This is a genomic window from Peribacillus sp. FSL K6-5616 (genome assembly GCF_038008245.1).
Lineage (GTDB): Bacteria > Bacillota > Bacilli > Bacillales > DSM-1321 > Peribacillus > Peribacillus frigoritolerans.
In genome coordinates this window covers 3332846-3390516 of the sequence record NZ_JBBOYT010000001.1, presented here as the reverse complement: position 1 = coordinate 3390516, position 57671 = coordinate 3332846, and the positions used below count along the sequence as shown (strand labels likewise).

The window sequence follows — 57671 nt, the reverse complement described above, 5'->3', positions numbered from 1 at the left end:
AAATCAGCCACCGTGCCAACGCATTGAGGGCCCTAGATGAAAAACTTGATCTATTTCTAAAAAGGGAAGAAGGAATGTGACGATGAAAGTGCTAATAATGAGTGACAGTCATGGCTTAACTCATGAAATCAGCATGATTGCCGACCGTCATAAACAAGAGGTCGCCGCCATGATCCATTGCGGTGATTCAGAGTTGGAGAGAAATGACCCTCACATGTCGGAGTTTTTGGCCGTTGGCGGGAATTGCGACTATGATTCGGCATATCCGGATGATATTGTGGAGAGTATCTCAGGCAAGCGTTTCTTCGTAACGCATGGACACCTCTATAACATAAATATGACCTTGATGAACCTATCTTATAAAAGTGAAGAGACAGGGGCGGATATTATTTGCTTTGGTCACTCCCATGCTGCAGGCTCAGAGTGGATTGACGGCAAGCTCTTCATCAACCCGGGAAGCATACGGCAGCCGCGGGGACGAAAAGAGAAAACCTATGCCATTTTGGAGATTGGAAATGACCAACTTGAAATCATCTATTATGACATTGAAGGAAAAATCGTTGAGGATCTAAGAAATGCTTATCAAATGGAATGACTTCATGTATAATGAACAGGAAGCGTTTTTCCCCGCTTCCTGGTTGTTTAAAAAAAGAAAAAACTTTTTTTAAAAAACCGTTGACTTCCTTTTGATATCCTACTATAATAAGAAGTGTCCTAAGGGAACAGTTAAGGTAATACATAAGTTTTACCGCAACTTATATCATAAATGTCTCAGTAGCTCAGCTGGATAGAGCAACGCCCTTCTAAGGCGTCGGTCGGGAGTTCGAATCTCTCCTGGGACACTAACTTAACGGCTGCAAAGCCCGCTACCACAACCTTCTATATCGTTTAGTGAAACGGTCAGTATAACGGTCATGTAAGAAATTACACCGTATATCGACTTACATTACTAACGATATAGGAGGTTTTTTCGTATGACCAAAAGAAAAGGATTATTAGATGTTAAAGTAGACGTAAGAGGGTTATTAGAGGAATTACCCGTTTCTAATTCTGCCGCTTCAAAAGCTAGGACTGAACAACCTGCTATTCTAAGTGACTCCATCTTGATTTCAAACGCTCTAGACGTTATTACAAGGCAAATGAAGGTGAGTGGTAATAGAAGCCGGACTATAAGTGATTATGTACTTCATGTAGAGCATTTTCAAAGAGTAACAAATGTTGCCGATATTACAGCCAATACCATTTATAAATGTTTAGATAGCATGAATGTAAGCAATCAAACAAAATTAACACGTTTAAAATGTCTAAAGGCTTTTTTGTCTAGATGCTTTGATAATCGTTGGATTGAAATGAAGTTTTGGAAAACCATTAACATTAAGGTGGACCAAAAGGTGAAGGAAGGTGCTACGGAGCATGATGTTAATGTTCTGCTCTCTTTACTGGACTTGGGGAATTTCATCCACTTAAGGGACGCTGTAGCCGTCCTAGTCATGTTTAAAACAGGTATCCGAATAAATACATTGGTTCAACTTGAGGAACGGCATATAGACCTTAATAACAATGTGCTAAATTTAGAAGGAAGCATTATGAAAAATCATCAACAAATTAAATTGCCTTTTGATGACTTCCTAAAAAAACTGTTAGAGGTACTGTTAAAACAAAATGCAATAATTAGAACAGAATATGGCAAGAAAAATAGTTTGATTTTTATTACTAAGTACGGAGATGTCATATCAACCTCACCAACGCATAATAACATTCAGAAGCGGTTAAATAAGTATTCTCGAATGTACGGTTTGAAGAATATCAATCCTCATGCGTTAAGAAGGGGGTTTGCTAAGACCTTGTTAAATAAAGGAGCAAATGTTGCTGTAATCTCTAAGGCGTTGGGTCATAGTGATATATCAGTTACGACCAAATATCTGCATTTAGATATTGATGAAGTCGTAAATAACTTACGATCCTACTTATGAGGTAACAAGAAGCATATACTTCCAGATTTTTAGCATCCTTAGCTTGCTAATTTAAGAAGTGTGATTACTCAAGATTTCAGAAGTATTATGCTATGCTATCCCCTCTATTTTTTATCAACCCCACCCAATCTCCATTACGGAAGACAGGTTCTGAAGTGCCGTCCTGTTTGATGCCGTCGATGTTGGCTGGAAACGTTGATATATAAGGGTTTTGTGATTATTGAATGAAAGGATAAAAATGGATAAATTCTAGAAAAACTACTTTTTTGTGACCACATGTGACCATTTTTGTGACCACTGCGTGACCAAAGAATGTACAGTTCGTTATCAGCCTAAACAGTTAATAAAGTTCCCTTAGAATGAGCCTTCCTTAATTATTAGGGGAGGCTAATTTGTATGATATCTTCTCTGCAAATGTGACCATTGGCTTTTGCTCTTCGATCACTTTATTAGCAGATTCAAGTTGTTTACCTTGTCGGTCAATTGTCTTTTGGGCAACCACTAATGCCTTCGCCATGATTGTAGCATCATCATCATCTTCATTTGTTGCGATATACCCACCATCTCTGCGAATTGCCTTAAGGATTATCTTAACTTCTTTCATGAATGCTTTTGCAATTGGCTTTCGTGATTGCATCAATATTCATATAGACCGTCTTCTGTTAAGAAATACATATTGCGAACCTGACCGCTATAGTGTATCGGTGAGGTTACTTTCTCATCTTCATCAACTGTTTTCAGTATTTGTCCAACTTTGTCTTTAGAGTAATCAATCCACTCAGCAACATCTTTTGCTAGGAAGAGGGGATTGCCCAATTCAAAAGTGTAGAATCGGAAGGAAGGTTATAGTGTACAGCGGTCTCGTTGATCGATGCCCCATATTCGTTCATATATTTAAGTACCTATAGTTTAAAGGGCAGAGTGTAATTTGTATAGGGTGAAACAAGTCCTTCCATCCCATGTTTTAGATAGCGAGCGACCCAACTTTTCAGAGGGGATAAACCTACATTTCTTTCTTGAGTAATGGATTTATGGTTTTTTTTCCCTTTTAAGTACTCTAAAACTGCATTTGATTTTTCGTCTATCGTATATTTAGTCAAAAAAACTGCACCTCCAATTGAACCGAACCCAATTTATAAGTTACTAAACGTCCTTTAATGCCTTTTTTAGAACAAAAGTATCAATTTTAAAATCAATTATAGCTATTTTGAAACTGTACTTGGCAGAAAACATATTACTATTTGCATATTTTTTTAAAAGTTAATTATTTACAAATGGTTACATCTAATTTACAATATATAACATAATAGTATAAAACTATTAAAAATTTTACAAGAGGTGACATTTATGGAAAAAGACAAACAAAAACTAATGTGGGAATCTTCAACACAAAAAAGCACTCAAAAACAAGGTGGCGTTCCATTAGTCAAATCTGTTGGTTGTGCTGCATGCTGGGCAGCAAAGAGTATTTCACTAACACGTTCATGCCTACCGCCCACACCTATTAACCTAGCTCTCTAAACGAGCAACTAGAGATGGAGAGGAGAAATCCCTCTGTCTCTAGTATTAGTACATTCATCATATTTATTGAAAGGAAAGATGTATAAATGACTAATGATCTTGATTTAAAGTATGAACCAGAATTTTCCTTACATCTACAACCGAGTGGGTGTTTCCTTTTAGAGAGTCGAAGTATGTACTATTTTCGTTTAAGTGGCGTTGCATCAGAACTTGCGCTTATTTTATCTAAGACTAGATCTATAGATAAAACAGCGAAAATTTGGGGAAATATACATAATGAGGAGATTACTTCTCAGCATTTAATAGATCAATTCAATGAACATCCTTTCACATCAACTTGGAAGGAAGGTATATTAAAAAACTTACGTATATCTGGCTCTACAAAATCCTATTTACCAATAAGTTGCACTTTGCAACTGACAAACGGATGTAACTTAAGTTGTGCCTTCTGTTACGCAAGTTCTGGCAAGAGATATACTAATGAATTGGATACAGATCAATGGCTAAGTGTATTACAAAAACTTGCTATTAATGGCGTTTCAGATGTTACTTTGACAGGAGGAGAAGCAAGATTAGCTAAGGGATTTAAACGTATCTTAGCTACTGCAAGTTCTTTATTTACTAATGTACATCTATTTAGTAACGGTATAAATTGGAGGGAAGATGAAATTGATTTAGTCACACAATTGAACAATGTGGTAGTTCAAGTCAGTGTTGATGGGACACCTGATATTCATGACAGACTTCGAGGAAGACAAGGAGCTTATCATGAAACCATACATAATGTTAAAAAATTAACTAACTCAAAAATTCCTACTTTAATAGCTATGACTATAAATCCCTCAAATTATAAGAGTGTAGAACATGTAGTAGAAGACGCTGTATTAGCAGGTGTTAGTGCATTTAGGGCAGGTCTTACGCTCCCTGTAGGACGAGCGAAAGATAGTGACTTCGGGTTGTCAGACAATCAATACAATTGTGTAAATACTCAATTGAAAAAATGTATAGATAAGTGGGGAGACCGTATCATTTTAACAGACTGGAATAATGAAGGGAATAATGGATGTACCGATTTTTGTACTCCTGGATACTTATCTTGGTACATTCGAGCTGATGGTACTGTGACTCCTTGCCAAATTGAGGGAGCTGAACTTGGAAATATTCTAGAGGATTCTATACACAATATTGGTGCTCCAGATCGTTTACTTTATGTTAGAGAAAATTCTAAATCTTGTCACTGTATTAGCAAAGTATCTTTACCTTGTGATAAGGATCTCCCATTTCAGTAAATTACTATTGGAGGTTACTCTTTTGAATATAATTTTACTAAGTTTACTAGGTGTAATTGGATTCGTATTATTTCTGAAATATCGGCCTAAATCTTATGAATCAATATTAATTGACAAGGAAGAAGCAATTAATATATCAACAAGGCATATTAAAAAGTTGACTAATATTGACGTTTCCGATTGGCAGCCTTATTGCATGTATTGGTATGATCGGGAGACAGTTAATAGATTACATAATCTAAATATGCTTAACAGGTTAAGAACTACATTATACAAATGGGGAATTATTGAATCATGGAGAATTCGATTCGTTAGTCAAAATAAATCAATCTCAATAGGAATTAATGCGGATAAGGAAATTGTTTTTATGCACGTTGATGTTCGTTCTCAGGAAATGGGAACTAATGAAATTAATATACAATCCCCTTTAGATGTAATTAAAGCCTTAACTGTGAATAATTCTGGGATATGGAGTAAAGTTAAAAGTACTGGAGAAGGTGAACGCAAAGAGGATTTTTCTAATATTAGAACTTACTGGTATATTCTTGAAGAAGAAGAATTAAGAATGAAAATATCTATCCAAGTACAGGAAAATGTTATTATCGGTATATTAAGTGATACAGAAATCTTAACCTCTAACATGGGTGAAATTGTAAAAAAAGAATTTGGGGAATCAGCTTTAAATTTATCTGGATTCATAGGTTCATTTATAGCTACAATTATAGGAATTCTTCTATTGATATTTACAGATAACGCAGTTTATTTGAAAACACCTATAATTATTACACTGTTTACCATTGTAGGTGTTTTACTTACTTGTAAAGAAGATATATCTATGGGGATAATAAATTCTTTTGACTCTAGGCTTTCTGTCAAATCTGTTTACTTGATTGGAATAATTTCAGCTATTATGGGGAGTATTGCTTATGGATGTGTTACTTTTATTACATCTCTTACTGGAATTAATTTAGCCACTGTTCTAGAATTACCTTTATTCGAGAATGTAGGTATGCAAGTGCTTACAGGTGTTTTGATATCTTTTATTTCTTTAGGATTATTCTCCTCTATATTTCATTATATGGATAAAAACAATTTAATTAGGATATCTCCTGAACTATCAGATAGATCATCCTATCTTTCTGGTTTTAAACTTAAACAGAGTTTAAGCATTAGTTTACAGAGCTCTGTAACTGAAGAGGTTATTTTTAGATTATTAGGTATTTCAACTTTATTATGGCTTTTTAACAACAATCTTTTAGCCGTAACCATTACTTCTGTATTGTGGTCATTATTACATCAAGGAAGTGGTTATAATCCACGGTTTATACGTTGGATTCAATTAGTCTTATTTGGTTTTATTTTAGGATTTACTTACCTTTACTATGGTTTCCTTGCAGCCCTTATCACCCATTTTGTACACAATTTTATTGTGTTATCAATACCTTTAATTTATTACAAGATTCAAATGAAAGCAGGAAAAGTAGAAAATACCCATAATATACAATATTGATGAAAACTTTTTACAAGAGGTAAGGATGTGTCAGATGCTAACATTAAATAATATAGTTAAGCAGTATGAAAATGGAGATGGGATTAATAATATTAGCTTTTCAGTAAAATCAGGTGAAATTGTGGGACTTTTAGGAGCAAATGGCGCTGGAAAAACAACCACATTAAGATGTATTTGCGGATTATATAGTGTAGAAGAAGGAGAGGTCAACCTTTTTGGCTCTAGTCCCAACACTAATCAATCCCGAAAGTTAACAGTATTTATACCTGATAGCCCCTATCTATATCCTACTCTTACAGTTGCGGAACACTTACAATTTAAGGCTAAAGCATTCGGAGTACCTAAAAGCGAGTTAAGAGCTAAAGTTCAAGAAGCTTTAAAAGAAGTGAATTTAGAAAGTTATGCAGATAGACCTAGTGGGAATTTATCTAGAGGACAGAAACAACGTATTTTGCTGGCAGCTGCATATCTACAAGAAGCTAGTTTATATTTACTCGATGAACCAACTGTTGGTTTAGATATACCATCAAAACAATGGTTAGCCCAGTGGCTAAAGAAAAATGCTGAAAATCAAAAAAGTGTAATTATCTCCTCACATAGTCTCGATTTTGTTATGGAAACTGCTAATCGGGTTATATTAATACAACAAGGGAAGATCATAAATTTACACACTGTTCCCACACAAGAAACTCTTTTAGAACCTTGGCGTAAAGCTATTATTAGAGAGTTAGGAGGCCATATAGAAGATGAGTAATCTCTTTTCCCTCTATTTCCATACAAGCTTAAGAAAATGGATAGACATTAATAATAAGAGGAAAATACCCATTTTCTCGTTGGTATTGTTAATTATCTTTATAACTTTACAAAGTCAGGCAATACCTACATATAATCAAGAGAGAATAAATACAATTGGGTGGGTTATAGTCGCCTTGTATTTAATATATGCATTGTATGGTTTGATTTCTAATCGTTTACCCTCAAAAATGGAAGATGTCATATGGATTTATACCTTACCTATGTCTATGAAAAAAATAGTATGGTCATTGGTAATTTGGAATTTTTGTTTAAGAGGAGGAATTTGGTTTATATCTGCCCTACTAGCAGATATACTGCGACTAATATTAAATCTATCCTACGCTCATTTATTTATACATGCACTAATAGGAGTATGGGTTATTTGCTTATTAGAATTACTCTTGTTCGCTATGTCCTCCACACGGGGGAATCGCAAATTATGCTTAACAATAGGAGTATTGATTTTCATAGGAGTTATCTTGTATTCAACTTCTATTTACTATATCCATAATAATATTTCCATTAATTCTTCATTAGTTATGTTCTTTGATACAGTTGCGCATGGAATTGGAAATTTATTATTTGGAAACATTAATTTCCCTGGTGTACTTGTAGTTATTTGTCTATCCATTTTAGCCACTATTATTATTCACATATCAACTAAAGACCCAAGATTAAAAGAAAAACTTGTAAGGGAAGCAGAGTTTTGGTCTGAGTTTAAAGATTTTAACTCCATGGTTTCTTCAGTTCAAAATAAACAGCAAGAAAGTTGGTGGGGTGGAGAATATTTAACTGGAACATTTTCATTTATTTGGTATGAAATGTTGATTATGAGAAAGCACAAACTTTCTTTAATACTTCAATACTTTTTAGGATTAATTTTGATTATATGTATATGTAAATTTTTCCCAAATGCTATTTGGACTTTTCTTGCAGCAATTTTATTTTCTTCGATAATAGGATCTTATTTTTCAGGTCTTATTAGACATGCTCAAACACATGACTTATTCCTTTTACCAGGTAAACTTTTAACTAAAATTTTATTATTAGAAACATTATATATATTACCTGCCTTTCTTGTAGTAGCTTCATATATATTAATTGGAAATACCGTGGGTTTTAAAGTTATCACAGATAACCTATATTTTTTAACTTTATTACCTTCATTATATATAGTTATTCTAATTTTAAGAATATCTGTATTTTACTCTACTTTTATAATATCTATTAATACTTCTATTGGTGATTATTTCAAAAAACTTATTGTATACCTGACTATGTATTTGTTAGTTATTAGTATTTTTTTACGGGCAGGCATTTTATTAAAATTATCCACAATCAATGCTATAAATCTATCTTTAATCATAGTTAGTATTTTATCTTTCATAACACTTTACAGAAAAAAACATTTAGCTACTACAAAGGGGAGGGAACAAAATGTCAAACTCAAAACCTATTGATATAAATATTCTTAAATTAGGAAGTTCAGATACGCAAGAAGCCTTAGGAGCTGTAAATAAGTTGAAAGAGAGTAATGTTAACGCAATACCAGCACTCATACAAGCACTAGATAATGAAAATAGTTCTATCAACACTATGGCTATAATTGTGCTTGGAGAATTACAGGAAAAAGCTAAAGAAGCAGTGCCTAGGATATCACAAATGATATTTCAAGACGATGAGCAAACTAGGATGGCTGCTGCTTTGGCTCTATTAAGAATAGGAAAAACTAGTATTCCCTACCTAAAAAAAATTGTTAATTCAGATGACTTTAAAGCAAGCTTTTGGGCAGTTTGGTCTTTAGCCCTTCTAGATCCAAATCATGTAGAAGAAAAAGGTTTAAAATTGTTGAAGAGAGTATATGATGACCCAGAAAGCCCGGTTGAAAAATTAGCAGCAGAAGAAGCTATGGGAATAATTATATCTAAGCGAATTGATTAATAAAGGAGCTAGTGAATATGGAATGTATAGATTTTTTATATAAACTGAGTGAGGACTCTAACTGGTTATCGAAACGCTATACTAAGGAATATTTTTTTGAAAAAGAATATGTAATTGTTTATTTATGGTCTACTAGTTGTAGTTTTTGTAATGAAATTATTCCAATGATAAGGGAATTCTTGATAGAAAATAAATCAAAATTAAGAGCTTTATCAGTTCATGTTCCTTTATGTGAAGAAGATTTAGAGGTTGCGAGAGTGACCAAAATAGTTGTTGAGGAAAAAATACAAGATCCAGTCCTGTTGGATCATGAACACGTTATAATTTCTACTCTTAATGCTAAATTTTTACCTTCAATCTATCTTTTTAACAAGGACCATGAAATTGTCAGTAAAAAAATAGGTATAGAAAACATAGACTCTTGGTTTTCTAGCTTAAGAGACATAGTAAAGGATCAAATTGTTCAGGAGGTTTTAAAAGATCAGAGCATAAAAGGTTCTGGTGCAAAAACTTCAATTCACTTTTAAGTAATCTCTAAATCTTGGATATACTGCTGCCGCAGCACCCATGTTAATGAACTAACGCACCCGTAGTTGAAGAGGAAATTATTGTTTATATTTACTCATTGTTAGTCCTTATTCCACTTATATGGAATTTCCGACCATTTATATAACACAATAATCAAGAACATTATTAAACAGACCATTATGTTATCTATCCAATTAACCTCTGTGTTAGCAATAAATTGCCAAACGGTTAATACCACAAAATATATTAAGGGAAATCTGATGCTTTGCTTAAACATAATATCACCGCCTTCATTCAGATTTTTTCTACAAATTTTTGTTATAACTACGCCTTTAGTTCCGTAAGAAAAAGAGCTGCCAAATTGAAGTGAACCCAAAAAGTTAGACACTTTATTTACTTAGGCAGCTTTGAGGGCATGAACCCGGTAATCTACCGGGCTCATGCCTTTTAATTTTACCTTGATTCGTTGATGATTGTAGTAATGGATATATTCTTCTAGCTCTTGTTTGAAATGCTCCATGCTTTCAAATTCTTGAAGATAGAGTAATTCGGATTTTAATAAGCCAAAGAAGTTTTCAATGACCGCATTATCGAGACAATTTCCTTTGCGGGACATGCTTTGTGTAATGTTATGTTTTTTCAAATCATGCGAGTATTGTTTCATCTGATAATGCCAGCCCTGATCTGAATGGAGAATGGGTGAATCTTTCGATTCCAAGCGATCAAAGGCTTTATCCAGCATTTTGGAAACGAGCGGATAAACAGCACGAGATTCGATATTATAGGCGATGATTTCCCTATTAAACAGGTCTAGAATGGCCGATAAGTATAGTTTCTCCCCAGCTAGATGGAATTCTGTGACGTCTGTCACCCATTTTTCATTGGACTTTACCGCCTTAAAATCACGTGCTAGAATGTTGGGCGCAATCTTGCCGATGTTCCCTTTGTACGAACGGTATTTCTTCATGCGAACTAATGACTTCAATCCTAGTTCATTCATCAATCGGAGAACTGTTTTATGATTGATGCGAGCACCTCGGTTACGTAATTCTAGGGTGATACGCCGATACCCATAACGCCCTTTATGCGTATGGAATATCTCTTTGATAAGGGATTTAATTTCTGTGTATTTATCCTCACGCCCGAAGGCGTTTACCCAATAATAGTACGTACTCCGTGCCATTTTAGAAATGGATAGAAGCAGATTTAAATCAAATTGTTTCCTTAGTTCATGGACTACTTTCGCTTTTTCTTTCTTTGTAAGGCTTCCTTTTCTTGAACTAAGGCATTCAACTTTTTTAGATAGGCATTTTCTGCACGTAAGTATTCTAATTCGGCAAGAAGTGCTTCTTGAGAGCCATTAGCTGGCGATTTTTTCTTAGTTTCTTTTTTCATGGATAGACGCCCCTTTTTCTTTGGTTTAAGGGTGTCTATACCTCCAAGCACGTGCAGCAGTTGTCCTTCCTGACAATGTGTTATTTGAAAGCGGAGTTGGGGCGCAAATACGTCGAGATTTAATGAATAAGTGTAACTTACACACTATTTTGCGTTTGCCGACTGGTATTTTTTATGCGCAGGGTGTGAAAACCAATGTCTTGTTTTTTACAAGAGAAAAAACAGACCAGGGCAATACAAAAGATGTTTGGGTATATGACTTAAGGACAAATATGTCTTCATTTGGTAAGCGAAATCAACTAACAATGGCTCATTTCGAAGATTTCATGAAATCTTATGTTTCAGAAGACCGTTCAAAAGTGGAAGATGAGCGTTGGAACAAGTTCACGAGAGAAGAAATAGCTAAGAAGAATGACAGTCTAGATATTGGATTGATTGCCGACGAATCGCTTTCATCTTATGATAATCTTCCAGACCCAATCATCTCAGCCGAAGAAGCTATATTAAAACTTCAACAAGCGATGGACTTATTAACTGAAGTTGTCGAAGAACTCCGTGAAAAAACAGAAGAAGTTAAGGTGAGTAAGTGATGGTTAAAAACAAGAATGCGGAAGAGTTATTGGAAGAAGCCTTGATCCCAAAGGAAGAACAGCCTTATGAACTGCCTGAGAATTGGGTTTGGGTAAATTTAGAATCCTCAAAAAAAGAAGATGGTAGTTTTGGTGATGAAAATGGATTCTTAGTGAAAACATCGACCCAAATGGAGAAGTGAGATTAATTCAGCTATCAGACATTGGGGAAGGTAAGTTCTTAAATAAATCATCTAGATATATTTCAATGAAAACTTTTGAAGAGTTAAGTTGTAAGGAAATAATACCTGGAGATATTTTAATTTCGAGAATGGCGAAACCGATTGCTAGAAGTTGTATTATTCCTGATCTAAAACAAAAACTAATTACCGCTGTTGATATTGCTTATTTAAGACCTAATGAGAGATTATTTGATAAACATTATTTAAACTACATGTTTAATTCTGTATTTTTTAGAACTCAAGCAGAGAAATTGGCAAGAGGAACAACCCGTTTAAGAATCACTCGTAAGAACCTTGGGAAATTACCAATTCCCTTTCCGCCCATAAGTGAACAAAAACGTATTGTAAATAAGATAGAGCGGCTCTTAAGTAAAATTGATGAAGTGAAACAGTTGATTGAAGAAGCAAAGGACTCATTTGAACTTCGACGAGCAGCTATTTTGGATAAGGCATTTCGGGGGGGGATTTGGAAAAAATGGGCGAGATAAGGATGATGAAGATTTAGGAGGGGTGAATTATCCAATTCCTTCTGATTGGAGTTGGATGAGTATAGAGGAAGTTTGTGAATTAATTTCCGATTGTCCGCACTCTACACCAAAATATATTGAAGAAGGCCAGTACCCAGCAATTAGAAGCTCCGATATTGAGTTAGGTAAAGTTGATATTATTAATGCGAAAAGAGTTTCTGAGCAGGACTATTTAGACCGTACCAAGAGGATTGAACCGCAGAAAGGGGATATCATTTATTGTAGAGAAGGTAGTGGTGATGTTGGTAAGGCTGTTGGAAAAGCAGGATTACTCCTCGATGATAAAGTCTGTCTGGCACAAAGAGTAGTGCTTTTAAGACCCAATATCGAACAGGTATTGCCAACATATTTTGTATATGCACTTAATTCACCCATAATGTTGAAGCAGGTGTCTTTAAATATATCTCAAACAACGTCCCCGAGGATAAATATAAGTACATTGAGAAAATTAAGTTTACCTATTGCACCACCTGAAATTCAACAAAATATAGTTAACATTATTGAGAAATGCTTAGATATTGAGCAACAAGCTAATAATTTTTATAAACTAGATGGAAATTTAGATGCGTTGAGACAATCCATCCTTGCAAAAGCGTTCAGAGGTGAGCTTGGAACAAATGATCCAAGTGAAGAAAATGCCATTGAATTACTAAAAGAAGTGTTACAAGAAAAAGTGAAATAGTTTTTAGGAGGCATCCAATTTAGTTGGATGTTTCTTTAATTGTATTTACAGATAATTTGACCAAGAAGGAGTGTGAGAGTAATTGTATTGGATTAATACTTGAATGATGTAATTTACTAGCCAAGCTAACAATGATGTCATTGAGCCTATATAGGTGTTTCATAGGAATGCTTGCCAAATGGTTTGAGTATTTGTTAGTTGTAATTCTAACCCACCTCAAAATATAGTATTACTAGTATTGCAATGAGTATTATACTAAGTTATAATAAAAATCACGATTACGGTCTAAGTTCGAAAAGTGACCGTTATACTGAACTGAAGAAAAACAGCGATATGTCTCAGTAGCTCAGCTGGATAGAGCAACGCCCTTCTAAGGCGTCGGTCGGGAGTTCGAATCTCTCCTGGGACACTAACTTAAAAAGCCAAAACCTTCTAAAGGTTTTGGCTTTTTTACTTTTTAAGTTAATGAGGGTAATTTGAATGAATGTAAAAAGAATGTCTTTTGTTTTGCATCCTTTGAACCATTATTGTTCGTGCAACGAAAGAAGTTTTTTTCATATTTATCGCAGGTGGATGACCTTTTATGTCGAACTTGTTATAAATAAGGAGATGTTTAAATGAATAAAGATAGATTATTCAAGTTCATTCAAACTTCCACTCGGGGTAATTTCTTCTCAGTCGAAATAACCGAAGATGGAACTGAAGTGGTCCAATTAGCCAAGGAGTTAGAAAAAGAAGGAAGAATCAAGTTGAGGGAATGCACACGAAAAGAACAAGGTGTTTATCTGGAAGGAATACTTAAGTTTGTGCCTAGCTAAAAAACTTACTGAGCTCTAACGAAGGAATTATATTAGGAATTTCATATGCTCCTCGGAAAAAAGCTATCCATGATCGGATGCCTAAGTATTGGAAACCACCCTTCACCTCAAGTTTTAATCCTTCTGATTTATAACAAAAAAGACTGTAGGCGTGCGTGAACTGCCCCGTAAATGTTAGACACCAAACTAACATTTACGGGGTGTTTTTTATGGCTAATTTTTCTGCCCAACAGAAAATATTCATTGTACGACTTTACCTTGAAGGAAAGCACAGCTATATGGATCTTCAGAAAATATTTGAAGTTTCTTATCAAATGATTCAAGGATGGGTTCGTTTATACCAAATTCAAGGAGCCGATGGATTTAAGAAATCCTATACAAGTTATTCTACGGAGTTTAAAATGGATGTACTTAATTATATGAATGAAACGGGTATATCTTCTTACGACGCAGCCGCAAGGTTTAATATTTCATCTCCAGCGCTAATTCGGACGTGGAGAATAAATGTTAATGCCTATGGATTAGATGCCCTAATTTCTAAGAAAAAGGGGAGACCATCCATGAAAAAAGATATCAATCCATCCAAACAAATTGAAGGTTCGGTTAAAGAGCTTGAAGAACGAATTAAACAACTGGAAATGGAGAATGCGTATTTAAAAAAGTTAAATACTTTAGTTCAAATGCAGGAAAAATTACAACCAAAATCAAAGCGCAAGTAATTTATGAACTAAAGTCCATTTATGAGGTTGTGGCCTTAATTAAAGTCGCTGATATTCCACGTAGCACGTACTATTATTGGGAAAAACGCTTGAATCGAGAAGATAAGTATTCGAAGGTAAAAGCCACTATTCAGTCTATCTATCATGAACATAAAGGACGTTACGGTTATCGTCGTATCACAAAAGAGTTAAAAAAATATGGGTTTTCTCACAATCCAAAGACCATCAACCGCCTCATGAATGAAATGGGCGTAAAATGTTTAGTCCGTATGAAAAAGTATCGTTCGTATAAGGGGCGTGTTGGTCGAATTGCCCCCCATATTTTACAACGTGATTTTCAAGCCGAGAAAATGAATCAAAAATGGGTAACAGACGTAACGGAATTTCATTTATTTGGGGAGAAACGTTACTTATCCCCTATCCTTGATTTATGTAATGGTGAAATTATTGCCTACAAAGTGATGAAACGGCCTGTTTATAAACTTGTTGGAGATATGTTAGATGAGGCGATTAAACACCTAAAACCAGAAGATACGGTCATCCTCCATTCGGATCAAGGGTGGCATTATCAAATGAAGAAGTATCAAAAAACCTTAAAAGATTCCCGCATTATACAAAGCATGTCCCGTAAGGGAAATTGTTTAGATAACGCAGTCATGGAAAACTTTTTTGGCTTGTTAAAGTCTGAATTGCTTTATCTCCAAGAGTTTGAAAGTATGGAGCACTTTGAAAAGGAATTAGATGATTATATTCATTACTATAACCACAAACGAATGAAGGTAAAATTAAAAGACCTGAGTCCGATAGAATACCGAACTCAGGTCTTAGAAGCTGCTTAAATTATATGTCTAACTTTATTGGGTCAGATCAGCGAGACTCCAGTGGGGAAACGCGTCCAAGGGAGAAACCCGGCAGGCGCAAAGAGCGCCGAGGAGGCTCCCGGACCACCCGCGGAAAGCGGGTGCCGGGAGTTCCAATCAACGTTCATATTGTACTGGTACTAAAAAACTGTAGGTAAAATCGACTTACATCGAATTTTGTCTACCACTGAGGCATCCATACTTGGATGTCTTTTTTTCGATATCAGATTCTATTTAAGGTTTGAAGATTTTTTTTAATGATTTCACGGTTTTTGATTATTGCCGTATTCAATTCTTCGATGGGTGAACTTTTTTCATCCGCTTCACTCAGCTGCATCGATTGTTTTTGTATAAGTGATTCAATCGTATCGCGTAATTCTGGCAGTGAGACCTTGAATTGTTCGGATACATGTTGTAATGCCTTGTGTAAATCGGTGTTATGGATCGGTGGAATCGCCTCGTTTTCCTCTTTCAATAAGATATCCTCCTCTAAAGCTTATTCACGTTTATAAAGCATATTATTGGGGAAATTCGGCTTATTATTCAGGATACCATATCGGCTTAGTGCCATGGGAACCGTAAAATGGAAGGGGAAATCCCTTGTCAGCTTTATGTTATGAAGCCCTCTGACTAAGATGGCCATAATTTGCCGGAGTTATAAAAAAACAGAAAAAACATTGACATAACACAAACAAATCAATATTATGTTTATTATATTATAAACTTTATAGGGAAGTGTTTGTTTAATGAAGGACGCGGAAATGTTTTGGAGCGCATCTCAGGATGAGCTTAAACAAGGGTACATCGAAGGTGAGAATCAATATGTTTGTTTGCTGTGTGGAAATGCAGTTGAAAAGGGGATAGTATACCCGAAAGATGGAGTTCTTTATGAAGCGAAGAGGTATATGCGCATTCATATTGAACATGCACACAGCTCGGTTTTTGAATATTTGATTGATCTCGATAAAAAACTTACAGGTCTCACGGACCATCAAAACCGTCTTCTTCGCCTTTTTTACCAAGGGAAGAATGATGCTGAGGTTCAGGAGGAAATGGGAATTGGCAGTCCTTCCACCATTCGGAACCATCGTTTTGTGTTGAAAGAGAAAGAGCGTCAGGCTAAGTTGTTTTTAGCCCTGATGGAACTTTTGAAAGATAAAGATGAACACGCGCCGGCATTTATCCCGCTTCATCAAAAAGCAAGGATGGTCGATGATCGTTATAACGTTACTGAGGATGAAAAGGTGACTGTACTTAAAAAATACTTCCCTAAAGGCAGTCAGGATGCATTAAAGTCTTTTCCGCCAAAGGAAAAACAAAGGCTGATCATTCTCCAAGAAATTATGAACCGTTTTGAAAATGAGCGGAATTACGAAGAAAAAGAAATCAATCAAATATTGGGTGCCGTTTATCATGATCATGTTCTTTTGAGAAGATACTTAATAGAATATGGATTCTTGGATAGAAAGCCTGATGGGAGCCAATATTGGCTGAAGAAATGATGACTGGGGGCAAGAAAGATGGATCGTAAAAAAGAATTGAAGCAATTGTATAAAGAAACGAAGGTTGAAGCAGGGGTATACCAAATCAGAAATACGGTAAATAATAAGGTCTTTATCGGAAGCACCAGGAATTTAAAGACGTTGAAGGGCAAACAATTTGAATTGGAAGTCGGGACAAACACCAATAAAGAGCTGCAAAGTGAGTGGAACCAATATGGGAAAGATGCTTTTTCTTTTGAGGTACTGGAGGTATTGAAGCCAAAAGAAACAGGATTTTTTGATGCTAAAAGGGAATTGAAAAAACTTGAAGAAAAGTGGATGGAAAAAATACAGCCTTACGAAGAACGGGGATACAATAGAATGAAGCCCTCTGACTTGTAAGTGGCCTTTAGAGATTCTCCTTGATTCCCAGCTCCCGATTTACCTTTGATGCATTTCATTCTTATTTCTTTATGAAAAATAAGGTATTATGGAAACTGATGGTAATATATATATTAGTATTTATGATTAGGAGGTGCTGGGATGGAAAATGGAGATGGATATCTACGGGCGAAAAAAAGGGTTGAAAACCTTAAGGCATTCTACATTCATTTAATGGTGTATGTATTGGTGAATGTCATGTTGATTGCGATTAACCTATTGACGGATCCCGGTTATTGGTGGTTCCATTATCCCCTTGGAGGGTGGGGGATTGGTGTTCTGATACACGGTATTACCATTCTTGCACAAGGAAACTTCGGGTCTGAGTGGGAAGAAAGAAAAATAAAAGAATATATGGAAAAGGATAAAAAGAACGGCTGAATTTGGGCGTGTTCAAAACAGGGAGTCATTTGTGGCTCTTTTTTTGTGGGAAAATAATCGGTGGATCTCACTTGTTGTAAGGTTTTAAATGGTTTAAGCTAGTAATGAGGGACCTATATGAAAAAGGGTGAAACCCTTGGAGGACCTTCACTAAATAATAATTAATCTTAGGAGTTGCGAATGAAAAAATTAGGATGGACCATAACGGGGATAGGGGCAATCCTGGCGCTGGGGGCCTTGCTTTATCCTTTGAATGTTATTGATAAAACTCTATGTATATATTTATTGCTCGGCGGTGCAGGGCTAATGTTTGTCGGGTCAATGTTCAGGGCCTTTTCGCTCCTGAAAAGATGACTGATTTTTACGTTTGATAAAAACGCTCGATTAAGGTGATGACATGGAGAAAAACCAATTGAAATATGCCCAGCAGCATCTGGCTAATGAACGCACCTTCTTGGCGTGGATAAGAACGGTGATTGCAATAGTGGGAGTTGGTTTTCTTGCGACAAGCCTGCATTTTACGATTGGTGTGCATCGGGATGCCCGGATTGACTTGATTAGCATCGTGCTAGGGATGTTTGCGTGTGCATTGGGACTTGTGATTACCGTTCTGGCGACAATCGGTTATCTTCAGAAGAAACGGCAAATCAATGAAGGGACTTTCCAGCCTTCAAGTGCGTACGTTATTCTAATCGCTGTTTTTATGGTCATATTATTATCGATGATCATTTTATATTTTGTTTTCATTTAAAACTGTCCTAACCTGAGTAGGACAGTTTTTTCAGTTTCTGCTATTATATACTTATTCTTACATCGTTACGGAAAGATTTCTTCCATTAATTTAATGCCATCAAAAAACGAAAGCTTGAAAAACACTGTATTTCAGGTTATGAAAGAATCATTCAGACTTAGAAAAATTCGAAAAAAACGAGTTTGCCTGTAATTTTATGACAGTTACAATTTGGGCGTAGATTTCCGATCCAGGCACTGGCTTTCCGCGGGCGGCCTGGGTGCGCCTGCGGGGTCCCGCACCTTCCTCTACAATCAACTTCGTTATGAAAATCAGATATAAATCATACTAAAGGAGTTGAAGGTATTGCTACTTTAGGTCCGTTGGTTTCGTGAGCGTCATTTGATGCAAGATACGTTTTCCGAACCCCTTCTGTCGACAAACTGAAATAATTAAAACCTTTTTATCATTAAATACAATGTTGTGCGCGTTAGCCATGGTGAAATTCGAACCGGAAGGGTATATAAGCGGTAAGGAAAAGATCGATCAAGTTTTGTCTTTTGGCTTCCTTTAAAAAATATAAACCATCATCAGTTTGTAAATAAACTTCACATGGGCAATGCTAACTTTATAACCCTTGAACGTACTTGCTTTATTCAATTTCAATCACGTTTAATTATTTGTTTAATTTCCTTTTTGTGAGATATGATAAAGAGGAACTAAAAGGAGGTCATCGTGATGGTGGATATCAAAAAAGGTGAAAGTTCTTTTTTTGTCGAAGAAACTGGTGAGAAACTAGCGGAAATTACATTCTTTAAATCAGGTGATGATGAGATCACGGTCGATCATACCGTTGTTTCTGACAAGCTTCGCGGGCAAAAGGTAGGAAATGCCCTTGTTGAAAAGGTCATAGGATTCGCAAGGGAGGAAAACCTGAAAATTGTTCCGGTATGTTCGTTCGTTCAAAAACAATTTGAAAAAAATGCAGAATACGAGGATGTATTGGCTAAATGAACCGGAGGGCTGACTTAGGGGATGATAAATATCACCTATGTTCAGCCCTTTTTCATTTTTCAGATAATCTTTACACCCCCAATAAAATAATGGTAAAGCCTTTCCTCCTGCAGTTATGTTCGCATTTAATATAGGGGAGGTGCTAGGATGGCCATCAAATTACAAACCCTATTGAATCGCGCAAAGGAAAATATGGGAAGCGGTATGAACCCGGTCGTGAACGAGACGATACTCGAAGTGGTGAAATTAGCTTATGAAGCGGGGATATTTGTTCAAATAACGGCTGGTTATCGAAGTTTCCGAGAACAAAATGAACTGTATGAACGAGGCAGAACGAATAAATCCAAACCAATCGTGACTTATGCCAGAGGGGGGCAATCCTTGCATAACTATGGCCTTGCAGTCGATTTTGTCATCGTTAGTGATGACGGCAAGCGGGCATTGTGGACAGAGGGCGAAAAGTGGACAAGGGTGGCAGCCATAGCAAAATCCCTGGGATTTGTTTGGGGAGGGGATTTTGAATTGTTCCGTGATTTTCCGCACCTTGGAATGTCAGGCGGTTTATCAACGAGAGATCTTCAAAGGGGATGGCGGCCGAATCTTGTATCAAGAGTGGCGTCCGCAATCAGTGAAAATGAAGCTGGAAGGGTAAATGGATGATTCTTTTTTTAGGAATCCGATCCTTGTGACTGACATCATGTGGATGATGTGTGAGATTAATCATTTAATGGGGATATCCGATGTTTTTAAAAATTAAAAATTGAAAAAACTTTTTTTATAAAATGTGGCCATGATAGGTATGTAAGCGGATACAACAAATCTTTCAATTTAGAATTATCAAAAAATTTAAAAAAACCTGTTGACTACTACCTGAAATACACGTAAGATAATCACAAATACAAGACATCAAACATAAGCGTTTCGAAAAATATGAATAATGCGAAAAGCATTGAAGAGGATAAGTAGTCTTTTAAAAAGGCAGTCACAGAGAGCCGGGTAGCTGAGAGCCGGTATTGTCCCGAAAGATGAACTCACCTTGGAGTTTCAGCTTGAACGTCTGACTAGTAGAGCTGAACGGGTGCGTACCAGTACCCGTTACCAAAACAGAGAATAGTGTAGTCTATTCAAAGTGCGCATGGAGTTTCATGCGAAAAAGGGTGGTACCGTGGAGTGGCTCATCAAGCCTTTTCACCCCTTTAACTTGCCGAGTGCAAGTACATTTGGGGTGAAAAGGCTTTTTTGTATGCTTAAAAAGCTGAAAATTCTGAATTTTGAGAAAAAATTCAATTAGGAAAGCGAAGGAGGTTTTTTACGAAATGACACAAAAGTCAGTTGTTGCTGATCGGAAAAGTGGAAAGACACATTATAGTGGTGCCGAATTTCTGCTGGAAGCATTGAAAAAGGAAAATGTTGATGTCATCTTTGGTTATCCAGGAGGTTCTGTATTGCCGATTTATGACAAGCTTTACAGTTCAGAACTTTTTCATATTTTGACAAGGCACGAACAAGGTGCCATTCATGCAGCGGAAGGATACGCCAGGATTACCGGCAAGCCGGGGGTGGTCATCGTCACATCCGGTCCAGGGGCAACGAACATCGTCACTGGTTTGGCCGATGCAATGATTGACTCTTTACCGCTAGTTGTAATTTCGGGTCAGGTATCTACCAGTGTAATCGGCTCGGATGCTTTCCAGGAAGCGGATGTACTGGGGATTACTACACCGATCACAAAACATAACTATCAGGTAAGGAAGCCGGAAGACCTTCCGCGCATTATAAAAGAAGCGTTTTATATCGCTTCCAGCGGCCGGCCCGGTCCAGTATTGATCGATATACCTAAGGACATGGCCATTTTGGAAGGTGTATCGACGGATGAGGAGCCAGAAATGAATCTCCCTGGCTATCAGCCGACGACCAAGCCGAATTACTTACAGATCAGAAAGCTTGTTGAAGCCGTGAGCGGGGCGAAAAGACCGGTCATTCTTGCAGGGGCAGGTGTCCTGCATGCAAAGGCCTCCCATCTATTAAAGGAATATGTCGAGCAGCAAGGCATTCCCGTCGTCCACACTTTATTGGGTCTTGGGGGCTTTCCGGCGGAACATCCACTCTTTATCGGAATGGGTGGTATGCATGGCTGCTATGCAGCAAACATGGCGTTAGCGAAATGTGATCTATTAATCAATATCGGTGCAAGGTTCGATGATCGATTGACTGGGAATCTAGCGAAATTCGCACAGCACGCAACGGTTGCCCATATCGATATTGATCCAGCCGAAATCGGTAAAAATGTGCCGACAAAAATTCCAGTCGTCGGAAGTGCTAAAGAAGCACTCTCGGAATTGATTGCGCAAAATGGCAAGAAACCGGAAATTGATGAATGGACAACACAGCTTACTGCATGGAATGAAGAGTTCCCATTGCGTTATACCCATGAAGAAGGCGTATTGAAACCTCAGCGGGTCATCCAGATGCTTCATGAAAAAACGAATGGGGAGGCCATTGTTACGACCGATGTTGGACAGCATCAAATGTGGGCAGCGCAATACTATCCATTTAACAAACCGAATTCATGGGTCACTTCCGGTGGATTGGGGACGATGGGCTTTGGCTTACCTTCGGCTCTCGGAGCGCAGCTGGCGAATCCGAAAGCGACGGTGCTTTCCATATCGGGGGATGGTGGATTCCAGATGTGCCTGCAGGAACTCTCGGTCATTGCCGAAATGAATCTGCCAATCAAAATCATCATCGTCAATAACGGTGCACTAGGGATGGTAAGACAGTGGCAGGAACTCTTTCATGATAACCGTTTCTCACATAGTATTTTTCAATCGCATCCGGATTTCGTGAAATTGGCCGATGCTTATGGAATTCCGGGATACAAGGTAACGACGGAGGAAGAAGCAAGCAACTGCCTGGATGTAGCGTTAAAGACTGATGGTCCCGTGTTGATTGATTTCCGGGTAAAACAAAACGAAAATGTCTTTCCGATGGTAGCACAAGGAAAAGGGCTAGATGAAATGGAAGGAGTTTAATCAATGAAGGGAATTCTTAGCCTCACCGTGAACAACCGGCCAGGCGTCCTTAATCGGATTACGAACCTGTTCACGAAAAGAAATTATAACATTGAAGGCATGACTGTCGGACCTTCCGAACAGGATGGCATTTCAAGGATGACCTTTGTGGTCGATGTCGATGACGAAACTGTCATTGAACAGATCACCAAGCAGCTGAATAAGCAGATCGATGTTTTGAAAGTATATGATATTACGAATCAATCGATTGTGGCGAGGGAACTTGCACTCATTAAAATATTGGTGACTACACAAACCCGAGCCGAGATTTATTCAGTCATCGAACCCTTCCGAGCTTCAGTTATTGATGTCAGTAAAGATAGCGTGACAGTCCAAATTACAGGGGAATCGGATAAAATCGAAGCCTTCATTGAACTGATCAAGCCATATGGCATCAAGGAATTGGCAAGGACAGGGACTGCCGCCATCCCGCGTGGAATGCAAATTGCACACGCTAAGAGTGCGACAATCGTATAAAACAAAAAACAAAAAACAAAAAACAAACAAAAACAATGATGAAAAGGGAGATGTAATTATTATGGCAAAAGTATATTATAACGCAGAAGCAAACGAGAATTTCTTCAACAATAAAAAGGTAGCGGTCATCGGATATGGTTCACAAGGACACGCACACGCTCAAAACCTACGTGACAGCGGTGTAGATGTAATCATCGGAATCAGGAAAGGTAAATCCTTCGATAAAGCGGTGGAAGACGGCTTTAATGTTTACACAGTGAAGGAAGCAGCTGAACAGGCAGACGTGATCATGAACCTATTACCGGATGAAACTCAGCCGAAAGTATACCAAGAAGAAATCAAACCGGTATTGCGTGCAGGTCAAGCGTTAATGTTCGCACACGGATTCAACGTCCATTTCAACCAAATCGTTCCTCCGGCAGACGTAGATGTTTTATTAGTCGCTCCAAAAGGTCCGGGACATCTTGTTCGCCGTACATATGAACAAGGTGCAGGGGTGCCGGCATTGTTCGCCATCTATCAAAATGTTACGGGTGAAGCAAGAGAATTGGCACTTGCATACGCTCGGGGAATCGGTTCTTTAAGAGCTGGCGGTTTGGAAACTACTTTCCAGGAAGAAACGGAAACAGATCTATTTGGAGAGCAAGCTGTACTTTGCGGCGGATTGACTGCCCTTGTGAAAGCTGGATTCGAAACCTTGACAGAAGCTGGATATCAACCGGAAGTAGCATATTTCGAGTGTTTGCATGAACTTAAGTTAATCATCGACCTTATGTATGAAGGCGGTATGGAAAACATGCGCTATTCCATCTCTGACACAGCTCAATGGGGAGATTTCGTTTCTGGACCACGCGTTGTGACGGAAACTACGAAAGAGGCAATGAAAGCGATCTTGAAAGACATCCAAGACGGTGAGTTCGCTAAAGGATGGATCTTGGAAAACCAAGCGAATCGTCCAGTCTTCAATGCGATCAATAATCGTGAAAACCAACATCAAATCGAAGTGGTTGGCCGTGAATTAAGAAAAATGATGCCGTTCGTAAAACCTCAACAAAAAGAGAAAGAAGTGGTAGCCGTTGCGAAAAATTAATATATTTGAAACCACACTTCGTGATGGGGAGCAATCCGCCGGTGTAAATTTGAATTTTACCGAAAAACTTGAAATTGCTTATCAGCTTGAAAGATTGGGTGTTGATATAATCGAAGCCGGTTTTCCGGCAGCATCCAAAGGGGATTTCAACTCCGTACAGGAAATCGCGCGCAAAATCAAAAACAGCTCTGTCACAGGGCTGGCGCGTGCTGTAAAAGGAGATATCGATGCAGCTTGGGATTCATTAAGGGGCGGCGCAGAACCAAGATTGCATACGTTCATCGCCACTTCGCCCATTCATCGTGAATATAAGTTGAAAATGTCTAAGCAGCAAGTGATTGAAAGGTCGGTTGAAATGGTTAAGTACGGAGCAGCGCGTTTTCCGATCGTACAATGGTCTGCAGAAGATGCAAGCCGTACGGAACTTGACTATTTGGCTGAAATCGTTGAAGCGGTCATTCAGGCTGGTGCCAAGGTCATTAACATCCCTGATACAGTAGGATATGCAGCTCCAATCGAATATGGCAACATTTTCAGATACCTTCGTGAACATGTTCCTTCTATTGATAAAGTTAGTTTATCTGCACACTGTCATGACGATCTTGGAATGGCGACGGCCAATTCATTGGCGGCCATCGAAGGCGGGGCTACGCAAGTCGAAGGCACAATCAACGGAATTGGTGAACGTGCCGGAAACGTGGCACTTGAAGAAGTGGCCATGGCACTCTACATCCGTAAAGATTTCTATCAAGCGGAAACGGGTCTTGTATTGAATGAAATTAAAAGGACCAGTGATTTGGTCAGCCGACTTACAGGTATGCAGGTTCCTGCTAATAAAGCCATTATTGGTGCCAATGCATACGCACATGAATCCGGCATTCACCAGGATGGCGTATTAAAAGAAAAAACGACTTACGAAATCATATCACCTGAACTAGTCGGGGTTTCGTCCAATTCACTCGTTTTAGGAAAGCATTCAGGACGCCATGCTTTCAAAGAAAGATTACAAGAGTTGAATTTTACGGTAACGGATGAGGAAATGAACTCATTATTCGTCCAGTTCAAGGAATTGGCCGATAATAAAAAGACCATGACGGATGAAGATATCGTTGCGCTGGTGCTTGAAGAGAAAGCGACGGATATCAGTTTCTATGACATGATTTCCTTACAGATTTCACATGGCACCCATCAAACGGCGACTGCGACGGTCACACTGAAAAAAGGCGATAATGAAGAGATTCAGGAAGCGGCTACAGGTGCAGGAAGTGTAGAAGCCCTATATAACACGCTTGAAAGATGTTTGGGCAAAGAGATCAACTTGCTGGACTATCGAATTCAATCGGTGGGTGGCGGAATGGATGCCCTCGCACAGGTTTTTGTGAAAATTGATTATAACGGTGTGGAAACAAGCGGCAGGGGTCTTGATCAGGACGTCTTGGAAGCATCCGCCAAAGCGTATTTGAACGCTGTTAACCGTGTGATCATCATGAAGGAACTGGAAGAAAAAGCAGTATTACAATAGGAAGGGGAGATTTCGATGAAAAGGAATATTGCGGTGCTTCAAGGAGATGGCATCGGGAAAGAAGTAACAAGAGGCGCTGTAGAAATCCTCGAAGCCGTTGCCCAAAGATATGGACACGATTTTGAATTTCAATATGGTGAGATTGGCGGAGGGGCCATCGATAGCACAGGTTCACCCCTGCCGGATGAAACAGTGGAGATTTGTAAAAACAGCGATGCGGTATTATTAGGGGCCGTTGGAGGACCTAAGTGGGATGACCAGCCTGCGCACCTAAGACCGGAACGAGGTTTGTTGAAAATCCGAAAAGATTTGAATCTTTATGCTAACATCCGTCCAATCAGCTATTATTCCAGCTTGTCGGAATCTTCTCCTCTTAAAAAGGAATTCATTGAAGATGTGGATTTTGTGATTGTCAGGGAACTAACTGGCGGCCTTTATTTCGGAAAGCCAAGTGAGCGCGTTGAAAAAGAAGGGAAAGAGGCGGTCGTCGATACACTTTTCTATCAGAAAAGCGAAATGAAGCGCATCATTGAACTTGCTTTTTCATTAGCATCGGAGCGCAAGAAAAAAGTAACATCCGTGGATAAAGCGAATGTTCTTGAATCCAGCAGGATGTGGCGTGAGACGGCTGAAGAAATTTCCAAGGACTATCCGGATGTAACCCTTGAGCATATGCTTGTTGATAATGCAGCCATGCAATTGATCAAAAACCCGAAACAATTTGATATTATCGTGACGGAGAATATGTTCGGTGATATTTTAAGCGATGAAGCGTCGGTATTGACTGGCTCGCTTGGAATGCTTCCTTCCGCCTCCATATCAACAAATGGGCCTAATCTATATGAACCGATTCATGGCTCTGCCCCGGATATCGCAGGCAAAAACCTGGCTAATCCGATTGGGACGATTTTATCGGCGGCTTCCATGCTGCGTCTATCCTTTGGTTTGGAAGATGAGGCGAAAGCAGTTGAGCAGGCGGTGGAAACGGTCCTTGAATATGGCTTGAGAACAGGCGATATCGCAAATGGCCAACCGACTATTACGTCTACCTCAGAGATGATTGCAGAAATAAAAGCAAATCTTTTAGACCAGGAAGCCATTTCCAACATCATGGGAGCTTACGCATAAACTTCTTTCACGGCCTAACATTAGGCCGTGTTTTTTAAAAAAAATACAAGATTGATCGAGGTGGGATAGTGATGGGTAAGTCGATAATAGAGAAAATATGGGATCGCCATATTGTAAATGAAGAGGAGAATAAACCGGATTTAATTTATATTGACCTTCAATATATTCATGAAGTGACCTCTCCGCAAGCATTTGAAGGATTGAGATTAAAAGGACGCAAAGTCAGGAGACCCGATCGTACTTTCGCGACAATGGATCATAATGTGCCAACCGTTAATCGCTATTTCATCGAGGATGATATTGCAAGGAAACAACTAGAGGCGCTTGAGCAAAACTGTAAGGAGTTCGGTATCCGCCTTGCTGATTTAGACAGTCCGGATCAAGGTATCGTTCACGTTATCGGGCCGGAATTAGGGCTTACACAGCCAGGGATGACGATTGTCTGCGGAGACAGTCATACTTCCACACATGGGGCGTTTGGCTCAATTGCGTTTGGAATCGGTACGAGTGAGGTCGAGCATGTTTTGGCCACACAAACCCTATGGCAAACAAAACCCAAAACATTGAAGCTTGAGGTTAATGGCAAGCTTGGTCATGGCGTGATGGCGAAAGATGTCATTTTATATGTGATTTCTAAATTCGGCGTCGATTTCGGTACGGGGCATATCATTGAGTATTGCGGGGAAGTTTTCCGGGATATGTCAATGGAAGAAAGAATGACGGTTTGCAATATGTCGATTGAAGGCGGGGCAAGAGCAGGGCTGGTAGCTCCTGATGAAACAACGTTCTCTTATTTGAAAGGTCGTAAATATTTGCCGAAAGGCGAAGAGTTCGAGCAATGTGTTCAGGACTGGAAGTCACTTTCCAGTGATGAGGATGCTGTTTATGACCAAGAAATCATTCTTGATGGCAGCCTGATTTCACCAATGGTCAGCTGGGGGACAAATCCTGGAATGGCTAGTGGCGTGGACGGAAAAGTACCTACCTTCGCAGAAGATATCATGGATCCTAAGGAACTGAACCGAGCCATTGAGTATATGGGCCTTGAGGAAGGGATGCCGATCACGGAAATTCCCGTACAACATGTATTCATAGGATCGTGTACCAATTCACGCATTGAGGACTTAAGGCAAGCCGCAGAAATGATTGATGGCCAAACTGTTCATAAAGGGGTTCGGGCGATGGTCGTTCCTGGTTCACAAAGCGTCAAAAGGCAAGCGGAAGATGAAGGGTTGGATGAGATTTTCAAATCTGCAGGCTTTGAATGGCGCGAATCGGGCTGCAGCATGTGCCTGAGCATGAACCCTGACGTGGTTCCGGCCGGCGAGCATTGTGCCTCCACAAGCAATCGGAACTTCGAAGGCAGGCAAGGAGCTGGAGCAAGAACACACCTGGTTAGTCCGGCTATGGCTGCCGCGGCCGCCATTCATGGGAAATTTGTCGATATTAGGAATTTGAATAGAACTGAACAAGTCCAATAAGAATACGAATTAACCGGAGGTGCAGAAAATGGAACCCATTACTATATATAAAGGAAGAGCGGCGGCACTTGACCGTAAAAACGTGGATACGGACCAAATCATTCCCAAGCAATTTTTAAAAAGGATTGAGCGAAGCGGATTTGGCGAATTTTTATTCTATAACTGGCGTTTTGATGAAACTGGGAAGAAACGTCCAGATTTTGAGTTGAATCAGCCCCATAATCAAAACACGTCCATATTAATAGCAGGTGAAAATTTTGGCTGCGGTTCATCCCGTGAGCATGCCCCTTGGTCTTTGAAAGACTATGGGTTCGATATCATCATCGCTCCGTCTTATGCTGATATCTTTAAAAGTAATTGCATGAAAAATGGCATGGTCCCCATCGCTTTGACCCAGACTGAAGTAAACTATTTAATGGAGAGAGTATCGGCACCTGATTATGAGTTGACGATCGACCTTCCCAATCAGACATTGAAAGATGGGCAAGGGTTTGAAACGAGCTTTGAAATTCATCCATATTGGAAGGAAATGCTCGTCAAAGGCTGGGATGAAATTTCGATAACGCTTCAATATGATAAAGAGATTTCTGCCTATGAATCTCAAAAAAAGGCAGTATCGAGTATTTAAAAGAAAAAAGTCATTTCCCGTTCTCCTTTCTTATTTGAAAGGAAGCGGGATTTTTTTATCGCAGAAAGAAGGTAAGTCGTGCATCCGTCCATATAAATTTTTGTGTTTCCAGCTATTACATGCTAAACTGTTTCTCAAAAAGCGAACGGTGAGGCGGAAAATAGGATGGATGATGAGAACAACCAAAAGAAGGCCGGAGAAACAAAGATTATCGCCTTTCCAAATCTCGGTGAGAGGCTGATAGTAAAAGGACTGGATGAGCTTGGTAACAGGAACTTTAAAGCGGCTGCACAGCTTTTTAGCCAAGCCAGGGAGTATGAGCCCGAAAATGATGAAGTTTGCATGGGACTTGTGGTCTCACTAGTTGAACTTGAGTATTACCAGGAGTCTAAAGAGTTGTGTATAGAGATGCTGAATAAAGGCATCGGCGACTATTTTCAACTGATCAATATTTATTTGATGGTACTGCTGCAATTAGGCGAGCACCAGGAAATGGTCACGACGATCGAACTGCTATTTGAAGAAAACCAAATCCCCTTTGATAAAGAGGAACATTTCGAAAAGATGCTTCAGTTCAGTAAAAGGGCCCTTGAGGATAAAAAAGAAGAGAAAGAAAGGCAAAATCAACAGCTTTCAGAGGAAATGCAGGAGGATGAACTTTTTGAAGGGAAAACGGATAATGAAATGCTAATGGTCATTTCAAAACTAACGAATATCAACATTCGACCATTTATCCCTCAAATCGAAGAATTTCTACAAAATGATGAGGGACATCCTTTCTTCAAAACGATGCTCCTTAACATCCTTATCGACCAGGAATATAACGAGGAAATGACGGTGAGGAAATTCAATCAATCGAAGTCGGTCATCCCAAGGGAATCGAAAAGTTTGAAGGAGACGGACTTCTATAAGAAGGTAACCGGACTGGCCGAAGAGGAAATCAGTCAGGATAATCCGAGCTTATATGAAATGGTCCATAGTTTGATTGAACGTCATTCTTTTTTATTGTTTCCTTTTGAACCAGGACCTGAAAGCTTGCCTGCATGGGCAGCTGCCTACCATGCCTTGGCGGAAGAGTACATGACCGGGGAAGTTTCCGTGAGGGACTTAGCGGACCTTTACCAGGCAGATGAGGAAAGCGTTGCGGATATTCTTTCCTATATAAAAGAAATTGAAGAAATTTCTTATCCTATTATTTAAGCTATTGCTGTTGTAACAGATTGATCCTGTGGTATAATGTAGTGGTTGTAATGTATAATTCGTCTAATTTTGACGATTTCCCCATTATTTTGGGGGTATATTTGAAGGATGACTTGTTAACACTTGCAAAGCATAATCATCCAATGCTTATTATTGAAGTATATAGATTTTTGGAGGGAAACACATGTCTGTAAAATGGGAAAAACAAGAAGGTAATCAAGGCGTATTAACAATTGAAGTTGACGCTGCAAAAGTAAACGAAGGTTTAGACGCAGCTTTCAAAAAAGTAGTGAAACAAGTAAATGTACCTGGCTTCCGTAAAGGTAAAATGCCACGTCAAATGTTCGAAAAAAAATTCGGCGTAGAATCTCTTTACCAAGATGCGCTTGATATCATTCTTCCAGATGCTTATGCAAATGCTGTCGAAGAAGCTGGAATTCAGCCTGTAGATCGTCCAGAAATCGACATCGAGAAAATGGAAAAAGGCGAAAACCTGATCTTCACTGCAACTGTAACAGTTAAGCCTGAAGTTAAATTGGGAGATTACAAAGGTGTTGAAGTTGAAAAATTCAATACTGAAGTAACTGACGAAGATGTTGAAAACGAATTGAAAACTTTACAAGAGCGTCAAGCTGAACTTGTCGTTAAAGAAGAAGGACAAGTTGCTGAAGGCGATACGGTTGTACTTGACTTTGAAGGATTCGTTGATGGTGAAGCATTCGAAGGCGGAGCTTCAGAAAACCATTCATTGGAAATCGGTTCAAACTCTTTCATTCCAGGATTCGAAGAGCAACTTGTCGGTCTTGAAACTGGCGCTGAAAAAGATATCGAAGTTACATTCCCTGAAGAATACCATGCTGCTGAACTTGCAGGTAAACCAGCAGTATTCAAAGTGAAAATTCACGAAATCAAAACAAAACAACTTCCTGAGTTGGATGATGAGTTCGCGAAAGATGTCGACGACGAAGTGGAAACTTTGGCTGAACTTAAAGAAAAAACAAAGCATAAATTAGAGCATGACAAAAAACATGAAGAAGAAAACTTCATTCAAAACACTGTAATTGGTAAAGCTGTTGAAGGTGCAGAAATCGACGTTCCTGAAGCAATGATTTCAAATGAAGTTGACCGCATGATGAATGAGTTCTCTCAACGCATCCAATCTCAAGGTCTTAATTTGGAACTTTACTACCAATTCTCAGGTCAAGACGAAGAAGCTTTAAAAGCGCAAATGAAAGAAGAAGCTGAAGGACAAGTTCGTACGAGCCTGACTCTTGAAGCAATCGCAGAAGTTGAAAAACTTGAAGCGACTGACGAAGATGTAGAAGCTGAACTTGCACAAATGGCTACTATGTACAATATGGAAGTTGACGCGATCAAACAAGCTCTTGGAAACTTAGAAGGAATCAAAGGCGATCTTAAAATTAAGAAAGCAATTGACTTCTTGGTAGAAAACAGCAAAACAGTTGACGCAAAATAATTTTTATAAATAAGTAGATTTAAATATTTCCTTTAAAAAAACAAGGCGCGAGTAATCGTGCCTTGTTTTATACATATTGAGAATTAGTGTAAATTTTAAATATCGGTTATTTCCTGATTGATTTTTTTTGGATTTCGGTGTAGATTAGTTCTAATACCGCATATACATATTTATACAGCAAATCCTGCTTTTAAAAATCCGAAGTTTTGGGCATGCTGGTAAAGGGCAAATACATATTGATTGATTATTGTACTTATTTAACAACTCGGACCGTGAGCATTTTTGTTACTAAACTTCCAAGAACATGATAAAATGCAAAACATACTAGGGATTTTGGAATGTTTAAGCAGATGTGTACCTAGTTTTTTTATTTACGATTAGGTACCGCTATGTAATAGAGTTGGAAGAGTATTTAAAGGGGTGAACGTACATGTTTAAATTTAATGATGAAAAAGGACAGTTAAAATGTTCTTTTTGCGGTAAAACACAAGAACAAGTCCGTAAACTGGTTGCTGGTCCAGGTGTCTATATTTGTGACGAGTGTATAGAACTTTGTACGGAGATCGTCGAAGAAGAGCTGGGAACTGATGAAGAAGTAGAATTCAGAGATGTTCCTAAACCTATGGAAATCCGTGAAATTCTTGACGAATATGTGATTGGACAAGAACAGGCAAAGAAATCTTTGGCTGTAGCTGTTTATAACCATTATAAACGTATCAATTCCAATAGCAAAGTCGACGATGTTGAGCTTTCTAAAAGTAACATCGCCCTAATCGGACCGACGGGAAGCGGGAAAACCCTTCTTGCGCAAACATTGGCACGTTTACTGAATGTTCCTTTTGCCATTGCTGATGCCACTTCCTTGACGGAAGCTGGATATGTTGGGGAAGATGTTGAAAACATTCTTCTCAAATTAATCCAAGCAGCTGATTATGATGTGGAAAAAGCGGAAAAAGGCATCATTTATATTGATGAAATCGATAAAGTTGCCCGTAAATCGGAAAATCCTTCTATTACACGTGACGTGTCTGGTGAAGGTGTGCAACAAGCTTTATTGAAAATTCTTGAAGGAACGGTTGCAAGCGTTCCGCCTCAAGGTGGACGTAAACATCCACATCAGGAATTCATCCAAATCGATACGACCAATATTTTGTTCATCTGCGGCGGTGCCTTTGATGGCATCGAACCGATCATCAAACGCCGTCTTGGTCAAAAAGTCATTGGCTTTGGCTCTGACGTGAAAAAGGATGATATTGCAGAAAAAGAATTGCTTTCCAAAGTCCTTCCTGAAGACTTGCTTCGTTTCGGATTAATTCCGGAATTCATCGGACGTCTTCCGGTAATTGCGACTCTTGAGCAATTGGATGAAGCGGCTTTGATTGAAATCCTTACACAGCCGAAAAATGCCCTTGTTAAACAATATCAAAAATTACTTGAGCTTGACGATGTTGAATTGGAATTCGAACAGGAAGCGCTAAGTGAAATTGCTAAAAAGGCAATTGAACGCAAAACTGGTGCACGTGGTCTGCGCTCCATCATCGAAGGCATCATTCTTGAAGTGATGTTTGATCTGCCTTCACGTGATGATGTTGCAAAATGTGTAATCACAGGCAGCACGATTTCGAAAAATGAATCTCCAAAGCTCGTCCTTAAAGACGGCACAACCATCAAAGGACAAGAAAAGAAAACATCTGCTTGATTTATAAGGAAAAGAAAGGCTGCCAGTTAATCCTGGCAGTCTTTTTGTTTATAGACCAAAGTTGATTGTAACGGAAGGTACGAGACTCCTGCGGGAATACGCGTACAGGGGAGACCCCGCAGGCGCAGAGCGCCGAGGGCGGACCGCCCGCGGAAGCGAGTGCCTGTAGTGGAAATCAACGTTAAAGCCTCAAAAAAGTAGGGTGAAACCAGTTAATTTCGAGTTGTTTACAGTCTGAGACTGCCAGTTCATCCTGGCAGTCTCTTTCTTTTCCTTTTTTTCAAATTGTTGTTGTACAGGATAAAAACGCCAATTTTTCAACACGAATTTCTTGGATAATTTCGCCCTTCCAAAGGAGATACTAACAGAAATGACAAACTAGGAGAGTGCAGGAGGGAATACGATGAATTGGACAGGATTGGCGTTGTTTATCCAGCTGTTTTTTGGGATTATTATTGGATTGTATTTTTTGAACTTATTGAAAGGCCAGCGGACACAAAAAGTTTCCATTGACCGTGATTCACGTAAGGAGATGGACCAATTACGGAAGATGAGATCGATTTCGTTAACAGAACCATTGGCAGAAAAAGTTAGACCAAGCACATTTAATGAAATCATCGGTCAAGAAGATGGGATTAAATCATTAAAAGCTGCTTTATGTGGGCCGAATCCCCAGCATGTGATAATTTACGGTCCTCCTGGGGTAGGGAAAACGGCAGCTGCCAGACTTGTTTTGGAAGAGGCGAAGAAAAATGGCAAGTCCCCTTTTAAGAATTCGGCCGTTTTTGTTGAATTGGACGCCACCACAGCTAGGTTCGATGAACGAGGGATTGCCGATCCGCTCATCGGTTCTGTGCACGATCCAATCTACCAAGGAGCCGGGGCAATGGGACAGGCAGGCATTCCGCAGCCAAAGCAGGGTGCAGTCAGCAATGCACATGGAGGCGTACTGTTCATAGATGAAATAGGGGAGCTCCATCCGATACAGATGAATAAACTGTTAAAGGTATTGGAGGATCGTAAGGTCTTTCTGGAAAGTGCCTATTATCAAGAGGAAAATCAAAATATTCCCACTCACATCCATGATATTTTTAAAAATGGACTGCCCGCTGACTTTCGGTTGATTGGAGCTACTACAAGAACACCAAATGAAATCGCGCCTGCGATACGTTCAAGATGCATAGAAGTGTTTTTCCGTGAACTGGACCGGGAAGAAATAATCGCCGTGGCCAAGAATGCCTCAGATAAAGTGGGGATCACCATCAGTGAAAAAGGCTTGCAATCGATTTCGGATTATGCCCGAAATGGCAGGGAAGCTGTCAACATGATTCAGACTCTTGCAGGAATATCAATTAATGAAAACAGGACTTTCATCAGGGAAGAAGATATAGATTGGATGGCCCATAGCAGCCAGCTGACCCAAAGAATGGACAGGAAAATAGAAGCGAATTCCAAAATAGGCCTTGTCAATGGTCTTGCAGTCTATGGTCCAAACAGCGGGGCATTGCTGGAAATTGAGGTTACGGTCATGGCTGCCTCTGATGAAAAAGGTTCGATAAACATTACCGGTATCGTTGAGGAGGAAAGTATCGGCGGCGGGAGTGGTAAATCGGTTCGACGCAAGAGCATGGCGAAAGGTTCGATTGAAAATGTCATTACGGTTTTACGTTCGATGGGAGTGCCTGCCGATCAATTCGATATCCATGTGAACTTTCCGGGCGGAAGTCCAGTGGATGGCCCTTCTGCAGGAATTGCAATGGCCACAGGCATATACTCGGCCATATATAAAATCCCTGTTGACCATACTATGGCGATGACTGGGGAAATAAGCATTCATGGCGGCGTTAAACCGATTGGCGGTGTCATTCCGAAAATCAAGGCGGCTAAACTTGCCGGTGCAAAAAAGGTAATCATCCCAGCCGAAAACATGCAGCCGCTTCTATCTGAAATCAAGGATATAGAAATCATTCCTGTTTCGAATGTGAAAGAAGTGCTGGATCAGGCACTGAAGAAAGAATTGATGTCGGAACAAATCCTCACAACCTTGGACCTATCAAAAAAAGAAAGTGTATAAAGGATATGCCCCGGCTAAAAATAGAACCGGGGCATTTTAAGGACCATATTGGCGTTCACGGCCGCCCTGCCGTAAAAAATAAACACGCATTCAGGCGTGCTTTTTTATCTAATGTTGGAGATAATAATAGCAGTCGAAACGTGTTAAGGTAAACGAATAGACACTTCTATATAAATAGGATAGAATTGTTAAAAGGTTGAGAACATGGGTAAATAGTTTACAACGACGATACTAAATAGATGGAGGTGTCAGGAAATGACTGATAAAGAAATCATCGTCCCCCTCCTGCCGCTTAGAGGACTGCTTGTATATCCAACGATGGTACTTCATTTAGATGTAGGCCGAGATAAATCGGTACAAGCCCTTGAGAAAGCAATGGTGGAAGACCATCTTATATTTTTGACGACACAACAAGATGTTTCGTTGGACGAACCAGGTGAAGAAGATTTATTTACAATGGGAACTTTAACAAAGGTAAAACAGATGTTGAAGCTTCCGAATGGTACAATCCGGGTGTTGGTGGAAGGGTTGAACCGCGCAGAAGTCATGGAATTTTACGATTATGAGACACATTATGGTGCCAAGATTAAAATATATGAAGACAGTGATGAAAAGGATGCTGAACATCAAGCATTAATGCGCACACTACTGGATTATTTTGAACAATACATAAAAATGTCCAAGAAAATAACCGGTGAAACGTTTTCGTCCACTTCGGATATTGAAGAGCCTGGGCGATTGGCGGATATAATCGCTTCCCATTTGCCTTTGAAATTGAAGGAGAAGCAAGAAGTGCTTGAGACCATTGATATGAAAGAGCGTCTTAGCCGTGTAATCGAGATCATCAATAACGAGAAAGAAGTTCTTTTTCTCGAGAAAAAGATCGGCCAGCGTGTTAAACGTTCGATGGAACGGACTCAAAAGGAATATTATTTACGAGAGCAAATGAAAGCGATCCAAAAGGAATTGGGCGATAAAGAAGGAAAAACAGGGGAAATTGAAGTCCTGAACGAAAAGATAGAAGAAGCGGATATGCCTGAGCATATCAAAGAAACGGCATTAAAGGAATTGGACCGTTATGAAAAAGTTCCTTCGAGCTCAGCCGAAAGTTCTGTCATCCGCAACTATATCGAATGGCTGATCTCTCTTCCTTGGACCAAAGCGACCAAAGATGACTTGAATATTCATAAAGCCGAAAAAATCCTGAACCGGGATCACCATGGTTTGGAAAAGGTGAAGGAGCGTGTGCTTGAGTATTTGGCCGTACAGCAATTGACCAAATCATTGAAGGGACCGATCCTTTGCTTGGTGGGACCGCCAGGAGTCGGGAAAACAAGCTTGGCTAAATCGATCGCTTCATCCCTGAATAGGAATTTCGTCCGTATATCTTTAGGTGGGGTGCGCGATGAATCAGAAATCCGCGGACATCGCCGGACATATGTAGGGGCAATGCCGGGACGGATCATTCAAGGAATGAAAAAAGCTGGTACGATCAATCCGGTCTTTTTACTGGACGAAGTGGATAAGATGTCCAATGACTTTAGGGGAGATCCATCTGCAGCGATGCTTGAGGTGCTCGATCCAGAGCAAAATCATAATTTCAGTGATCATTATATTGAAGAAACCTACGATCTTTCCAAAGTCATGTTCGTCGCAACGGCAAATAATTTGGGATCGATTCCTGGTCCGCTTCGTGATCGTATGGAAATCATTTCGATTGCAGGTTATACTGAGATAGAGAAACTTCATATAGCCAAGGATCACTTGCTGCCTAGACAGCTTGAAAACCATGGTTTATTGAAGACACAATTGCAAGTCCGTGAGGAAGCTCTTACAAAAATCATCCGTTACTATACTCGGGAAGCCGGTGTTCGGAGTCTTGATCGACAGCTTGCAGGCATCTGTCGGAAGACGGCAAAAATCATCGTGTCCGGAGATAAAAAGCGGGTCGTCATTGCTGAAAAGAATGTCGAGGAGTTTTTAGGGAAAACCATGTTCCATTATGGACAGGCGGAAGTCGAGAACCAAGTCGGTGTAGCTAATGGTTTAGCATACACGTCGGTAGGTGGCGATACGCTGCAAATCGAGGTTTCCTTATCACCAGGTAAAGGGAAGCTGATCCTGACAGGAAAGCTTGGCGATGTAATGAAAGAGTCAGCCCAGGCTGCTTTCAGTTTTGTCCGTTCAAAAACCGAGAAACTTCAGATTGATGAGAACTTCCATGAAAAATATGATATTCATATTCATGTCCCCGAAGGTGCGGTTCCAAAAGATGGCCCTTCTGCAGGCATCACGATTGCAACAGCGTTAATATCGGCCCTTACAAATAGGCCGATCAGAAAAGAGGTAGGCATGACAGGCGAAATTACATTACGCGGACGGGTTCTTCCGATCGGCGGGCTTAAAGAAAAATCTTTAGCGGCCCATCGCGCAGGACTTACGAAAATCATCATCCCGCAAAATAACGAAAAGGATATTGATGATATCCCGGAAAGTGTCCGTAAAGCATTAACATTTGTTCCAGTTTCACACGTCGATGAAGTCCTTGAGCATGCATTGGTAGGTGTGAACGAATGAAAGTAACAAGTTCAGATATTGTCATCAGTGCTGTGAAGCCTGAACAATATCCCAATACTCCAATACCGGAATTTGCCTTGGCAGGCCGTTCCAACGTTGGGAAGTCCAGTTTCATCAACAAAATGATCAATCGAAAAAACTTGGCGCGCACATCCTCTAAACCGGGTAAGACGCAGACCTTGAATTTTTATATCATAAATGAAGCACTCCATTTTGTGGATGTACCGGGTTATGGTTATGCAAAAGTATCCAAGACGGAGCGTGATGCTTGGGGGAAGATGATCGAAACGTACTTCACTTCCCGTGACCAGCTCCGCGCTGCGCTTCTGATCGTCGATTTGCGCCATCCGCCGACAAAGGATGATATCGCAATGTATGAATTCCTGAAGCATTATGACCTGCCCCGGATCGTCATTGCCACCAAAGCGGATAAAATTCCAAAAGGCAAATGGCAGAAACACTTGAAAATCACACGCCAAACGTTAAATATGGAAAAAGAAGATGAATTGCTTCTATTCTCTGGTGAAACAGGCGAAGGTAAGGAACAAGCATGGGGAGTCCTTAAGAAATATATGTAAATGAAAAGGGTATTCCGCATCTGGAATACCCTTTTTCATTATGGAATCGAAAATCTTCACTTTTTTCGAACCAAAAAATAAATGCCGATCGCCATCAACGCAAAGGGCCAAAACCTTTCGATGTTCGCGGTGGTTGTTTCAACAATCCCGAAAGACGTTGTGATTTTATCATAGAATAAGAATGTGATCGAGACGATGAATATGACCATTCCGTGAAACATTCCAGAATTTGTTTTACGTGCCCGGAGAATAAATCCCAGTGAGATGATTAAAATAAAGATACCTATATCATCCGGCCAAATCTCCAGGTTCTCGGCGATGTGGAAGTGAGCCCCGAACCCAAGTAAGATGACGCCCGGCAGGATGGACTCATATTCATTACCGCTATATGCCTGAATCAGGAAGGCGGCACCGACAATACATAATAAAGTGGGCCAGCTGAAAAAGCCCGGAAAGATTTCGATTTGGGAATGTTCAAGAAAAAAATAGAGCCCGAAACCAATTAAAACGATTCCTGGGAAAATACGATGCGTTTTCATTTTATCCTCCTATGCAATTCGATTACTTGAAGTTTTTTGCCATTTTTGATATGGTACTTTTGTACACAATGTCGAAATATGTATGTAACTTTACAAATCCCGCTTAGACACCTTTTGTAGCATTGAGGCGTTTTGGCTGTCTTTTCATGGTAGCATACGTTTTCATAAACTGTTCATATTATTTGCGTGAATCCATTTTAGTACATGGTATAATTAATTTACATGAAAAATTTTGGGGGTGCAAAACAAAAGGATGCATATTCTAGCGGTTGGTATAAATTACAAAACTGCCCCTGTAGAAATTCGGGAAAAACTATCGTTTAACGAAGCCGAACTTGCCGAGGCAATGAAAGCTCTTAAAAATAAAAAAAGCATCTTGGAAAATATTATTATTTCAACATGTAACAGGACGGAAATCTATGCGGTCGGGGACCAGCTTCATACAAGCAGGTATTATATCAAGGAATTTCTTTCGGAATGGTTTAACATCGATAAAGAAGAATTTTCTAAATATCTGTTCATTTATGAAGGCGATGGGGCTGTCGAGCATTTATTTTCAGTTACCTGCGGCTTGAATTCCATGATACTGGGAGAAACTCAGATTTTGGGACAAGTACGTTCAAGCTATTTGTTAGGGCAGAAGGAAGATACGATCGGTACCGTTTTTAACCATCTCTTCAAGCAAGCCCTTACATTAGCTAAAAAAGCTCATTCGGAAACCGAAATCAATACCAATGCCGTTTCCGTCAGCTATGCGGCAGTCGAGCTTGCAAAAAAAATCTTCGGAGGCCTGAACGGCAAGAATGTCTTGATTCTTGGGGCCGGTAAGATGGGTGAGCTGGCCATTCAAAATCTGCATAGCAATGGCGCCGACAGCATTACGGTCATTAACCGCACCTTTCAGAAAGCGGTCGACCTGGCTGAGAGATTCAATGGTACGGCCAAACAGCTGCAAGAGCTTCAATGCGCTTTAGTGGATACCGATATCCTGATTACTTCCACTGGTGCAAAAGATCTTCTTGTAACAAAAGAAATGATGTCATTCGTCAATAAGCTTCGTAAGGGCCGTCCTATTTTCATGGTCGATATCGCAGTGCCGCGTGACCTCGATCCAACATTGGCCGAGCTGGAAAATGTCTTCTTGTATGACATTGACGATCTGGAAGGGATCGTGCAAGCCAATATCGAAGAACGTAAAAAAGCTGCCGAGAAAATAGAAATGATGATCGAATCAGAAATCGTGGACTTCAACCAGTGGATTAATCTGCTTGGTGTGGTTCCCGTCATTTCCTCTTTACGGGAAAAATCCCTATCGATACAAAAGGAAACGATGGAAAGCATCGAAAGAAAGCTTCCGCATTTGAGCGAACGTGACAAAAAAGTCCTGAACAAGCATACGAAAAGCATCATCAACCAAATGCTGAAGGATCCGATACTTTATGCAAAAGAGCTGGCAGATGAGCCGAATGCAAAAGAGCAATTAAATAATTTCGTGAAAATCTTCCATTTAGAGGAATTGATTGAAGACCAGCTGGTTGCGGATGAAAAAGAACGGAACAGCTCCAAGTCATCCCTATTGAATCCAGTTCCTGTCCAGTAATGAGGTAGATATGGAATTACTAATGACAAGATTGCATGAAGCCACTGTTTTGCTGTATGCCATCAGTATGCTTTTATATTTTATTGATTTCCTTAATAATAACCAGAAGGCGAACAGGGTCGCCTTCTGGTTGCTTTCTATTGTTTGGGTGCTGCAAACAATTTTTTTGTTTCTGTATGTGTTGAAAACGGGAAGGTTCCCGGTATTGACGATTTTTGAAGGCCTATATTTTTATGCATGGGTCCTCATATCGCTATCATTGATCATTAACCGATTGCTAAGAGTCGATTTTACGGTCTTTTTTACGAATGTATTAGGTTTCATGGTTATGGCCATCCATACCTTTGCACCTGTTCAGATAGAATCTCAAGTGCTTGCACAGCGCCTGGTTTCAGAGCTATTGCTCATACATATCACTTTTGCGATCCTATCATATGGGGCATTCACGCTTTCTTTCGTTTTTTCACTTCTATACTTAATTCAATATGATTTATTAAAACGGAAGAAGTGGGGGAAACGCCTGCTTCGACTTGGCGATTTAACAAAGCTCGAGCATATGTCCTATGTCCTCGCAGTTATAGGTGTTCCATTATTGGTGGTCTCCCTCATCCTGGGGATTCAATGGGCTTATATAAAAGTCCCTGGGGTATCCTGGCTGGACATGAAGATCATCGGCTCATTTATTTTGCTTATTGCTTACAGTGTGTTTTTATACTTGAAAATTCGGAAACAAATGTATGGAAGGACGCTAGCCTTTCTGAATATTGGATCTTTCATGATTGTGTTAATTAACTTTTTCCTTTTCGGAAGCCTTTCAACATTCCACTTTTGGAATACATAGGAGGAAACTATGAGAAAAATAATTGTCGGTTCAAGACGTAGTAAATTAGCGATCACCCAAACGAACTGGGTTATCGATCAACTTAAAGGACTTGGGGTCCCATACGAGTTCGAAGTGAAGGAAATTGTCACAAAGGGTGACCAAATCCTTGATGTAACACTTTCCAAGGTCGGCGGAAAGGGCTTATTCGTTAAAGAAATCGAACAAGCGATGCTGGATAAAGAAATTGATATGGCCGTACATAGTATGAAGGATATGCCGGCAGTGCTGCCTCCAGGTTTGACGATTGGCTGCATACCACCGAGGGAGGACCATCGGGATGCTTTGATATCAAAGAACCATGAAACCCTTTCCGAACTGAAGCCCGGTTCCATCATAGGTACTAGCAGCTTGCGGCGTGGCGCGCAAATTTTGGCTAGAAGGCCGGACCTTGAAATCAAATGGATTCGCGGAAATATCGATACCCGTCTGAATAAGCTGAAAACGGAAGATTATGATGCTATCATTTTAGCGGCAGCCGGACTATCAAGAATGGGTTGGGAGCAGGACATCGTAACGGAATTTTTAGATGAAGATATTTGCATTCCGGCAGTGGGACAAGGAGCTCTTTCCATTGAATGCCGTGAAGACGACAAAGAACTGCTGGCAGAACTTGCGAAATTGACATGTGAAAAAACGAAAAGAACGGTTGAAGCGGAACGTGCCTTTTTGGATAAAATGGAAGGCGGATGCCAGGTGCCGATTGCCGGTTTTGCGGTGGCAAAAGATAATGGGTCCGTTTCCTTGACGGCTTTGGTCGCTGCTCCGGATGGAAAGGTGATATATAAAGAAATGGTTGAAGGTGCTGATCCAGAGGCGGTTGGGCATGCTGCTGCCAAACAGATTAGCGAAATGGGCGGTAAAGAATTGATCGATCGCGTTAAAGAAGAGCTTGACCAGTAATGAACCCAGTTCAACCTCTTAAGGATTATCAGGTATTGATCACCAGAGGGAAAGGACAGGCAGATGGTTTAAAAGAGTCGATCGAAAAAAATGGCGGAACGCCGCTTCTTGTGCCATTGCTTGAGTTCACTCTTCCAGATCATATGGAGGATGTGCAACAGCGGTTTGAAGAGTTGCTTACATATGACTGGATCATTCTGACCAGTCAAAATGGGGTGGATTTCTTCTTTAAGCTTCTTGGAAACCAGCCTTTGAAGCTTCCGAAAATAGCCGTAATCGGCTCCAAAACACAAGCGGCCCTGAAACGGCATGGTTATAAGGCGGATTTCGTTCCAGCTCAGTTTGTTGCCGAAGGGTTCGTGGCGGAGTTCAATACCCTGCTTGATCCGGGTGCCCGCGTGTTGCTGGCAAAAGGAAATCTCGCAAGGGCGGTTATAGCGGAGGCGATCAATGAAGCTGGAGCAATCTGTGATGAAGTGATTATTTATCATACAGTGCTTCCTCGAAGCAGTGAAAAAAAGCTGGTGCAGCTTATAAAGAACCATGAAATCGACATCATGACCTTTACGAGTTCATCGACGGTCAATCATTTTTTACAGATCATGAAAAGCCATGAATTGGATACATACATAGACCGGATCATCATCGCCTGCATCGGGCCGATTGCCGCTAAAACGGCTGAAAAACATGGGCTATCCGTCGATGTCTGTCCAGATGTTTATACGACGGACGCCATGGTTGCGGAGTTAATACGCTTCATCTTGAAAAGAAATAAAAAGGGAGGAACTTTCAAATGAAAAACATTTCATTCAATCGCCACCGCCGCTTGCGCGCAAGTGCTGGCATGAGGGCTTTAGTCCGTGAAACACAATTGCATAAAGAGGATTTGATTTATCCGATCTTCGTCATCGACGGGGAAAATGTGAAAAATGAAATCAATTCCATGCCAGGTATCTATCAGCTTTCCATGGATAATCTGGGGGCCGAAATGGATGAAGTCGTGAGTCTGGGCATTAAATCAGTCATTTTATTCGGTGTCCCTTTTGATCATGATAAAGACGAACAGGGAACAGGGGCATTTCATCACAACGGACTTGTGCAAGAGGCCACCCGTTTTATTAAAAAACAATATCCTGAAGTTATTGTCATAGCGGATACCTGCCTTTGCGAGTATACAAGCCATGGCCATTGCGGGGTCGTTGAAGGGGAAAAAATCCTTAATGACGCTTCTCTTGACCTTCTTGCCAAAACGGCGATCAGCCAGGCTGAGGCCGGCGCAGACATCATTGCGCCTTCCAATATGATGGACGGTTTCGTTGCGGCCATCCGTGCAGGTCTGGATGAAGCGGGTTATGAAGATATTCCGATCATGTCCTATGCGGTGAAATATGCTTCGGCTTTTTACGGCCCATTCCGTGATGCTGCGAATGGTGCCCCACAATTTGGAGACAGGAAAACTTACCAAATGGATCCCGCCAATCGCCTTGAAGCGTTTCGTGAAGCTGAATCCGATGTTGCTGAAGGTGCGGACTTCCTAATCGTGAAACCAGCCCTTTCCTACATGGACATAATCAGGGACGTTAAGAATAACTTTAATCTTCCGATCGTTTCCTATAATGTCAGCGGTGAATATTCAATGGTCAAAGCTGCTGCCCAAAACGGCTGGATTGATGAAAAGGCGATAGTGATGGAAATGCTGACAGGCTTGAAACGCGCAGGTTCCGACTTGATCATTACGTATTTTTCAAAAGAGGTAGCACGCTGGATAAACGAAGATAATCAATGATAAAAAAATATAACCTGTAATGGAAAAAGGGGATTGAATCATGCGGTCATATGAAAAATCGAAAAAAGCGTTTGCCGAAGCAAAAAATTTGATGCCAGGCGGCGTGAACAGCCCGGTACGTGCCTTCAAATCTGTGGACATGGATCCCATTTTCATGGAGCGTGGAAAAGGCTCGAAAATGTATGATATCGATGGAAATGAATATATCGACTATGTTCTTTCATGGGGACCGCTCATCCTGGGTCACACGAATGACCGTGTCGTGGAATCATTGAAAAAAGTAGCGGAGTCAGGTACAAGCTTTGGAACCTCTACACTGATTGAGAATGAACTGGCCAAGTTGGTCATGGAACGGGTGCCTTCGATTGAAATGATCCGGATGGTATCATCAGGAACCGAAGCGACGATGAGTGCCCTTAGGCTGGCACGAGGCATAACAGGCCGTGATAAAATCCTGAAATTCGAAGGTTCCTATCATGGCCATGGCGATTCATTGCTGATCAAAGCGGGTTCCGGCGTTGCAACATTAGGTTTACCGGATAGCCCTGGTGTACCGGAAGGCATTGCAAAAAATACGATTACCGTAGCATATAATGATCTTGCTGCAACCAAATATGCGTTTGAACAATTTGGCGAAGACATCGCCTGTATCATCGTAGAACCTGTTGCAGGGAACATGGGCGTGGTTCCGCCACAACCTGGTTTCCTCGAAGGCTTACGTGAAGTGACGACCCAATACGGGGCTCTATTGATCTTTGACGAAGTCATGACAGGGTTCCGTGTCGACTATAATTGTGCACAAGGCTATTTTGGCATCGTACCTGACCTGACTTGCCTTGGGAAAGTAATTGGCGGCGGCTTGCCTGTCGGAGCATTCGGAGGCAAGCGCGAATTCATGGAACAAATTGCCCCGAGTGGGACAATCTATCAAGCGGGAACATTGTCTGGTAACCCTCTTGCCATGACGGCCGGCCTTGAAACGCTGAGCCAATTGACTCCAGAATCTTATGATGAGTTCACCCGAAAAGGGGATATGCTCGAAAAAGGAATTGGAGCGGCAGCGGATAAGTACGGTGTTCCCCATACATTCAACCGTGCCGGCTCCATGATTGGACTTTTCTTTACTAATGAAGATGTCGTAAACTATGATACAGCAAAAACATCCGATTTAGAGTTCTTTGCTTCCTACTATAGGGAAATGGCGAATCAAGGCATCTACTTGCCGCCGTCACAGTTTGAAGGGTTATTCCTTTCCACTGCACATAGTGATGAAGATATCGAAAAAACCATTGCAGCGGCAGAACAGGCTTTTGCCAAATTAAAAAAATGATTCAAGGCTTCATGAGCTTCCGCGATATTCGATAATGATAAATTTGAACTGGCTACCATTTTTCCAAAAACTTTTGGAGAAAGGCAGCCAGTTTTTTTTGAATTCAATCCATATGTGTAAGAACCGAATCTAACGTTCACGGCCGAATTAATTGGAGGTAGGTCGAGTTGATTTTTCAAGCTGAATGTTATTCCCCTTTATTTTAGCCTGAAAATTGAACCTCCTTCTTTTAAAAGGTTCAGGGAATACCTAAGGAGTGCTGCAAATGAAATTAAGGAATAAACAGCTTCCTGTCTTCATAGATTGATATTGGTATAGGTACCGTTTCATGAAGCTGAAAGGAGGAGTTGTCTTGTCGCAAGAAAATGAATCGTATTTACGATTTTCTTTAGAGGAATCCGTTTGGTTCCAGAAGGGACAGGAAGTGGCTGAGCTATACTCGATTTCCCTTGATCCAAATGTGTCGATTCAAGAAAGTGATCAATATGTTTTTATACGAGGCTCGTTAGATTTAAGCGGTGAATACAAAGACTCGCAAAATGGTGAAGAAGAGGAGTTTTCGCAGACCTTTTTGCCAAAGGCGGTTCAAAAGGTCGAGAGGCATCCCAATGGACTTAATGAGTTCACACACCGTTTTCCGGTTGATATAACGATTCCGAATAATCGGATTGCCTCTTTGGATGAGGTCGATGTCTCGATTCAAAGCTTTGACTATGCCATGCCAGAGCATAACTGCTTGAAATTGCAGGCGGACCTTTTGATAACCGGAATCTATAATGATTCATATGTGGAAGAACGGTTTGATACTGAGCAGGAAGTTGGGGAAACGGAGGATCAGGAAGAAACGGATGGGGAAAATGAGTCATATATTCCTTATGCAGCGGCAGTGCCGCCAATCCCGGATTTTCAGCCCGTTTTCCGTGATGAGGAGGAAGAAGAGTTATACGCGCCTTTTACTGCAGAGTCAAAACGGGTTTCTGAAGCAAATGAAGAAGAAGAAGAAGAGGAACCGATTTATTTAAGCGATCAGCATAATGCTCCCGTTTTTGAAATTCCCGTTTCACCATATCCTGAAGAGGAGGAATGGGAAACGGAAGTGCATAGACAGGAAGAAGTCGAAGCTGTAGAGGAAGAAGTGATTGGTGATCCGCCTGACTCCACGGAAAAGGTACCTTTCATGGGAGAGGCAAAATTGGAGGAAGAACCAAGCAGGCAGGATTCCTTGGAGATTCCTAGAGTGACATTTATAGAAGAAGTAGAAGAAGAACCAAGTCAAGCAACCAATCATCAAAGTAGCCCAGTTTCAAATTTAGAAACCGAGGATGTCATCCGGCAGGAAGACGATGCTGTTGCAGCGGGTCCTATCCTTAATGAGAATGTGAAGGTGGAGCAGGAAGAGGAATCCAATTCGTCCATAAGCGATCTATTCAAAAAGAGGGAAAGACCTGCGCCTCCGGCTAAGGAGGGTAAGAATTTCAAAGGCAGGAAACAAGCAGCGGAACGTGATGAAAAAGAAACGGCCGATCATGATGAAAAGCAGCTTTCCATCATGGATTTATTCGGACGGAAACAAGAAGAAGAACTGGTAAGGATGAAGGTTTGCATTGTTCAGCAAGGGGAAACGCTTGATGACTTGGCTCAGCGATATGATGTTACGGTTCAATCGATACTTTTCAGCAATGAATTGGAGTCGAATCAGAACGTCCATGAAGGGCAAGTCATTTATATACCGAAGGCGGTTGCGTATAAGAATTGACCGGGACAGAGAGCAGGGCATATGCTCTGCTCCTGTTTTTTAAATGCTAGAGGAATCGGATTGTTTAGTTTTTTTAGAGAAAGTGAGTGAGTCTCGTGAGGGAAAACGAGAATCAGCAGCCTGCCAATCGGGATCGGGACACGGAGACCGTATTGAAGGAATATGCCATGTATGTACAATATATCGAGGACTTCGGGCGTGTGAAAAAAGTATACAGTGATCGCGGTACATTTGCCTTGAAATCCATGTTACCGCATAACGGCATTGATTTTATCAAAAATGTTCAAAAACTGTACCATCGCGGCTATAATCGAATCGTTCCCATTTATCAAACGATGGATCAGCGTTACGCCGTTCTTCATAATGGACGTTTGTATTACCTGATGCCCTGGCTCAATGATGAAAGGGACGGGGAGCGGGATGAAAAGCATAAGCAATTGTTCAGGGAGCTTGCTCGGATGCATACACTTTCCGTTAAGGAAATACAAGTGGATATTGAGGAACGGGAAGCCCATTATGAGCGGACGCTTGATGCCTGGAATAACGAAAAGGAATTTATAGAAGAGTATATTGTCAGCTGTGAAAAGAAGTGGTATATGTCTCCATTCGAACTGACGGTTTGTTCTTTCTACACTGATATTTCACAGGCTCTGAAGTACTCGATCAAGAAGTTTGAAACCTGGTATGAAAAAACGAAGGATAGTGAAAAGGTTCGAACCGTGGTAACGCACGGAAAGGTTTCTTTGAAGCATTTCGTTTATGATGAGCGGGGATATGGCTACTTCATCAATTTTGAGAATTCGAATACGGCTCCGCCGCATTTCGATTTACTGCCATTTCTCGTTAAATCGGCCAGGACCTATCCTGTCCAATGCGATGACTGTGTTGACTGGCTATATAACTATTTTCGTTATTTTCCGTTAAAAGAAGAAGAATTGCTGCTCATGCAAAGTTATCTGGCATTCCCTGGATCAGCTTTGGAATTAGTGAAGGGTTATTCCGATGGCAGGGGCCATCGTTCAGAGCTTGATAATGTCACGCAACTGCAGCGGCAATTTTGGCTTTTGAAAAATATTGAATATATGGTGATGAGAATCGAAGAAATCGAACAGAAGAAAAAGGCCGCTGCCGAGGCTGCCAAAGAAGAACAATCACCCCCAAGCTAAATATACATGATTGGATCATCTCCAGTCATGTATATTTTTTTGCTGTAAGGGAATAATTAAATCCATTCGAAATACAAAGACATGGCCAGGAAAATAAACGCGATAAGCAGGAGCATATCGAAGAAAGTCGGGAAAATCAGCGTACGTAATCCTTGGAATACGATAAAGGGGACGATGAACTGCTGGCAGACACCGCGGAATTTTTTCACCCAAGGCGGTAAAGTATAGGGAGTATATCTTCGCTTCATAATATTACCTTCCTTTTTAGGACTTCTTATATTCTATGGGTGGGCAGTGAAAAAGGTGAAACAGCCGTCACATTCACTGTTCCTGGAGGATAAAATAAAGAAAATGAACATGAATGCATCAAATGGGATGATTCCTGAGAAAGTAAGCGAAAAGATGATTGACTGGAGCCCCATGTTTTTTGTACTATATACTATATGCATTCAATGTTTTTACATATGAATATAAATCAATGCAAAGACCGGAAATAGTAAGATGAAATGCACTTTTCAGAGAGGAAACCAAATTGGTGCGAGGTTTCCAGGCAGCAGCATCCGAAGTCGTCCGCGAGCAGTCTTCGTGAACTTCTTAGTAGCGAAGGCCGGTGAAGAGCCGTTATCCGATTTGAGAGCCGAAAGGGATTTTTTTCTTTTTCGGAAAAAAGGTGGCACCGCGAACAACTTCCTTCGTCCTTTTGTGATGATGGAAGTTTTTTTATGCCCAAAAGGAGGAAATGATATGGAAGAGAACCAAATTTCAATGCCGACTAAATATGATCCGCAGACGATAGAGAAAGGCCGCTACAAATGGTGGCTTGATGGAAAGTTTTTCGAAACGACGGGTGACGATAAAAAAGAACCATATACGATTGTCATCCCGCCGCCTAACGTTACAGGTAAGCTGCATCTTGGCCACGCTTGGGATACGACACTTCAAGATATATTGACACGCATGAAAAGGATGCAGGGCTATGATGTTTTATGGTTACCAGGCATGGACCATGCCGGTATCGCCACTCAAGCGAAAGTAGAACAGAAACTTCGTGCGGATGGCGTGAGCCGTTATGACCTTGGGCGTGAAAAATTCGTGGAAGAGACATGGAAATGGAAAGAGGAATATGCGAGCCATATCCGTGAACAATGGTCAAAGCTAGGTCTTGGACTTGATTATACACGTGAACGTTTCACTCTGGATGAAGGGCTTTCAAAAGCAGTTCGCGAAGTGTTCGTTTCGCTTTATAACAAGGGCTTGATTTATCGCGGCGAATACATCATCAACTGGGATCCATCAACGAAAACGGCGTTATCCGATATCGAGGTTATTTACAAAGATGTGCAGGGCGCATTTTACCATATGAAATATCCATTGGTTGACGGATCGGGTGAAATTGAAATTGCCACCACCCGTCCAGAAACGATGCTTGGCGATACTGCTGTTGCTGTACACCCTGAAGATGACCGTTATAAACACTTGATCGGCAAAAAGGTCCGCTTGCCAATTACAGGCCGGGAAATCCCGATTGTCGGTGATGATTATGTCGATATGGAATTCGGTTCAGGCGCGGTCAAAATTACTCCTGCTCATGACCCGAATGACTTCGAAATCGGGAACCGTCACGATTTGGAGCGCATCCTTGTCATGCATGAAGATGGCTCGATGAATGAAAAGGCCGGTAAATATGAAGGCATGGACCGTTTTGAATGCCGTAAGCAAATCGTCAAGGACCTTCAGGAAGAAGGAGTACTCTTCAAAATCGAAGATCACCTTCACTCAGTAGGCCATTCAGAGAGAAGCGGTGCTGTTGTTGAACCATATCTTTCGACGCAATGGTTCGTTAAGATGCAGCCGTTGGCTGATGCTTCCGTTGAGCTTCAAAAAGGAACCGATGAGGAAAAAGTTCATTTCGTACCGGACCGTTTCGAGAAAACATACCTGCATTGGATGGAAAATATCCGCGACTGGTGCATTTCCCGTCAGCTTTGGTGGGGTCACCGCATTCCCGCCTGGTACCATAAAGAAACAGGTGAAGTGTATGTAGGTCATGAAGAGCCGGCGGACGCTGAAAACTGGGAACAAGATACAGATGTGCTTGATACATGGTTCAGCTCGGCATTATGGCCGTTCTCGACTATGGGCTGGCCTGACAAGGACAGTGTCGATTTCCAACGTTACTATCCAACCGGGGCACTTGTGACAGGCTATGATATCATTTTCTTCTGGGTATCGAGGATGATTTTCCAAGCTCTTGAGTTCACAGGTGAACGACCATTTGAAGATGTGCTGATCCACGGTCTGGTTCGTGACGAACAGGGGCGCAAGATGAGTAAATCGCTTGGCAATGGTGTCGATCCGATGGATGTCATCGATCAATACGGTGCCGATTCCCTGCGTTACTTCTTATCTACGGGCAGCTCGCCAGGCCAGGACCTCCGTTATAGTACGGAAAAAGTCGAAGCAGTTTGGAATTTCTCCAATAAGATTTGGAACGCATCCCGTTTTGCTTTGATGAACATGAATGGCATGACGTATGACGAAATCGATTTAAGCGGTGAGAAGTCTGTGGCCGATAAGTGGATCTTGACGCGTTTGAATGAAACGATTTCCAACGTAACCAGACTTGCGGACCGTTATGAGTTTGGTGAAGTGGGCCGTGTGCTATACAACTTCATTTGGGATGACTTCTGTGACTGGTATATTGAAATGGCGAAGCTTCCGCTATATGGAGAAGACGAAGCGGCTAAGAAAACGACGCGCTCGATCTTGGCGTATGTACTGGATAACACAATGAGATTGTTACACCCGTTCATGCCGTTCATTACCGAAGAAATCTGGCAGAACCTACCGCATCAAGGTGAGTCCATCACTGTTGCCGCTTGGCCGGAAGTGAATGAAGAGTTGACAGATACAGCTGCAGCCGAGGAAATGAAGCTGCTTGTTGAAATCATCCGCTCCGTCCGTAATATCCGTGCTGAGGTGAACACACCGCTAAGCAAAAAAATCAATTTGATTTTAAAAGCGAAAGATGAGGCCATCTTAGCGACATTACAGAAAAACAGCAGCTATATCGAGCGTTTCTGTAATCCTGAACAATTGACGATCGGAATCGAAGTCGAAGAGCCTGCTCAAGCCATGACAGCTGTCGTAACTGGTGTAGAACTAATCCTTCCGCTTACAGGACTGATCAATATTGACGAAGAAGTGAAACGTCTTGAAAAAGAACTCGACAAACTTAATAAAGAAGTTGAGCGTGTACAGAAAAAATTAGGCAACGAGGGCTTCGTTAAAAAGGCGCCGGCAAGCGTCATCGAAGAAGAACGTGCCAAGGAAAAAGACTATAGCGAAAAACGCGACTCTGTAATCCACAGGATCAGCGAACTGAAACAACTGTAAAACAAAAGGATGAACCAGCTTGAAGCCGGTTCATCCTTTTTCTGTTTACATGCTATTTAAGAAGAGGATATGCTTTCTTTTATGAATGTAAGGTACTCCCATACGATATTCATATCACTTAGTGCACTTAATGTCCGGCTCCCGACGACATCCTCAATTTCGTTCAGCATGAGGCTGCCATCTTCGGCAAATATGAAATCGATACCGACCATGCCGAAATCAAATGACCTCATTACTCTTTCAACAAGGGCTAATTCAGATGCAGTCAGCTCATATAGCGAAGCCGATCCGCCCAGCGTATAATTCGCCTTGAAACTGGAAGCGGATTCCCTGAGTACAGCAGCCTTCACTTTATTACCAACCACAAAAACGCGGATATCCCTACCGAATAAGCCAGGTTTTTGGACTATCCAATTCCCATCATTCAGTTGAGCAAGATCATCGGCATGCTCGATTAGAAATACTTGTTTCCCGCCGCGGCCGCTAGTTTCTTTAGCAATGAAAGGGAGCTCCATCTCATTGGCACTCGGCCTTCCGTTACAATAAACGGTATCGGCCATTGGAATCCCCAGCGAGGACAAATATTGATGCGTCTTTGCTTTGTCATTCGCGATTTCCGATACGAAGGAGGAGTTAAAGCAAGCAATCCCCAATTGCTCAAGTTGCTTTGTAAAAAAAGGATCGATGGTCCGGACGATGGCAAAGTCCGGCAATGAAATTGGCTGCATCTCATGTTCAACATATAACTTGTTGAAACGATGACCGATCCTAAGGTCTTCCCGAAAGTGAAAGTGTAAATCAAGATCAAGCTTACTGGCTTCGTCAAGCATCCAATCTATGTATCCTTTATTTTTCAAGGCATCCTCACGGTTATAAATCAACCAGCCTGCTTGTTTTTTCATCTGGTGCACTTCCTTTTCCTAATTCTTTCAAGATATAATCGAACATGCTATCGGCGATGTTGATGCCTGTACATTCATAAATGTTCAATAAATGCGAATTTGAATTCACTTCGCACAAAAGCGGACCTTCTTCACCAAACAGCAAATCGACGCCAGCGAAGTCGGCACCCAGAATTTGCGCACATCGAATGGCAAGTTGTGCTTCTTCACTGGTGGGGATATATGGTGCAGCCTGCCCCCCGGCAGTCATATTAGCTCGGAAGTCCTGCTCGGAATGACGTTGCATCGCTGCTATGACTTGATTGCCCACGACATTCACGCGAATATCCCGACCTTTACTGTGCTCGATGAATTCCTGGATGATAAATGGTTTGTGGCCAAGATCACGGATCGTCTTCAGTAACTCATCCTCTGTTTGGATTAAATATACTTGTTCCCCAAAAGAACCGTATGCTTCCTTAACGATAAGAGGATACCCGAGTTCATTGCCGATTTGGATAAAAGCATCCATATTGACCCTTTCAATCCCTTCGTACGTAAAAGGGGGAAATATGGTTTTCGGCATCGGTATCCCATGCCCTGTTAAGGCTTGATGTGTTTTTGCTTTACTGTCGCAAATATCGATTGCTGCACTGCTGTTATATACGGGGATGCCGAGCAATTCCAAATGGCGCGCCAAATGAATGTCTTTATCCATGAACAGAACAAAATCCGGCAGCTTATCAAAGGTTCCTTTAAGCAGCGGCACTCCTTTTTCGATTATGGGCATGAGATCTGAATTGCGGATAAGGGTTGCCATGATATCTTTCCTTTCAGCCGCCTCTTTAATGAACAAAGCTAAACTGGAAAACTTATCATGCTGTAAATAGCCGTTGACGACAATCCAACAGTGGAAATCTGAAGGTTTCATGGTGAAACACTACCTTTCATCTAGGTTAATCGTTCATATATTGATAAAATAATCTTAACGCATAAGAGCGGTATAAAGAAAGAGGAGGCTCCACGATAATGGTTACAACCATGAAAGAAATCAATCAATTTTTTGAACGGCGCCAAATTCGATTGGGCATGAATTTTGGCCTGTCACGGATGGAAACTTTGTTAACTGAATTAGGCGACCCGCACAAGGAGCTAAAGTATATTCACATTGCAGGGTCCAACGGGAAAGGATCGACACTGCAATATATTAAAGAAATTCTGCTTGCACAAGGAATTCGGGTCGCTTCCTTCACTTCTCCTTATTTAATACGGATGAATGAACAGCTGAAGGTAAATGAGGATGAAATCAGTGATCAGGAATTCATCGATGTTTTCCGGAAGCTTTGGCCGATCATCCATGAGATGGACAGCAAGGGGAATGGTCCCACTCAGTTCGAAATTTTGACTGCCATGGCATTCTCTTATTTTAGCAAAAAGGAAGTCGATTTGGTTTTGATGGAAACCGGTTTAGGAGGCAGGCTTGATACAACGAATGTCATCCAGCCGTTTCTTTCGATCATTACCTCGATCTCTTTGGAACATACGAACATCCTGGGTAACACACTTGGGGAAATTGCTTTTGAGAAGGCAGGCATCATAAAAAGCGGGGCGCCGGTCATCAGCGGAGTCACAGCCGGGGAACCAGCAAAAGTAATTGAAGAAAAGGCGTCAGCTATAGGCGTACCTTATTACCAATTGGGTAAAGAATTTCGTGTTAGCAATATGAAGCGAAGTGAACGTGGGCAAAGTTTCTCATTTTCGCTTGCCGACAGGTCAATCGAAAATGTGGAAATGCAGATGCTGGGCCGTCATCAAATGGAGAATGCGGCACTGGCCATTGCTGCTGTCACAGTAGGAATGGAAAATATCGATGAAAAAAGCATCCTTGAAGGAATAGGGGCAGCGAAATGGGATGGACGCTTTGAAAAAATATCGGATGGGCCATTGGTGATCATTGATGGTGCACATAATCCTGCTGGAATCGACGTACTGAAGGAAACGCTAAAAGTGCATTACCCCGGCTATAAGTACCGATTCGTATTCAGTTCATTTAAAGATAAAAACTATTCCGAGATGCTTCATGGACTGGAAACGGGGGCGATGGAAATCATCATTACCGAATTCGACCACGAACGGGCGGCGGATGCGAAAACGCTTTATGAAAAATGCAGTCATCCAAATAAAAGTATAAACAAGGATTGGCAGGCGGCGATAACGGAAGGCAGAAGGAAAACGGGGGATAAAGAGATTCTTGTCATTACTGGGTCCCTTCATTTCCTTTCACTTGTGAGGGAGTTCCTGATCAGAGAAGATGCCTAAATAATGTGCATTGCCGTAATGAGGCATTTTATCATGGAAACCAAAGTAAAGCGAGTTTGCCTGCAGTTTTTTAGGGGAGTTGTGCAATTTAAACGTTGATTGGAACGTAGGGCACTCGCTTTCCGCGGGCGGTCCGCCCTCGGCGCGTTTGCGCCTGCGGGGTCTCCTCTGGACTCGCTTTTCCCGCAGGAGTCTCCCAACACCCACTCCAATCAACTTTGTTTAACTTTTATATAGAACCCTTTTGCCAAAAGTCTTTATTGTTTTCGTAAATTGAGGCAGTCATTGACTTCACTTTCATTTATGATTTGGTGAAAGATATGTATTCAAAGGTCCTTTTCTCTTGTTAACAGAGTCTCTTGAAAAGAAAAAACTCCAATAGAGTGATTGATGACAAATCACCCAGTTTATTTGTTAAAATATGTTTATATATTGCATTCCATATATATGTTGAATAGTAGGATCTGCTTAATAAAATGACGGGAGGGATGAGCATGAAGAACCCAATGGTTAATTACATAGCGGAAGGGACTTTTATATCAGGGTTTCAAACAAAGGCAATCGAATCCTCATGCACTTTGTATAAATGATGGCTATCCATATCTATCTCTTCGTATTGGGCTTGATTTTAGGCTCATTCTTTAACGTTGTCGGTTTAAGTGTTCCAGCTGGTCATTCATTCGCGAATCGTCGCTCCGCCTGCCCTTCTTGCGGGCGTACATTGACATTCTTCGAGTTGATACCGGTTATTTCTTATATGTTGCAAGTCGGTGAATGCCGGGGCTGTAAAGCAAGGATATCCCCCCTTTATCCGGCCGTGGAAATGCTGACCGGCGTTTTGTTTGCCTCTGCTCCGATATTCCTTGGCTGGTCGGGCGAACTGTTGGTTGGCTGGATATTGATTTCATTATTTATGATCATCTTCGTGACTGATGTCGCCTATATGCTCATACCCGATAAAATACTGCTTTTCTTTATAGTGATTTTTATTGTTTTAAGAGTCTCATTTCCACTGACGCCCTGGTGGGATTCAATTGTCGGGGCAGCGGTTGGTTTTAGCCTGCTGTCATCAATCGCGGTCGTGAGTAAGGGTGGCATGGGTGGCGGTGATATCAAGCTGTTTGCAGTGATTGGCTTCGTATTGGGAATGAAGATGGTGCTGTTATCTTTGCTTTTTGCGTGCTTTTATGGGGCATTGCTTGGCATCATCGGGTTGCTGACCGGAATCTTAAAAAAGAAAACCCTTATTCCTTTCGGACCGTATATCGTTTTTGGGACATTGACTGCTTATTTTTGGGGCGATTCGCTATTACATTGGTATGTAACATTTTTAAGATGAGCTTAAAGGACCATCCTGATCCAAGAGGAATTTGTCAAAAATCACCTGAATAATGGCTCAGTAGGGAACCATCCCCATTTGGAGGCAAGAGATTATGAAATGATAGAGGGATGTATGTAATTGGTGAGAGGTGATATGGAATGGTTTCATGAAGCAATAGTACCAGTACCTGGAATTCCTTTTTTGTTACCCATATATGAATAGGGAAATTTGACGAAACCTATTAATGACAAGACGACAAAAGTCTTGTTATTTTTTTTTACCTCTATGTTAGGATGAAAAAAATGATCTGGAGGGGAGGAAAAAAATTGGGCAAGCCGGAACAAAGCAAGGGTGTAACGATTAAAATAAATGGGGAAGAAAAAGTATTTGCCGATAAAAAAATTGAAAGTCAAGAGGCGGCGAGTAAGGAGCAGGAACAGGAACAAACTGATGAGAGTTTCGAATGGATACTCCCTGAGGATTCAAATGAAAGCAAGATTGTATTGGTACCCACACCGCCAAAGAAGAAAATGCCGAAGCTCATCGGTTTTGGTACCGGGTCACTGAAAAGCTCGGATAAAAGACCGATCAAGACATTCATGATCGCAGTCATTTGTGCTGTGTTTTTTGGGTCGATTCTTGGCTTGATCGCCGTTAAAACGATTACAAAGGAAAAAGCCGAAGTATCTTCGGTCGAGACCCCGATTCCAACTGAAGCCACCGTTGAAGATAAAAAAGCGGCAGTGACTGAACCGGGAAACCAGCTGAAGACATTCCTTGTACAGGGAGGAGTATTCAGCAGCGAGGATGCGGCAAGGCAAATTCAAAAGAAAATCATTGAAAAGCAGGTTCCTGCTGAAATCTTCAAATTGGAAGAAAGCTATTATCTATTTCTGGGATCGGCAGAGAGTCTAGCTGCAAGTAAAGAACTGGCCTTGTTCTTAAAGTCATATGATGTGGATGTATATTGGAAGGAAATCAATTTTGAAGCGGCCGGGACAAGCCAAGAAGATGAAAAAACCCTCGACAAGATGAAAGCAGTATATGCTTCGTTGGCAGAAACATCCGCAACAAAGCTTCGCGGAAAGGCAGGGACGGTAAACGGGGAAACCCTGAAAAAAAACATGGATGAACTGAAGGTGGGGAAATTATCGCCGGCGTTTTCAAAGATGAACGATGACCTGACTGCTGCAGCAAAGTCGATTGATGAATATGAGACTTCCAAAAATGAAGAAAAGCTATTCCAGGCTCAAGAAAGTCTTCTGAATTTTTTATTGAATTACCAAAAGTAAAGAAAAAAGGGGGGGCTGCCTAATGGGACAAGCCTCCCAATATGAAACCATCTGTGACACCTTTTTTATTTTCCGGGAAATACT

Annotated in this window: 54 protein-coding genes, 2 tRNA genes, 2 pseudogenes and 2 other annotated features (1 of these 60 cut by a window edge); of the genes and pseudogenes, 50 read left to right on the top strand and 8 right to left on the bottom strand. The window is 40.8% G+C overall.

The genetic code is table 11. The features are described from left to right. The 4 genes from MHB45_RS16250 to MHB45_RS16235 all read left to right on the top strand — a co-directional run. Positions 1-80, top strand: the 3' portion of a protein-coding gene (locus MHB45_RS16250) for an XTP/dITP diphosphatase (RefSeq protein ID WP_048689045.1). The gene continues 532 nt to the left of window position 1, outside the view; the window shows 80 of its 612 coding nt (coding positions 533-612); its start codon lies beyond the left edge, outside the window; its stop codon occupies positions 78-80. A 2-nt stretch (positions 81-82) separates the two neighbouring features. Then, the gene (locus MHB45_RS16245) at positions 83-595 is read left to right on the top strand and encodes a metallophosphoesterase family protein (protein ID WP_202186156.1); all 513 of its coding nucleotides are present in this window, start codon (positions 83-85) and stop codon (positions 593-595) included. A gap of 173 nt (positions 596-768) precedes the next feature. Beyond that, positions 769-842: transfer RNA gene (locus MHB45_RS16240), tRNA-Arg, on the top strand. A 132-nt stretch (positions 843-974) separates the two neighbouring features. Then, positions 975-1973, top strand: coding sequence for a tyrosine-type recombinase/integrase (locus MHB45_RS16235; RefSeq protein ID WP_048689052.1), 999 nt, complete (start codon positions 975-977; stop codon positions 1971-1973). 370 nt (positions 1974-2343) lie between these two features. Here the strand turns inward: MHB45_RS16235 and MHB45_RS16230 are convergent, their stop codons facing one another. Then, the gene (locus tag MHB45_RS16230) at positions 2344-2610 is read right to left on the bottom strand and encodes a hypothetical protein (protein ID WP_048689054.1); all 267 of its coding nucleotides are present in this window, start codon (positions 2608-2610) and stop codon (positions 2344-2346) included. Beyond that, positions 2610-2789 carry a BRO-N domain-containing protein gene (locus MHB45_RS16225; protein WP_072273347.1) on the bottom strand — a complete coding sequence of 60 codons (180 nt, stop codon included), beginning with the start codon at positions 2787-2789 and terminating at the stop codon, positions 2610-2612. The genes MHB45_RS16230 and MHB45_RS16225 overlap by 1 nt, the downstream gene beginning before the upstream one ends. Before the next feature lie 531 nt (positions 2790-3320). Here MHB45_RS16225 and skfA point away from each other — a divergent pair. The 7 genes from skfA to MHB45_RS16190 all read left to right on the top strand — a co-directional run bounded on the left by skfA (position 3321) and on the right by MHB45_RS16190 (position 9556). Then, positions 3321-3494: a sporulation killing factor gene (gene skfA, locus MHB45_RS16220; RefSeq protein ID WP_065421222.1), complete on the top strand. Its 174-nt coding sequence runs from the start codon at positions 3321-3323 to the stop codon at positions 3492-3494. Between the two features lie 86 nt (positions 3495-3580). Next, a complete protein-coding gene (gene skfB / locus MHB45_RS16215; protein WP_048689060.1) occupies positions 3581-4783 on the top strand; it encodes a sporulation killing factor system radical SAM maturase in 1203 nt (400 codons plus the stop codon). A 22-nt stretch (positions 4784-4805) separates the two neighbouring features. After that, positions 4806-6293 (top strand): CPBP family intramembrane glutamic endopeptidase, encoded by a 1488-nt coding sequence (locus MHB45_RS16210; RefSeq protein WP_048689063.1) that lies wholly within the window; start codon positions 4806-4808, stop codon positions 6291-6293. Between the two features lie 34 nt (positions 6294-6327). Next, on the top strand, positions 6328-7047 hold the full coding sequence (locus MHB45_RS16205) for an ABC transporter ATP-binding protein (protein WP_226990546.1): 720 nt from the start codon (positions 6328-6330) through the stop codon (positions 7045-7047). Next, the gene (gene skfF, locus MHB45_RS16200; RefSeq protein WP_072273346.1) at positions 7040-8548 is read left to right on the top strand and encodes a sporulation killing factor system integral membrane protein; all 1509 of its coding nucleotides are present in this window, start codon (positions 7040-7042) and stop codon (positions 8546-8548) included. Before MHB45_RS16205 ends, skfF begins: the two co-directional genes overlap by 8 nt. Next, positions 8526-9029: a HEAT repeat domain-containing protein gene (locus tag MHB45_RS16195; protein WP_048689071.1), complete on the top strand. Its 504-nt coding sequence runs from the start codon at positions 8526-8528 to the stop codon at positions 9027-9029. Before skfF ends, MHB45_RS16195 begins: the two co-directional genes overlap by 23 nt. A gap of 17 nt (positions 9030-9046) precedes the next feature. After that, positions 9047-9556 carry a TlpA family protein disulfide reductase gene (locus tag MHB45_RS16190; RefSeq protein WP_048689074.1) on the top strand — a complete coding sequence of 170 codons (510 nt, stop codon included), beginning with the start codon at positions 9047-9049 and terminating at the stop codon, positions 9554-9556. Positions 9557-9954: 398 nt separating this feature from the next. On the opposite strand, the pseudogene MHB45_RS16185 reads toward MHB45_RS16190, so the two are convergent. Continuing rightward, positions 9955-11000 (bottom strand): annotated as a pseudogene (locus MHB45_RS16185) (IS3 family transposase); the annotation flags it as partial. On the opposite strand from MHB45_RS16185, the pseudogene MHB45_RS16180 reads away from it, so the two are divergent. From MHB45_RS16180 to MHB45_RS16150, 7 genes and pseudogenes are all read left to right on the top strand, one after another. Beyond that, positions 11000-11542, top strand: a pseudogene (locus tag MHB45_RS16180) (N-6 DNA methylase); the annotation flags it as partial. The pseudogenes MHB45_RS16185 and MHB45_RS16180 overlap by 1 nt on opposite strands. Beyond that, on the top strand, positions 11542-11724 hold the full coding sequence (locus tag MHB45_RS16175; protein WP_048678701.1) for a hypothetical protein: 183 nt from the start codon (positions 11542-11544) through the stop codon (positions 11722-11724). The pseudogene MHB45_RS16180 and the gene MHB45_RS16175, both read left to right, overlap by 1 nt. Next, positions 11721-12251 carry a restriction endonuclease subunit S gene (locus MHB45_RS16170; protein WP_072273344.1) on the top strand — a complete coding sequence of 177 codons (531 nt, stop codon included), beginning with the start codon at positions 11721-11723 and terminating at the stop codon, positions 12249-12251. Before MHB45_RS16175 ends, MHB45_RS16170 begins: the two co-directional genes overlap by 4 nt. Before the next feature lie 22 nt (positions 12252-12273). After that, the gene (locus tag MHB45_RS16165; protein ID WP_142398503.1) at positions 12274-12972 is read left to right on the top strand and encodes a restriction endonuclease subunit S; all 699 of its coding nucleotides are present in this window, start codon (positions 12274-12276) and stop codon (positions 12970-12972) included. Positions 12973-13307: 335 nt separating this feature from the next. Further along, a tRNA-Arg gene (locus MHB45_RS16160) sits at positions 13308-13381 on the top strand. A 208-nt stretch (positions 13382-13589) separates the two neighbouring features. Continuing rightward, a complete protein-coding gene (locus tag MHB45_RS16155; protein WP_048688856.1) occupies positions 13590-13790 on the top strand; it encodes a hypothetical protein in 201 nt (66 codons plus the stop codon). 209 nt (positions 13791-13999) lie between these two features. Further along, positions 14000-15348, top strand: a protein-coding gene (locus MHB45_RS16150) for an IS3 family transposase (RefSeq protein ID WP_114238069.1) whose coding sequence is annotated in 2 segments (ribosomal slippage) — positions 14000-14459 and positions 14459-15348 — 1350 coding nt in all. Because the reading frame shifts where the segments join, the coding sequence is not laid out codon by codon here. A 244-nt stretch (positions 15349-15592) separates the two neighbouring features. Here the strand turns inward: MHB45_RS16150 and MHB45_RS16145 are convergent. After that, complete coding sequence (locus tag MHB45_RS16145; RefSeq protein WP_048688858.1) at positions 15593-15844, bottom strand: hypothetical protein; 252 nt, start codon at positions 15842-15844, stop codon at positions 15593-15595. Positions 15845-16115: 271 nt separating this feature from the next. On the opposite strand from MHB45_RS16145, the gene MHB45_RS16140 reads away from it, so the two are divergent. The 20 genes from MHB45_RS16140 (at position 16116) to yihA (ending at position 38418) form a co-directional block, all read left to right on the top strand. Continuing rightward, positions 16116-16871 carry a DUF2087 domain-containing protein gene (locus MHB45_RS16140; RefSeq protein WP_072273341.1) on the top strand — a complete coding sequence of 252 codons (756 nt, stop codon included), beginning with the start codon at positions 16116-16118 and terminating at the stop codon, positions 16869-16871. 18 nt (positions 16872-16889) lie between these two features. Further along, positions 16890-17252 carry a GIY-YIG nuclease family protein gene (locus tag MHB45_RS16135; protein WP_048688862.1) on the top strand — a complete coding sequence of 121 codons (363 nt, stop codon included), beginning with the start codon at positions 16890-16892 and terminating at the stop codon, positions 17250-17252. Between the two features lie 141 nt (positions 17253-17393). Continuing rightward, complete coding sequence (locus tag MHB45_RS16130; RefSeq protein ID WP_340908006.1) at positions 17394-17672, top strand: 2TM domain-containing protein; 279 nt, start codon at positions 17394-17396, stop codon at positions 17670-17672. A 180-nt stretch (positions 17673-17852) separates the two neighbouring features. After that, on the top strand, positions 17853-18026 hold the full coding sequence (locus MHB45_RS16125; RefSeq protein WP_176702870.1) for a hypothetical protein: 174 nt from the start codon (positions 17853-17855) through the stop codon (positions 18024-18026). A 43-nt stretch (positions 18027-18069) separates the two neighbouring features. Then, positions 18070-18423: a YidH family protein gene (locus MHB45_RS16120; RefSeq protein ID WP_048688864.1), complete on the top strand. Its 354-nt coding sequence runs from the start codon at positions 18070-18072 to the stop codon at positions 18421-18423. A gap of 717 nt (positions 18424-19140) precedes the next feature. After that, on the top strand, positions 19141-19416 hold the full coding sequence (locus tag MHB45_RS16115; protein WP_048688866.1) for a GNAT family N-acetyltransferase: 276 nt from the start codon (positions 19141-19143) through the stop codon (positions 19414-19416). Between the two features lie 147 nt (positions 19417-19563). Next, positions 19564-20076, top strand: a complete 513-nt coding sequence (locus MHB45_RS16110) for a M15 family metallopeptidase (RefSeq protein ID WP_072273340.1) — start codon at positions 19564-19566, stop codon at positions 20074-20076. Between the two features lie 280 nt (positions 20077-20356). Continuing rightward, positions 20357-20615 (top strand) — a binding site (T-box leader). Positions 20616-20732: 117 nt separating this feature from the next. Further along, positions 20733-22448: an acetolactate synthase large subunit gene (gene ilvB / locus MHB45_RS16105; RefSeq protein WP_072273339.1), complete on the top strand. Its 1716-nt coding sequence runs from the start codon at positions 20733-20735 to the stop codon at positions 22446-22448. A gap of 3 nt (positions 22449-22451) precedes the next feature. Further along, positions 22452-22964, top strand: a complete 513-nt coding sequence (ilvN, locus tag MHB45_RS16100; RefSeq protein ID WP_034308941.1) for an acetolactate synthase small subunit — start codon at positions 22452-22454, stop codon at positions 22962-22964. A 61-nt stretch (positions 22965-23025) separates the two neighbouring features. After that, entirely contained in the window at positions 23026-24054 is a 1029-nt protein-coding gene (ilvC, locus tag MHB45_RS16095) for a ketol-acid reductoisomerase (protein ID WP_048688871.1), read from the top strand. Continuing rightward, positions 24041-25576, top strand: coding sequence for a 2-isopropylmalate synthase (locus tag MHB45_RS16090; RefSeq protein WP_048688874.1), 1536 nt, complete (start codon positions 24041-24043; stop codon positions 25574-25576). Before ilvC ends, MHB45_RS16090 begins: the two co-directional genes overlap by 14 nt. A 15-nt stretch (positions 25577-25591) precedes the next feature. Further along, a complete protein-coding gene (gene leuB, locus MHB45_RS16085) occupies positions 25592-26704 on the top strand; it encodes a 3-isopropylmalate dehydrogenase (RefSeq protein WP_048688876.1) in 1113 nt (370 codons plus the stop codon). Positions 26705-26775: 71 nt separating this feature from the next. Next, positions 26776-28185: a 3-isopropylmalate dehydratase large subunit gene (gene leuC / locus MHB45_RS16080; protein WP_048688879.1), complete on the top strand. Its 1410-nt coding sequence runs from the start codon at positions 26776-26778 to the stop codon at positions 28183-28185. Between the two features lie 28 nt (positions 28186-28213). Next, positions 28214-28813 carry a 3-isopropylmalate dehydratase small subunit gene (leuD, locus tag MHB45_RS16075; RefSeq protein ID WP_034308930.1) on the top strand — a complete coding sequence of 200 codons (600 nt, stop codon included), beginning with the start codon at positions 28214-28216 and terminating at the stop codon, positions 28811-28813. 165 nt (positions 28814-28978) lie between these two features. Then, entirely contained in the window at positions 28979-30013 is a 1035-nt protein-coding gene (locus tag MHB45_RS16070) for a tetratricopeptide repeat protein (protein ID WP_253349734.1), read from the top strand. Between the two features lie 184 nt (positions 30014-30197). Then, on the top strand, positions 30198-31490 hold the full coding sequence (tig, locus tag MHB45_RS16065) for a trigger factor (protein ID WP_034308928.1): 1293 nt from the start codon (positions 30198-30200) through the stop codon (positions 31488-31490). A 430-nt stretch (positions 31491-31920) separates the two neighbouring features. Next, positions 31921-33189, top strand: a complete 1269-nt coding sequence (clpX, locus tag MHB45_RS16060; RefSeq protein WP_034308926.1) for an ATP-dependent protease ATP-binding subunit ClpX — start codon at positions 31921-31923, stop codon at positions 33187-33189. Positions 33190-33592: 403 nt separating this feature from the next. Then, positions 33593-35263 carry an ATP-dependent protease LonB gene (gene lonB, locus MHB45_RS16055; protein WP_048688888.1) on the top strand — a complete coding sequence of 557 codons (1671 nt, stop codon included), beginning with the start codon at positions 33593-33595 and terminating at the stop codon, positions 35261-35263. Positions 35264-35518: 255 nt separating this feature from the next. Then, positions 35519-37840: an endopeptidase La gene (gene lon, locus MHB45_RS16050; protein WP_048688890.1), complete on the top strand. Its 2322-nt coding sequence runs from the start codon at positions 35519-35521 to the stop codon at positions 37838-37840. Next, positions 37837-38418 (top strand): ribosome biogenesis GTP-binding protein YihA/YsxC, encoded by a 582-nt coding sequence (gene yihA, locus MHB45_RS16045; RefSeq protein ID WP_034308918.1) that lies wholly within the window; start codon positions 37837-37839, stop codon positions 38416-38418. Before lon ends, yihA begins: the two co-directional genes overlap by 4 nt. Positions 38419-38474: 56 nt before the next feature. Here yihA and MHB45_RS16040 read toward each other — a convergent pair whose 3' ends face one another. Then, positions 38475-38957 (bottom strand): LiaI-LiaF-like domain-containing protein, encoded by a 483-nt coding sequence (locus tag MHB45_RS16040; protein ID WP_034308917.1) that lies wholly within the window; start codon positions 38955-38957, stop codon positions 38475-38477. Positions 38958-39210: 253 nt separating this feature from the next. Between MHB45_RS16040 and hemA the strand changes: the two genes are divergently transcribed. From hemA to ysxE, 8 genes are all read left to right on the top strand, one after another. Then, positions 39211-40557 carry a glutamyl-tRNA reductase gene (gene hemA / locus MHB45_RS16035; RefSeq protein ID WP_034308915.1) on the top strand — a complete coding sequence of 449 codons (1347 nt, stop codon included), beginning with the start codon at positions 39211-39213 and terminating at the stop codon, positions 40555-40557. A 10-nt stretch (positions 40558-40567) separates the two neighbouring features. Continuing rightward, positions 40568-41398, top strand: a complete 831-nt coding sequence (locus MHB45_RS16030; protein WP_048688893.1) for a cytochrome C assembly family protein — start codon at positions 40568-40570, stop codon at positions 41396-41398. A gap of 9 nt (positions 41399-41407) precedes the next feature. After that, entirely contained in the window at positions 41408-42340 is a 933-nt protein-coding gene (gene hemC, locus MHB45_RS16025; RefSeq protein ID WP_034308911.1) for a hydroxymethylbilane synthase, read from the top strand. Beyond that, complete coding sequence (locus MHB45_RS16020; RefSeq protein WP_048688900.1) at positions 42340-43137, top strand: uroporphyrinogen-III synthase; 798 nt, start codon at positions 42340-42342, stop codon at positions 43135-43137. The genes hemC and MHB45_RS16020 overlap by 1 nt, the downstream gene beginning before the upstream one ends. Further along, entirely contained in the window at positions 43134-44126 is a 993-nt protein-coding gene (gene hemB / locus MHB45_RS16015) for a porphobilinogen synthase (protein WP_202186742.1), read from the top strand. Before MHB45_RS16020 ends, hemB begins: the two co-directional genes overlap by 4 nt. A 40-nt stretch (positions 44127-44166) precedes the next feature. Beyond that, complete coding sequence (hemL, locus tag MHB45_RS16010) at positions 44167-45456, top strand: glutamate-1-semialdehyde 2,1-aminomutase (protein WP_048688905.1); 1290 nt, start codon at positions 44167-44169, stop codon at positions 45454-45456. A 352-nt stretch (positions 45457-45808) separates the two neighbouring features. After that, complete coding sequence (spoVID, locus tag MHB45_RS16005; RefSeq protein ID WP_072273335.1) at positions 45809-47212, top strand: stage VI sporulation protein D; 1404 nt, start codon at positions 45809-45811, stop codon at positions 47210-47212. Positions 47213-47307: 95 nt separating this feature from the next. Further along, positions 47308-48378, top strand: coding sequence for a spore coat protein YsxE (ysxE, locus tag MHB45_RS16000; protein ID WP_226990545.1), 1071 nt, complete (start codon positions 47308-47310; stop codon positions 48376-48378). Positions 48379-48434: 56 nt separating this feature from the next. On the opposite strand, the gene MHB45_RS15995 is transcribed toward ysxE, so the two are convergent. After that, positions 48435-48626 (bottom strand): hypothetical protein, encoded by a 192-nt coding sequence (locus MHB45_RS15995; RefSeq protein WP_034308896.1) that lies wholly within the window; start codon positions 48624-48626, stop codon positions 48435-48437. Between the two features lie 226 nt (positions 48627-48852). Beyond that, positions 48853-49081, top strand: a binding site (T-box leader). A 41-nt stretch (positions 49082-49122) separates the two neighbouring features. Here MHB45_RS15995 and MHB45_RS15990 point away from each other — a divergent pair. After that, positions 49123-51774 (top strand): valine--tRNA ligase, encoded by a 2652-nt coding sequence (locus MHB45_RS15990; protein WP_034308891.1) that lies wholly within the window; start codon positions 49123-49125, stop codon positions 51772-51774. A 56-nt stretch (positions 51775-51830) separates the two neighbouring features. Here MHB45_RS15990 and MHB45_RS15985 read toward each other — a convergent pair whose 3' ends face one another. Next, positions 51831-52676: an ATP-grasp domain-containing protein gene (locus tag MHB45_RS15985; protein ID WP_253349730.1), complete on the bottom strand. Its 846-nt coding sequence runs from the start codon at positions 52674-52676 to the stop codon at positions 51831-51833. Then, positions 52645-53586 carry an ATP-grasp domain-containing protein gene (locus MHB45_RS15980; RefSeq protein ID WP_072273333.1) on the bottom strand — a complete coding sequence of 314 codons (942 nt, stop codon included), beginning with the start codon at positions 53584-53586 and terminating at the stop codon, positions 52645-52647. The genes MHB45_RS15985 and MHB45_RS15980 overlap by 32 nt, the downstream gene beginning before the upstream one ends. A 98-nt stretch (positions 53587-53684) precedes the next feature. On the opposite strand from MHB45_RS15980, the gene MHB45_RS15975 reads away from it, so the two are divergent. The 3 genes from MHB45_RS15975 to MHB45_RS15965 all read left to right on the top strand — a co-directional run bounded on the left by MHB45_RS15975 (position 53685) and on the right by MHB45_RS15965 (position 57587). Beyond that, on the top strand, positions 53685-54974 hold the full coding sequence (locus MHB45_RS15975; protein WP_048688924.1) for a bifunctional folylpolyglutamate synthase/dihydrofolate synthase: 1290 nt from the start codon (positions 53685-53687) through the stop codon (positions 54972-54974). Between the two features lie 586 nt (positions 54975-55560). Further along, positions 55561-56313: a prepilin peptidase gene (locus MHB45_RS15970; RefSeq protein WP_048688927.1), complete on the top strand. Its 753-nt coding sequence runs from the start codon at positions 55561-55563 to the stop codon at positions 56311-56313. Positions 56314-56621: 308 nt separating this feature from the next. Next, positions 56622-57587 (top strand): hypothetical protein, encoded by a 966-nt coding sequence (locus tag MHB45_RS15965; RefSeq protein WP_142953101.1) that lies wholly within the window; start codon positions 56622-56624, stop codon positions 57585-57587. Positions 57588-57671 lie beyond the last annotated feature (84 nt).

What these genes read in the sequence shown, in the direction of transcription:
- MHB45_RS16245 (WP_202186156.1), top strand. Translation starts at nt 83, where the DNA reads ATGAAAGTGCTAATAATGAGTGACAGTCATGGCTTAACTCATGAAATC.
- MHB45_RS16235 (WP_048689052.1), top strand. Translation starts at nt 975, where the DNA reads ATGACCAAAAGAAAAGGATTATTAGATGTTAAAGTAGACGTAAGAGGG.
- MHB45_RS16230 (WP_048689054.1), bottom strand. Translation starts at nt 2,610, where the DNA reads ATGCAATCACGAAAGCCAATTGCAAAAGCATTCATGAAAGAAGTTAAG.
- skfA (WP_065421222.1), top strand. Translation starts at nt 3,321, where the DNA reads ATGGAAAAAGACAAACAAAAACTAATGTGGGAATCTTCAACACAAAAA.
- skfB (WP_048689060.1), top strand. Translation starts at nt 3,581, where the DNA reads ATGACTAATGATCTTGATTTAAAGTATGAACCAGAATTTTCCTTACAT.
- MHB45_RS16205 (WP_226990546.1), top strand. Translation starts at nt 6,328, where the DNA reads ATGCTAACATTAAATAATATAGTTAAGCAGTATGAAAATGGAGATGGG.
- skfF (WP_072273346.1), top strand. Translation starts at nt 7,040, where the DNA reads ATGAGTAATCTCTTTTCCCTCTATTTCCATACAAGCTTAAGAAAATGG.
- MHB45_RS16195 (WP_048689071.1), top strand. Translation starts at nt 8,526, where the DNA reads ATGTCAAACTCAAAACCTATTGATATAAATATTCTTAAATTAGGAAGT.
- MHB45_RS16190 (WP_048689074.1), top strand. Translation starts at nt 9,047, where the DNA reads ATGGAATGTATAGATTTTTTATATAAACTGAGTGAGGACTCTAACTGG.
- MHB45_RS16175 (WP_048678701.1), top strand. Translation starts at nt 11,542, where the DNA reads ATGGTTAAAAACAAGAATGCGGAAGAGTTATTGGAAGAAGCCTTGATC.
- MHB45_RS16155 (WP_048688856.1), top strand. Translation starts at nt 13,590, where the DNA reads ATGAATAAAGATAGATTATTCAAGTTCATTCAAACTTCCACTCGGGGT.
- MHB45_RS16140 (WP_072273341.1), top strand. Translation starts at nt 16,116, where the DNA reads ATGAAGGACGCGGAAATGTTTTGGAGCGCATCTCAGGATGAGCTTAAA.
- MHB45_RS16135 (WP_048688862.1), top strand. Translation starts at nt 16,890, where the DNA reads ATGGATCGTAAAAAAGAATTGAAGCAATTGTATAAAGAAACGAAGGTT.
- MHB45_RS16130 (WP_340908006.1), top strand. Translation starts at nt 17,394, where the DNA reads ATGGAAAATGGAGATGGATATCTACGGGCGAAAAAAAGGGTTGAAAAC.
- MHB45_RS16125 (WP_176702870.1), top strand. Translation starts at nt 17,853, where the DNA reads ATGAAAAAATTAGGATGGACCATAACGGGGATAGGGGCAATCCTGGCG.
- MHB45_RS16120 (WP_048688864.1), top strand. Translation starts at nt 18,070, where the DNA reads ATGGAGAAAAACCAATTGAAATATGCCCAGCAGCATCTGGCTAATGAA.
- MHB45_RS16115 (WP_048688866.1), top strand. Translation starts at nt 19,141, where the DNA reads ATGGTGGATATCAAAAAAGGTGAAAGTTCTTTTTTTGTCGAAGAAACT.
- MHB45_RS16110 (WP_072273340.1), top strand. Translation starts at nt 19,564, where the DNA reads ATGGCCATCAAATTACAAACCCTATTGAATCGCGCAAAGGAAAATATG.
- ilvB (WP_072273339.1), top strand. Translation starts at nt 20,733, where the DNA reads ATGACACAAAAGTCAGTTGTTGCTGATCGGAAAAGTGGAAAGACACAT.
- ilvN (WP_034308941.1), top strand. Translation starts at nt 22,452, where the DNA reads ATGAAGGGAATTCTTAGCCTCACCGTGAACAACCGGCCAGGCGTCCTT.
- ilvC (WP_048688871.1), top strand. Translation starts at nt 23,026, where the DNA reads ATGGCAAAAGTATATTATAACGCAGAAGCAAACGAGAATTTCTTCAAC.
- leuB (WP_048688876.1), top strand. Translation starts at nt 25,592, where the DNA reads ATGAAAAGGAATATTGCGGTGCTTCAAGGAGATGGCATCGGGAAAGAA.
- leuC (WP_048688879.1), top strand. Translation starts at nt 26,776, where the DNA reads ATGGGTAAGTCGATAATAGAGAAAATATGGGATCGCCATATTGTAAAT.
- leuD (WP_034308930.1), top strand. Translation starts at nt 28,214, where the DNA reads ATGGAACCCATTACTATATATAAAGGAAGAGCGGCGGCACTTGACCGT.
- MHB45_RS16070 (WP_253349734.1), top strand. Translation starts at nt 28,979, where the DNA reads ATGGATGATGAGAACAACCAAAAGAAGGCCGGAGAAACAAAGATTATC.
- tig (WP_034308928.1), top strand. Translation starts at nt 30,198, where the DNA reads ATGTCTGTAAAATGGGAAAAACAAGAAGGTAATCAAGGCGTATTAACA.
- clpX (WP_034308926.1), top strand. Translation starts at nt 31,921, where the DNA reads ATGTTTAAATTTAATGATGAAAAAGGACAGTTAAAATGTTCTTTTTGC.
- lonB (WP_048688888.1), top strand. Translation starts at nt 33,593, where the DNA reads ATGAATTGGACAGGATTGGCGTTGTTTATCCAGCTGTTTTTTGGGATT.
- lon (WP_048688890.1), top strand. Translation starts at nt 35,519, where the DNA reads ATGACTGATAAAGAAATCATCGTCCCCCTCCTGCCGCTTAGAGGACTG.
- yihA (WP_034308918.1), top strand. Translation starts at nt 37,837, where the DNA reads ATGAAAGTAACAAGTTCAGATATTGTCATCAGTGCTGTGAAGCCTGAA.
- MHB45_RS16040 (WP_034308917.1), bottom strand. Translation starts at nt 38,957, where the DNA reads ATGAAAACGCATCGTATTTTCCCAGGAATCGTTTTAATTGGTTTCGGG.
- hemA (WP_034308915.1), top strand. Translation starts at nt 39,211, where the DNA reads ATGCATATTCTAGCGGTTGGTATAAATTACAAAACTGCCCCTGTAGAA.
- MHB45_RS16030 (WP_048688893.1), top strand. Translation starts at nt 40,568, where the DNA reads ATGGAATTACTAATGACAAGATTGCATGAAGCCACTGTTTTGCTGTAT.
- hemC (WP_034308911.1), top strand. Translation starts at nt 41,408, where the DNA reads ATGAGAAAAATAATTGTCGGTTCAAGACGTAGTAAATTAGCGATCACC.
- MHB45_RS16020 (WP_048688900.1), top strand. Translation starts at nt 42,340, where the DNA reads ATGAACCCAGTTCAACCTCTTAAGGATTATCAGGTATTGATCACCAGA.
- hemB (WP_202186742.1), top strand. Translation starts at nt 43,134, where the DNA reads ATGAAAAACATTTCATTCAATCGCCACCGCCGCTTGCGCGCAAGTGCT.
- hemL (WP_048688905.1), top strand. Translation starts at nt 44,167, where the DNA reads ATGCGGTCATATGAAAAATCGAAAAAAGCGTTTGCCGAAGCAAAAAAT.
- MHB45_RS15995 (WP_034308896.1), bottom strand. Translation starts at nt 48,626, where the DNA reads ATGAAGCGAAGATATACTCCCTATACTTTACCGCCTTGGGTGAAAAAA.
- MHB45_RS15990 (WP_034308891.1), top strand. Translation starts at nt 49,123, where the DNA reads ATGGAAGAGAACCAAATTTCAATGCCGACTAAATATGATCCGCAGACG.
- MHB45_RS15985 (WP_253349730.1), bottom strand. Translation starts at nt 52,676, where the DNA reads ATGAAAAAACAAGCAGGCTGGTTGATTTATAACCGTGAGGATGCCTTG.
- MHB45_RS15980 (WP_072273333.1), bottom strand. Translation starts at nt 53,586, where the DNA reads ATGAAACCTTCAGATTTCCACTGTTGGATTGTCGTCAACGGCTATTTA.
- MHB45_RS15975 (WP_048688924.1), top strand. Translation starts at nt 53,685, where the DNA reads ATGGTTACAACCATGAAAGAAATCAATCAATTTTTTGAACGGCGCCAA.
- MHB45_RS15970 (WP_048688927.1), top strand. Translation starts at nt 55,561, where the DNA reads ATGATGGCTATCCATATCTATCTCTTCGTATTGGGCTTGATTTTAGGC.